This window comes from Bacillus sp. HMA207, from assembly GCF_003402455.1.
GTDB classification, from domain to species: Bacteria; Bacillota; Bacilli; order Bacillales; family Bacillaceae_G; genus Bacillus_A; species Bacillus_A cereus.
This window is the reverse complement of sequence record NZ_BEZT01000005.1, coordinates 1-57,164: the sequence shown is the minus strand read 5'-3', so window position 1 is coordinate 57,164 and position 57,164 is coordinate 1. Positions and strand designations below refer to the sequence as shown.

Here is a 57,164-nt window from a genome sequence, read left to right as displayed (position 1 = left end):
ACTACAGATACACAACATAAAAAAGTAGCAGAAGCAATGCAAGAAATGTTTAAGAAAAATCTTGGCGTAGATATTAAATTAGAAAATAAAGAGTGGAAGAGTTACATCGACACATACAAGCAAAGTGATTTCCAATTAGCTTATATGGGATGGGGCGGCTCTTTATTAGATCCAATTACTAAACTAGATTTATATGCGGGTGATGGTCCAAATAACTATGCAAAATGGCATAATAAAGAATTTGACGCTTTAATAAACGAAGCAAAAGTTGAACAAAACGAGGATAAGCGTTTTGAATTATTGCATAAAGCGGAAGATATTATGTTTACAGATTCACCATTAATCCCAATTATTTTCCCAAGTGCTTCCTATTTACAAAAATCATCAGTATCCGGTGTCCAATTCATTATTGGTTCTAGTCCAGAATTAAGATACGCAAAAATTAAAAAATAAAGAAGTAGGCAACCGCCTACTTCTTTATTTTATTTCTCTTTTATATTCTTTTTTCGTTCCATCAGAGAAGACAACTTCTAAATCAAATTTTTGATAGTCTTTATCAAGTTTGAATACGTTCACTACTTGATCGATTACTTCTTGGTCAGCAGTATCTTTATCAAATTTTAATTCTTGTAGAAGTGGGCTTAATTTTGTGATAGCCTCGTCTCCTGTTAATTTTACATCTGCTTTATGATCTTCAATTTTTGCTTCCATTTTCTTGTCAGCTGCTACATTTTTATAGTCTGCTTCGTAGTCTTTCTTTGTATCTTGATAGTCTGCCTTTAAATCGAATTCATTGAAGTTTAGTTTTAAATCTGCAGGAGCCTCATTTTTTGCTTCTTCAGTCGTCTTTTTATTAGAAGTTGTGTCTTCTTTGGCAGGAGCTTTACATCCTGTTAATGCAGGTACTAGCATAAGAGCTAATAAAACTGATAGTAGAATTCTCATTATAAATTCCTCCTTATGTAAATTCGTTCTATACAAGTTTTTCCCAAAAACATGTAATTATGTATGTGTTGAAAATAAATTATTATCCTGCAGTCACGAGGGCTAATCCGCAATTTAAATCAAAAACGATTTGTATGTATATGGTAAATTGAAATTGTGAGGGAGGGGCTAAAATGCATGAAGAATATAAAGAGATAATAAAAAAATCAATTGAATATATAGAGAATCACTTACATGAGGAGCTTACAACAGAAAGAGTGGCATCTCACAGTGCCGTATCGATGTACCATTTTCATCGCATCTTTCAAAGATATGTTGGGATGAGTGTAACGGATTATATTCGAAAGAGAAGGTTAACTCATGCTGCGCAAGTTTTAGTGTCAACGGAGAGAGCTGTTATTGATATTGCACTGCAATACGGTTTTTCCTCACAAGAGGCATTTACGAGAGCTTTTAAAAGAATGTTTCAATTGCCACCAAAGAAATATCGAAAGTACTTTCAGTCATTTTATATAGAAAGAGAGGGTGTTTCAATGCAAAAAGGTATACCGAAAGGATGGATCTTAAGTGGGAGTCATCCTGCTGAATATGAGATGGGTTTAGATTATGAAGTTGTCCATCAAGGAAAAGTATCTGCATACATAAAAGCAAAAGAGAATGTTACGAACGGAGGATTTTCAACATTAATGCAAATGTTCAGAGCGGATAAATATGTAGGGAAGAGATTACGTTTTACAGCATTTGTTAAGAGTGAAAATGTAAGAGATTGGGCAGGATTGTGGATGCGAGTAGATGGAAAAGATACAGAACCGCTCGCTATGGATAATATGCAAAATCGCCCCATTAAAAATACGAATAACTGGCAATCGTACTCGGTTGTATTAGATATAAAAGAAGAAGCACTTGGTATTGCATTTGGTGTTTTATTATCAGGAGAAGGTTGTGTGTGGCTAGATAGTATTCGCTTTGATGAAGTAGATGAAAAAATTCCTTCAACAGATTTGGCAGAGAACTTTTATGAAACACTTTTAGAAGAGCCGGTGAATCTGCAATTTGAAGAAGTAGAAAAATAAAAAACAAGGAGAAAAGATATGCTCAAATATGTAAAACTAATAAGTATTAGTTTAGTAATATCGTCTTGTATTATGGGAATTAATTATTTAGTTAGCTATCTTTGGTCAGGGCATATACCTTCTTTGACGTGGAGAACATATTTGATGTTTGTGTTTATATTTATGATGAGTTTTGGTTCAATGCAAAAAGAAGGAAAAGAGGATTATTGACAATAGTCTTTTTCGCATTTCTTTCATTAACACAAATGGTTGTAACTGTGCCACATGAAATGCTTTCTAAAACATATCAAACAATCAGTGAATTATTTCCTGCAACATATGCAGCGAATGGCTATTATACAATAATATTTGGAGGAGTTAGTTTAGAGAGAAATATTATTTCATTATTAGTTATTGTATTGGTTACACAATCAGTAGCAGTGATGACTTTAGCTATAAAAGGAATGGTAAAGGGAAGAAGAAGCTCTGTAGTTAAAGAAGTATAAAATAAAAAGGTATCCTCAATGGATACCTTTTTATTAGCACTTATTATTTTGTAACTTCTGTCCACTTGTAGTTAAACTCACCACCGAAGTCAGTTGTTACAAGTCCTTTAATGAAAGAGCGTTGTAAGTAAGAACGGCCTTGTTGGTATAAAGGAGCGACAGCGCCGTCTTGTAATAGAATTTTTTCAGCTTGCTTCATTGCTTCAAAGCGTGCTTTTTCATCGCCAGCTAAATCTGTTTTCACTTTATGAATTAGCTCATCGTACTCTTTGTTAGAGTATTTATCGAAGTTATAAGCACTATCTGTTGTAAATAAATCTAAGAATGTAATTGGATCAGCGAAGTCAGGGCCCCAGCCGTCAATACCAATTTCATAGTCACCACTTAATAGTAGTTTTAGCTGTTGTTTACGTGGTTGTGGTTTTAAATTCACTGTTAATCCATCTAGGTTCTTTTCTAATTCACCTTTTAAATATTCACCAGTCTTTTTAGCTAAAGCATTGTCACTTGTTAATAGTTCGATTGTTACTTTGTCAGTACCAAGTTCTTGTTTTGCTTTTTTCCAGTTTTCTTTCGCTGTTTTCACATCATCCTTGACTAGATTTCCATTTTCTTTACGGAAGTCATTGCCTTCTGGGCTCTTTGCAAATTTCGCAGGAACCATTCCTTCAGCTGGAACAGCGCCGTTATTTAAGATTGTTTCTACGTAAGCTTTTTTATTCATTGCGCCGTTAATAGCAAGGCGTGCATGTTGATTTTTTAATGTTTCATTTTTCTGATTTAATCGTAAGAATTGAATGCCGACTTCAGCGCGTTCTTTGAAGTTTGGATCGCTCTTATATTTATCAACAAACTCTGCAGTTAAAGCAACACGATCAATTTGTCCTGAATCATATAAGTTCACTTCTGTAGACTTATCTTTAACGACATTGAAGTTGATTTCTTCTAATTTTACAGTTTTAGCATCCCAATAGTTAGGATTTTTCTTCAATTGGAAGCTTTGTTCATGTTTCCAGTTATCTAATGTGAAAGCACCGTTATAAATTAAATGATTTGTTTCTAAACCATATTTATCGCCTTGAGACTTTAAGTACTCTTCATTAATTGGTAAGAATGTTGAGAATGTAGTTAAGCTTAAGAAGTAGGGAACAGGACGGTCTAGTTGTACTTCTAAAGTTTTGTCATCGACAGCTTTAATACCTAATTGATCAACCGGTAATTGTTTTTGGTTTATTTGTTTCGCATTCTTTATATCGAAGAATAAGAATGCATATTCAGCTGCTGTATCAGGATTTACGGCACGTTGCCAAGCGAAGACGAAGTCCTTTGCTGTAACAGGAGTACCGTTTGACCATTTTGAATCACGGAGATGGAATGTATATTTTGTTTTATCGGGACTAATGTCAACCGACTCAGCGACACCAGGAACCGGTTTATTATCTTCTCCCATTGCATATAGCCCTTCAAAAACATTACGCATTACGTTCATGGATTCCCCATCCGTTGCTTTTGCAACATCCATTGTTGGAATTTCTGAAGCGAATGATAAGTTAATTGCCTGTTTATCAGGTGCTTTATCGTTTGCTTTCGCTCCGCTTGCATTATCTTTATTTCCCCCGCAAGCAGTTAGTAATAGACTTGCCCCTAAAACAGATGCAACAACAGGTACAACTTTTTTCTTCATTGTTCGTTCCTCCCTAAATGTGTTGTTCGTAACGTCATAATGTCCGTGTCTTGAAGTAGCTATAGAAGGAGATAAAACCTATTATAAATATTTGTTTATAGGTAATCAGGTGTTCTATATGTATATACATGTTGAACTATAATCTATCGTTATATGTTTCAACGTAGTAGACATTATATTTTGATGGTTAAATATTTTGTTTCTTTGATTATTTAGAATATTAACACTGGAAAGAACTATATGTCAATAATAAAAATAGATTGTTAATTTCTTAGAATAATATATTAAAAAAGCAGATTCTCATGTGTGAGAGAATCTATTTTTAATATATTTTGCTAAAAAAACAATTGGTGTGGGCTAATAATAAGTGGGGATGAAGAAACCCCCACTTATTAAAGTTTCACTTTATTTTTCAATTTTTGCCCACTTGAAGTTTAATTGACCTGCAAAGTCTACTTGCACAATTCCTTTCACATAAGAACGTTCTAAATAAGATTCGCCTTTTTGGTAAAGAGGAGCGATAACAGAGTCTTTAAATAATATTTTCTCGGATGCTAGTAATGCTTCCCAGCGAGCTTTTTCATCACCAGCTAAAGTTGTTTTCACTTTTGCTATTGTTTCATCGAATTCCTTATTAGAGTAATGATCTAAGTTATAAGGGTTATTCGTTGTAAATAGCTCAAGGAATGTAATTGGATCCGCAAAGTCAGGGCTCCAGCCATCAATTCCGATTTCGTAGTCACCTTTTAATAAAAGCGAAACTTGTTGCTTACGCGGCTGAGGTTTTATATTTACTGTTAATCCATCTAGATTCTTTTCTAGTTGTCCTTTTAAGAATTCACCAGTTTTCTTATCAAGGTCAGCATCACTCGTTAATAATTCTAATGTTATCTTTTCAGAACCAAGCTCTTGTTTAGCTTTTTTCCATAACTCTTGTGCAGATTTTGTATCAACTTTTGTTAAATCGCCGTTTGCAGTACGGAAGTCTTTTCCTTCAGGTCCTTTTGCAAAGTTTTTTGGAACGAGACCAAATGTTGGTGTAGAGCCATCATTTAATAACGTATTTACAAAGGATTTTCTATCAATTGTTTGATCAATTGCTTGGCGTGCAGAAACGTTTTGAAGTACTTTGTTTTGTTGATTCATACGTAAAAATTGTACGCCTACGTTTGGACGTTCTTTAAAGTTAGCATCCTTTTTATATTTATCGACGAAGTCAGATGTTAGTTTTATACGATCTAATTGTTTTGACTCGAATAAATTTACTTCTGTTGATTTTTCTTTTACGACATTAAAATTGATTTCTTCTAGTTTGACAGTATCTTTATCCCAATAGGTAGGGTTCTTCTTAAATTTAAAGCTTTGTTCGTGCTTCCAATCGCTTAGTGTAAAAGCTCCATTGTACAAGATTGTATTATCTTCTAAAGCGTACTTATCACCTTGTACTTTAAAGAATTCCTCATTAATTGGTAGAAATGTTGGGAACGCTGTTAAGCTAATAAAATAAGGAACAGGACGCTCTAATTCTACCTCAAACGTATGGTCATCAACTGCTTTTACACCAAGTTGGTCGGCTGGAAGTTCTTTGTTGTTAATTTTTGTTGCGTTTTTAATATCAAAGAATAAAAATGCATATTCAGAGGCTGTTGCTGGATCTACGGCACGTTGCCAAGCGAACACAAAATCTTTAGCTGTAACAGGAGTGCCGTTTGACCATTTTGAATCTCGCAAATGGAATGTGTATTTCGTTTTATCGCCACTTACTTCATGAGATTTTGCAACACCAGGAACAGGTTTGTTACCTTCACCAAGATTATACAAACCTTCAAATACGTTTCTCATTACTTGACCAGAATCAGTATCTGTAGCACGAGCCGTATCCATTGTTCGTATTTCAGTAGGTGAAGATAAGTTTAAAACCTGTTTACTAGGTGCCTCGTCTTTTGCATTTACTCCACTTGCTTCGTTTTTATAACTACCGCAACCAGTTAATAAAATACTTACTCCTACAACTGATGCAATACCGGGTACAAACTTCTTTTTCATTTGATTTTCCTCCTAAATAATTAAGTTTGGATGATGATGAGGGAAATGAAAAATAAAAAATCCCTCTTTTCATATTGAGAAAGAGGGATTTTTACGTACAAGTTATGCACCCGTATATAAACGAAGTCCCTCATTCTATCTTTCAAGCATAAAGCTTGCAGGAAGTGGCACAGTATTCAAAATGAACCTGTTGCCGAGGTTTCAAAGGGCCAGTCCCTCCACCTCTCTTGATACAATGAGTAAAACGAATAAATTTTATTAATTTTTGTGTTTCTTTGATAATTCAAAATCTTACACCTTGAATAATGAAGTGTCAACTAAATGAAATATAGTTTAAATTTTCAGTTTTCTTAAATGAAAAAACCACTGCATATGGCAGTGGTTTTTCTACTAGAAGTTAAAGTTATCTGGATCTGGACCAACGCGAAGATCTTCATTTAAAGCTTGAATTGCTTTCATATCATCAGCACTTAATTCAAAGTCGAAGATGTTTGCATTTTCAATAATGCGATGTTCTTTAATTGATTTGGGAATTGTTACAACTTCGTTTTGTAAATCCCAACGTAAAATAATTTGCGCAGTTGATTTATTATATTTTGTCGCAATTTCTTGTAACGTTGGATTATCTAGTAGTTGTCCTTGCATTAATGGTGACCAAGCTTCAAGCTGGATATTATGTTCTTTACAGAATGCATGTAACTCTTCTTGTGCTAAACGTGGGTGGTATTCCACTTGGTTGACCATTGGCTTAATTTCAGCAATTTCAAATACGTCTTGTAAGTGGTGAATGTGGAAATTACTCACACCGATAGCGCGAACACGGCCATCTTTATAAAGTGTTTCTAATGCTTTCCATGATTCAGTATATTTCCCTTTTACAGGCCAATGTACTAAATATAAATCTAAATATTCTAGACCTAATTTCTCTAATGTAGTTTCAAATGCTTGAAGTGTTGTTTCATATCCTTGATCGCTATTCCATACTTTTGAGGTAATAAATAATTCTTCACGTGAAACACCGGATTCACGAATCGCTTGCCCAACGCCTTCTTCATTTTGATAGATTGCTGCAGTATCGATGCTGCGGTAGCCATTTTTAATTGCTGCTTTTACAGAATCAATTACTGCTGAACCATCTTCTACTTTAAAAACACCTAAACCAAACCAAGGCATTTTTACACCGTTATGTAATGTTGTATAGTCTTTTAAACTTGTTAAAATCATATTATTTCCCCCTAGCTTTTTTGTTTGTTGCTTCTACTGCTTTTTGAATTGCCTCTGAAAAATTATATTCGTATAAAGTTTTGAGACCCTCAGCTGTGGAACCACCTGGCGTTGTTACTTGTTCGCGAAGGTTAGCTGGATTTTGCGTTTGTTCAAGCATAGAAGCAGAGCCAGAAATCATTTGAATCACAAGATGTTTTGCGGTTTCTTCATCAACTCCATAACTTTTTGTTGCTTCAATTAAGCTTTCAGCAAAGTAATAAAGGAAGGCTGGTGCACTTCCAGTAACTGCAGTAAGCTGATGAACTTCTTCCTCAGTACAAAGTTGCGAAGTACCAATACCTTTTAAAAGTAGTTGCAAGGTTTCTTGATGTATCTCGTTTACTGATTGTCCCATTGTATATAAGGAGATAGACTTGCCAATTTCAGCAGCTGTATTAGGCATAATCCAAGCAACAGGCGTGCCTTTTGGGAGTCTAGCTTCTAAATAAGATGGTCCAATGCCAGCTGCTACCGTTACGACTAGTTGATTTGATATTAACGGAGATAGCTCAGCTAATAACTCTTCATGAGCAGAAGGTGGCATTGCTAAAACAACCGTATCAACAGATGTAACATGCTGCTTCCAATCTGTTGCAGTAGACACATTATATCGTGCTTGTAATTGTTCTAGCTTTTTTACGTTACTTCGGTTAGAAACGATAATTTCTTCAATGTATTCTTTGCTTGTTTTAAGTAATCCGGAAAATATAGCTTCTGCCATACGACCAGCACCAATAAATAGAATTCGATGTTTAGTGAGCATATCCTTTATTCCTTTCCAGTAGAGATATGTTATAAAAAACGATAACATCTTTAAGAGAATTTTGTAAAAAGAAAAGACTTATCGTAGATGGAATGGATAATGAGAAGGCGGAAATTCATGCTAATATTAGCTGTTATTAATCTCTTTATATGTGTAGCTGGTTTGCTAGAGTGGAAGAGCAATTATAAGGGACAAGAACATACAAATAACTATATCTAGAAAATAATTAGAATTGAAAAACCCCTGAAGCACATATGCTCCAGGGGTTTACTAATAGAATATAAGATTATGCTTTTGTCATACCAAGTAATACAGCGCCGCCAATAATTAAAACACTACCTAGTGCAATAAAGATCAATTGACGTTTTGTTTTCTTTTCACCTAAGAATACAATCGCACCGAATGTTGAGATAACGATTCCAGTTTGAGATAATGGGAAGCTTGTTGCTACTCCGACACGTGGTAGTGAAAGAAGTAAGAATAAGTTTCCAGTTCCCCATAGTAAACCAGATAAAGCATTACGGATTGCATATTTGTTAAATGGTTTATGTTTAGATGTCAGTACAACCGCCCCAACAAACATACCAACTGCTTGTGGTAAAATAGCAGACCAACCATCGATATTATACCAACGAATAATAATTACATATACAAGATAGCCGAAAGTAGAAACAATTAAAGTAAGAAGTCCTTTTTTCAATTGTCCAGGTGGCTGAGCATTTTCTTTATCATCTAATGATGTGAATACAACACCAACTACGATTAATAGGATTGCAATCGTTCCCAGAATAATCGTTGTAGTAGTAGTCCACTCACGGAAAGCGATAACCCCAAAGATAGAAGTTGCAACAAGTTGCATACCAGTAGAAATCGTTACAGTAGTTGAAACACCTAGTTTTTCAACTGTTTTTAATTGGTTTACTTGTCCTAAAGCCCAGAATAAACCTGAAATAAAACCAACAATTAAGATTGTCATTGTTAAAGCTGGTTGAGTAAATACATACATAATTGTTGCGAAGAATAGAGCACCGATTGTCATACCTACCGTTTGGCTATATGCACCACCGCCCATTTTTACGCTTACTAATAAGATGTTTCCCCATGCAATTGCAGGAAGAAGCGCTAATAAAATGTCCATTACAAGACTCCCTTCGGTTTGCTATACCAATATAGTTACATATCGTTCTAACGATCGGTAATGCCCCACTAATAGAGTAGAAGATTACCGATCGCTAAAACAGGATGAAGAATTCACGATATAAATGCGTTTTCATTTCTTCATTTTTTGAAACACCTCCATATAATAACAGGAAATTGCCTATTTTAGAAAGTGAATTCAAATAAAATGTATATTTTAATAAGAGGTAAAATTCAGTTATTTCCCGGTGGTATATTTTATTTCCTAAGAAATAAAGAAGCAGCTTTGAAAAAAGCTGCTTTAAGAGTTAGTAATTCTTTTATTAATAAGTTGAATACATAGTAGAAATACGAGTGACATACCGATAGTAATAACTACAAGTGTCCATGCGAGTTGCATATTACTTGCATCAATAGCCATGTAAATTGCAGTTGGGATTGTCTGTGTTTTACCAGGAATGTTCCCGGCAAACATAAGTGTAGCACCAAACTCACCGAGCGCGCGGACAAAGCTCAAAATCATCCCGCTTAGTAAGGCAGGAAATGCGAGCGGAAGTGTAACGTGCAGAAAAACTTGATATTCACTTGCGCCAAGGTCACGAGCACTTTCTTCAATTTGTACATTTGCGATAGAAAATCCCGTTTTCGCTGATTGGTACATAAGCGGAAATGCAACAACTGTAGAAGCAATGATCGCAGCAGTAGATGTGAACATAATAGACTGCTGAAATAATGATTCAACCCACTTTCCGATCGGGCTGTTGTTTCCAAAGATGATAATGAGAAAGAAGCCGATAACAGTTGGTGGAAGTACCATTGGTAATAAAAATATGGTTTCTAATAGTACTTTATATCGCCATGAGGAGCGAGCTAGTGCTCGCCCGACAATCGTCCCTAAAATTGTAACGAGAATAGTGGCGCATGCAGCTACTCTTAAAGATAGAAAGACAGGCGATAAAATAGCATCAATGCTCATAGTAATTACGACAGGACTGTAAATCCATATTTCTTAAAGATAGATTGTGCATCTTTTGACTGCAAATACTCATAAAATGAAGTCGCCTCTTTCTTATGTTTAGATTCCTTTATAACACCTAAAGGATAGTGGATTGGCTCATGAGAAATAGCTGCTGCTGTCTCACCAATCTTTACTTTATCCGAAATGAGAGCATCTGTTTTGTATACGATACCAGCATCGACATTCCCTGTTTCTACATATGTTAACACTTGGCGAACATCTTTTGTAAATACGACTTTATTTTGAACATCATTCCAAAGGTTTTCGTGTGTTAGAGAAGCCTTTGCATATTTGCCAGCAGGTACAGATTCAGGTGTACCAAGTGCGATTTTTTTGATTTTCTCATCTTTTAAATCTTGAAATTTTGTAAGAGAACTATCTTTAGGGATGACTAGAACTAGTTCATTTCCAAGAAGATTTTTCCCTTCTTTTTCATTAATGAATCCTTTTTTTACAAGGGTTTGGAATTTATCTTCTGCTGCTGAGAAGAATAAATCAGCAGGTGCACCTTGTTCAATTTGTTGTTGAAGTGCTCCAGAAGCACCGAAGTTAAAAGAAAGTTTGATATTTGGCTCTTTTTCTTTATATTGTTTTTCGATTTCTTTTAATGCATCTTGTAAGCTTGCAGCAGCTGAGATAGTCAGTTCAACTGTTTTATCCTCTTTAGCAGCTGACTTTGTATGCTTTTCCCCACTTGTACAAGCAGCGCTAAATATAAGAAGGAAAGAAAGTATAAGTGCCCCGATGAAACGTAATATAAATTTATTCATAAAAAAATCCCCTTTCATTTTGACACATCTAATTATAACTAAATATAACTAAATATAACTAGTTATAATTGAATATAATTTGAACATATGTCTATTTTTAAAAAATAGGAGAAATATTCTTTTCTTTGTTACAATGAAAGGAGAAAGTGAGGAATCGTCTATGGATCATCATTCCTACACAACGGAAGAAGTAGCAAAGCGATTAAAAGTATCAAAATTAACTGTATACGACTTAATTAAAAAAGGAGAACTTCCTTCTTATAGAGTTGGTAGACAGATGCGCATTGATGCAGCAGATTTAGATCAATATATAAAGCAAATGAAAACAGGGAAAGTACAAGTTAATCCTGTAAAAAACGATGGTAGTAGTATCTTGAACACGTGTATTATTAGTGGTCAAGAACTAACGTTAGATATGTTAGCTAAACGTATAGAAAATCGTTTGCCAAGTTCTAATGTTTTAAGAGCGTATCAAGGTAGCTTAACGAGTTTAGTGAAAATGTATCAAGGAGAAGGAAGTATCGCTAGTTTGCATTTGTTTGATGGTGAAACGGGTACATATAATATTCCTTACGTAAAACGTATTTTAGTAGGACAGCCATGTCTTATGATTAATTTATTGTCCAGAAATGTAGGGTTTTATGTTCAAAAAGGAAATCCGAAGAAAATAAAGACATGGGCTGACATATCCGGGTCCACTATAAAGTTTGTGAATCGAGAAAAGGGTTCTGGTATTAGAGTGTTAGTGGATGAACAATTACGAATCCAAAAATTAAATAAAGCTGATATTAGTGGATATGAATGGGAAGAATCGAATCATCTTGGTGTTGCCACGCAAGTTGCAAATGGAAAAGCTGATGTAGGAGTAGGTTCAGAAAAGTTTTCGCAAATTGTAAATGTGGACTTTATTCCAATCATGAAAGAACAGTATGATTTAGTAATTTTGAAGAATAAAGAAAATGAAGAGCTGATTGAAGTTGTGAAAGACATTCTGCAATCGGAAGAATTTCATAATGAATTAAATGCGATTGGCGGATATGATATTACGAAAACAGGTCAAATTGTATATGAAATAAAGTGAAACTTTAATCAGTGGGGGTCTTACTGCCCATTAAAGCGGGACAAACTAAAAAGCTGCTTGTCTATAAGACGAGCAGCTTTTTCTATATATAAAGGGGTTTGGGGAAACAAAGTGTTAAATAAGACCTTGAGCAAGTGTATAAATGAAAGCCGTAAGAAGAGTAGCTCCACTTGCAAGTCCGATAAAGTCTGATTTGTTGAAAGTAATGTTGTTCATTATAATCTCTCCTTATTTGTTTAATGTAGTTGCAACAGCTTTTGCATCGACAAGTGCGGATAGCACCATGCCCATTGTATTTAAAAATTTATTTGATTTCATATTGTTCATCATGCGTATCCGCTCCTTTTCGAGTTGTTGTTGCCCTGCTTATGTCTTAATTATAGGGAATATGGATACTTGCAACTATCGAATTAGCTTACGAAAGACTTACACTTTTGTAAGAAAAAAAGACATTCATGTAAGAATGTCTTTCACAGCATATTGATATGATGATGGTCTTCAATTGTTTTTAAAAAACTACGCATTGAATTCGTCATATAGCTATCTTTACGGCGTATGAAAACCGTTGAAATACTGCCGTATTTTTCAGGGATTGCATGACAATGTACCTTACCTGCTTTAGAAAGATGATGGACAGCAGACTGTGGTACGAGTGTAATTCCGAGACCGAGTGCAACACTGTTTAATATTGTCTCTAATATATTGAATTCCATAATTCTTTTTGGTAGCAAACCTTCATCTTTAAGCCAACGTTCTAGTTTGGAGCGGTATCCACATCCTTGGTTAAAAACGAGTAGAGGCGTTGTTGTAAATTCTTCTATATGAAAGGCTTTATTTTGTGTTATAAGCATTAATTTCTCTGTACTAACATCGTATTGTTCGATTAGTGGATGTTTAATAGGACCTGATATAAAGGCGCCATCTAATTGATGATCAAGTACTTCTCTAATTAATTCTTCTGTTAGACCTGCTTGTAATGATAAATCGACATTCGGATAACTTTTATAGTAAGAAGATAAAATGGTAGGCAGTGTACTTACTGTTTCGACTGTACCGATTTTTAATATACCAGAAGGTGTTTCGCTATCTAAAAATACTTGTTTTAGTTCGTCGACATCTTGCAAAATTTTACTAACATAAACGAGCATTTTTCTTCCTTCAGCTGTTAAAGTCATTCCTCGTTTATGGCGGTAAAAGAGTGGGGTTTTTAATTCGTTTTCTAGTTGTTTAATACGTGCAGTTACATTTGATTGTACATAATTTAATTCCTTTGCTGCGCTACTTACACTACCCTGATCGGCAACGCTTTTAAAGATTTGTAAGTCTCGTAATTCCATTTTGTAATCCCCCTTGATGTTAACTATCATTATAAATGATAGTTAACATCATTTTGAATCATTTTACGTGATATATTTTTTCTTTTACAATTCTCTTTGTGCAAATAGAAAGAAACGGGGGATTGCGGTGAGAAGAGGTCAAATGATAATAGGGGCTTTGGCGTGTTTAATTGCGAGTATGTCATGGGGAGCGATGTTTCCAGTTGCTGATCATGCGCTAGAATACATAGATCCATTTTATTTTTCGCTTATTCGCTATGGAGCAGTGGCGATAATGCTGATTGTATTGTTGTTAGTGAAAGAAGGAAAACAGGCATTTTGTTTAGAGGGAAGAGGAAAGTTACTCGTCTTTTTTGGAACGATGGCATTTACAGTATATAATGTCCTCATATTTTTAGGGCAAATGTTAATGGGTAAGTCGGGTGTAATGGTAGCTTCCATTATGGAAGCACTTATGCCGATGATTTCTATTTGTATTTTATGGGGATATAAGCATATAAAACCGAAGAAGTATATGATAACGAGTATGGTTATTGCTTTTGTAGGAGCTGTGTTTGTTATTACAAAAGGTGACATGAGTTTCTTTGTAACATTGAAAGATAATATGTTCCCATTAGCATTTATATTTATTGGTGTTGTAGGGTGGGTTATTTATACGATGGGTGGTCAAACTTGTAGTGATTGGTCAACATTACGTTATTCTACGTTGACGTGTGTATTCGGTACGACTGTTACAGCGATTATAACGGTAATTATTACGTCGCTTGGATATATTTCAGTTCCGAGTATGGGAACGATTTCTATTGTGAAATATGATTTGTTATTTATGATGACATTGCCAGGTATTGTAGCGCTACTTGCTTGGAACTATGGTGTGAAAATTTTATCATCCATTAATGGGATTTTATTTATTAATTTTGTACCAATTACGACTTTAGCTATTATGATGATGCAAGGGTATCAAATCACAATGTTTGATATTATAGGGACTGTACTTGTTATTGCAGCGCTTATTCGCAATAACGTTTGTCAGAGAAAAGAAGAAAATATAAATAAGAGAGTTTTACAAGAAGAACAATTACGTCAAGCTGTTTAATAGGCAAATGGAGGATTTCACATGTTAGAAAGTTTATTGTTTTTCTTCGCCGTCGGAGTTGCCTGTGAGCTTGCAGCAATTAATCGAAATGGTCGTAAAAAGATAAAACAACAAGCTGAGCTAATACAGCTTTTAAAAGAATTGAAAGAAAGAAAAAATTAAAAAGACGACCGGGCATAGACGGTCGTCTTTTTCTATATAAAGGGGAAAGGGGACACAAGGTTATACAAGCATAGCAGCGTAAATAAAAGCAGTAAGAAGAAGAGAGCCGCTAGCTAATCCTAAAAAGTCTAATTTGTTAAAAGTGATGTTATTCATAATGAGTTCTCCTTACTTGTTTAATGTAGAAGCAACAGCTTTTGCGTCGAAAAGAGCTGATAATATCATGCCCATTGTATGTAAGAAATTGTTCATTTTCATATTGTTCATCATATCAATCGACTCCTTTTCGAATAGTTGTTGCCCTGTTTCTGACTTAATTGTATGAAATATAGTGAGAAGTAACTATCGAATTAGCTTACAAGAAAATTACACTTTTGTAAGAATTGAAATTTAACAATTCATACTTAATTTTATTACCAACTCCTAAAACTTAGTGTTATAATCGTTATAAGAATATGATTATACTTCGGATGTTTAGAAAGGAACGAAACCAATGTATAAACCAATTACATTTTTGTTGAAATATATATTTAAAACAGCTGGGAAAGTAGAAGTGCAAGGAAGAGAAAAGTTACCGGAAGGTGGTCCGTATGTTGTTGCGTGTACACATACAAGTTTTATGGATGTATTAATGTTAGCTACAGGGATGTACCCAACTCAAATTCATTACATGGCAAAAAAAGAATTATTTGAAGGGAAATTCAAAAATTGGTTCTTTAAAAATGTAAATGCATTCCCTGTAGATCGCGCGAATCCGGGACCAAGTACACTTAAAATTCCATCACGTTTATTAAAAGAAGGAAAGGTAGTAGGGATTTTTCCGAGTGGAACGAGATCAGCGGAAGATGTTTCATTAAAAGCGGGTGCTGTGACAATTGCGATGCGTTCTAATGTACCTTTAGTGCCGGCAGCTTATGTTGGTCCATCAAGTGTAAAAGAATTAATAAAGGGGAAAAAGGCACAATTGATTTTTGGAGATCCGATTCAAATTGAGGCTGGAGAACAAATAGATCGAAAAACTGCTATGAAAATGATGACAGATCAATTAAATGAGAAGTTTGAGGAGTTAAAAGAAGCTTTGCAATCAAATCAAAAATAAGAAAAGACGACCGGGCATAGACGGTCGTCTTTTTCTATATAAAGGGGAAAGGGGACACAAAGTTATACAAGCGTAGCGGCGTAAATAAAAGCAGTAAGAAGAATCGAGCCACTAGCTAGTCCTAAAAAATCTAATTTGTTAAAAGTGATGTTATTCATAATACATTCTCCTTACTTGTTTAATGTAGAAGCAACAGCTTTTGCGTCGATAAGAGCGGAAAATACCATGCCCATTGTATGTAAGAAATTGTTCGTTTTTATTTTGTTCATCATATTAATCCGCTCCTTTTCGAATAGTTGTTACCTTGTTTCTGACTTAATTGTATGAAATGTTGCGGAAAGTCACTATCGAATTAGCTTACAGAAAAATTACACTTTTGTAAGAGAAACGAATGAAGGTGTAATGATAAGAAGATTTGACATATGTTCATGGGATTCATTAAGTTAAAGATAGAGGTGAGTGTATGACTAATATTAAAGATATCGCAAAGATGGCGGGAGTTTCAGTTACGACTGTTTCGAGAGTGTTGAATGATCACCCATATGTAAGTGAAGAAAAAAGAAAAGCGGTTATAGAGATAGTTGAGAAATTGAATTACTCGCAAAACGCAAATGCTGTTCATTTATCAAAAGGGAAGACGAATATTGTTGGTGTAATTCTACCTTACATTAATCACCCGAGCTTTGATGCAATGGTAGGGGGAATGATGGAGGGAGCGTTAACTCATAATTACAGGGTGCTACTTTGCCAAACGAATTATAATAAAAAAGAAGAAATGAAAAGTTTACATATGTTAAAAACAAAACAATTGGATGGTCTTATTATTTGTTCACGTGCAAATGATTGGGAAACGATAGAACCGTATGCTTCTTACGGCACAATAATTGCTTGTGAAGATAATAATGATATTTCAAACATCTCAAGTGTATATACGAATCATTCAGCGGCCTTTCAATTAGGAATGGATTATTTGATTGAGAAAGGTTATAAAAAAATTGGTTATTGTACGGGAAGAAAATTAGGGCCGAGTAGTCAAAAGCGTTTTGATGTTTATAAACAGCAATTGCAATCTATAGACGAAGAGGTTAATGAAGAATGGATTTTTACAGAATGTTTTACACTAGAAGATGGTGTGAAAGTGGCTCATAAGTTAAAAGAGATGCAGGATCTTCCTGAAGCATTAATAGTAGCAGGCGATGAAGTTGCGATTGGGGTTATGACAGAGGTTGAAAAATTAGGGATTCAAGTTCCTGAGGATTTAGCGATTATTGGCTTTGATAATCAACCTATCTCGCAAGTGTTACAATTGACAACTATTGATCAAAATTTAAAGGAGATAGGGAAAACTGCTTTTGAAATGTTGCATAGAAAAGTGAATGAAGAGAGTTCTGAACAAGAAAAGCTGGAAATTCCATACGAACTTGTGGAACGCTCTACAGTTTAATTTTAACCCGTTATGTGTATAATCGCATAACGGATTATTTTTTTGAAATACCTTTGACAGGAAACGCGTTTCATACTTTATAAAGGAGTTAAACCGGTTTGTAACAATCCATGGATTCTTTTCAAGAATAGTATTTGGAGGGATATGCATGAATGAACTTTTATTAAGTGTGAACAAGTATATAGAGGATAACGAAAAAATGTTAGCCTTTGTAGTAGGGATCTTTGAGAAAGATAATTTTATGTTATGTTACCAACATGGAATTTTTGTTGCCACTACTAGACGTCTCCTTTTTTACGGGAAATTTCCGTACTATCCTTCAACATTTAAAGAGTACCCATATTTGCATATAGATAGCATAGATTTTCATTCGTACTTTGAGTTTACTTATAATCATGAAACGGTTAGAGCTAAGCATATTCAGAAAGGGAATGTGGAGCGATTTGTCCATGTAGTTAGAGCAAATATGAATAATTAATCAACCCTCTGTTTAAACATAATATTTCAATTTTTAAGAGGGAAAATGCGGAATAAAAACCACTTCTAAACCTCTAGGAGATAGTGATACAATGTCAAATGGGGGGAGGGTATGAACTATGGTTAATCAACGTATAAAGGAAATAACACTAATTACAATTGGTTCATTATTATTCGCAATTGGTATTAATTACTTTGCAATTCCAAACCGTTTATCGGAAGGTGGAATTATTGGTTTAACGGTTGTTACGTACTACTTATTTGATTGGTCACCAGGGATTGTGAATTTTGCTATAAATGCAATTTTACTAGCTATTGGTTATAAATTTTTTGATAAGAAAACAATGATTTATACAATTTTAGGGATTGTAGAAACATCTTTGTTTTTATACGTTACAGAACATATTGAGTATCATGTAAATAGTGATACATTATTAGCAGCTTTATTTGCTGGTTTATTTGTGGGTATTGGATTAGGCTGTATGTTCAAAGCCGGAGGTACATCGGGAGGATCAGCAATCTTAGCTCAGTTAGCAAATCAATATTTAGGTTGGAGTGTAGGTAAAGGTGTACTAATTATTGATATTGTTGTAATTGCTGGTTCTGTATTTATAATAGGGCAAGAAAAGGCAATGTATACACTTGTAGCTGTGTTCATTGGAGCGAAGGTGATTGATTTCATTGTAGAAGGAATGGACACAAAAACGGCTGTTACGATTATTTCGAATCAACCAGACTTAATTCGTGAAGCTATTACGAAAAATATGACACGCGGTGTTACTGTATTAGAAGGGCGCGGCGGATATACTGGTAAAAATAAAGAAGTTTTATATGTTGTTATTAATAAACAAGAGCTTGTTAAGTTAAAACAAGTTATTAGTCGGGTAGATGAAGATTCTTTCGTTGTTATACATGATGTACGTGATGTACTTGGCGGTGGCTTTAAAGCAAGCTAAAAGGTGAACGAGCAAATTCGTTCACCTTTTTTAATTCTTACAAAAATGTAAGTGTAATGTAATGAGATTCAATAGTAGATTTTATTCCCCCTTTTTAAAATGGATGTATATATATCCTGCAGAGGAGGAATGTTTATTATGAAGAAAAAAATGATCACTACTATAATAGCGATGATAGTGATAGTAGTAATGTTACTGCCTACGAAACTTGGACCGGTTATCGATAAATATAATCCATTTTATAAGACGAAAGAATACTATACGGTTGTGAATACAATTGGTCAGCATATTGGTGATGAGTGGTATGAATATGAATTTATTGCATTCGATGAACGTGGTAGAGAGCAGAAAATAAAGAAAACGGTTAAGCATATGTTAAAGAGAGATGAAGCATTAAAGGTTTTTGCAAAAGGACGTTACGGTGAATCGATTGAAGAGATTGAGGTTGCAAATATTCCTATAAATGCGAAGAGCAAACTTTTAACGATGAGATAGTAAAATATACCCCCAGCTATTTTTTGTCGAAAATAAAAATACTGGGTAAGGGTATTTTTAAGATTAACAAAAAAGCCTTAGTCCATATAGACTAAGGCTTTTTTATTATATAAAGAGGAAGGGGGTACATTGTAGTAGCATGGGTGAAAGGTATAAGAAGAGTAGCTACTAGCAATGTAATTTGGTTATGTGAGTGTTCTTCTTATTTGGCTTACTTCCTAACTTTATTGTACGAAATATAAGTAAGGGGAACTATCGAATTACATTACACATAACTTACAAACATGTAAGCCTTCTGTAATGTAATTCGATAGTTAAAAGATAGTAATTTTCATATAGTGTAACTAGAAAGTCTCAATGTATTACTTTCTGTTTGTAATGAAGAATGAAAAACCAACTAATTTTTAATAATCCTCATCTGAATAAAGATGGGGATCCTTTTTTAAACCTTACAACATTGTAAGGTTTACGTAAGTTAATTCGATAGTAAATTTGTCATATTTTTTGCATAATAGATACAGATAGAAAAATAATTAGGGATCTAGTAAGAAGGGAGAAGAATGGGATGCGTAAAGAAGAAGTAGTGAAGTTACCAATTAAAGATTTCTGTAGCTACTTTACTGTTGCCGTAGTGTGTATTGGATTATTTGATATCATAACAAACTTAATTGTTAAATAATATAGATGCTAAAACAAGAAAGGAAGTCCTTTCTTGTTTTTTTTATGGGGGCATAAAGATGAAATGGATTGATAGTCATATACATGTTGATCAATATAAGGATGAAGAGAAGAGCAGATTACTGAAAGAGGTGGAAAATAGTAATGAAATAAAGGGGCTTATTGCAGTATCTATGAATTATCAATCTTGTAAGGAAACGTTATCTTTAGCGAAGAAGTATCCCTTTATATATCCAGCGATAGGGTTTCATCCAGAGCAACAGATTCATAAAGAAGAGTGTGAACAGATTTATCAACTTATTGAACAGAACGCAGAGGAAATTGTTGCGATTGGTGAAGTAGGTTTGCCCTATTATTTGAGAAAAGAAGATGAAAGAATTGCTGCAGATCCATACATAGCTGTATTGAAAAAATTTATAGAACTAGCTAGTAAGTATAATTTGCCGATTGTATTACACGCAGTTTATGAAGATGCTGACATTGTATGTGATTTGCTAGAGAAATATAAAGTTTCACGTGCACACTTCCATTGGTTTAAAGGAAGCGATGAAACAATGAAACGGATGATGAGAAATGGTTATTATATTTCGATTACACCGGATGTTTTACATAAGGAGAAGATTAGAAAAATCGTTTCGTATTATCCGCTTGAATATATGATGGTAGAAACAGATGGACCGTGGGAATTTCAAGAGGGTGTTATAACGCATCCAAGAATGATTCGAGAGGTATTAAAGGAAATTAGTTCTATAAAAAACATATCCATTGATAAGGTCGCAGAAACAATATATGAAAATACAAGTCGATTTTATTTGAAAGGATAGGAGAATTATAATTTTCATAATGTAACGGAAAAAGTAAAAGTTGAATTTATTTAATAAAATGCCACGGTTTGATATATGAAAAAAACCACCGAGCGTTCCGCTCGGTGGTTTTGTATTAGGATTCTAATTTTTTCGCACGTTTTAATAATAAAAGAAAGACAATGATAACGAACCCCAGTATAAGGAAGAAGCCATATTGCTTTATATAATCAATTATGTCATTCGCACTGGTTGGTTTTTCAACGTGAATGCCGTCTTTATTCGTCGTAATATGAATATCTTTCATTTTTACTTCATTCTTTTCCTTTTGTAAATCAATCCATTCTATATTTGGAATACTTTCTAGATCCTTTAATACTTCTTTTAATGGTTTCACACCTAAGTAAGGATGATAGAATGCACCAATAACTCCATCTGATAATTTAGAAACAGATAGAGCACGTTCTTTCATTTTAGCAATAGTTTGTGGCGTATCTTCTTCAATAAATCCGACTGTTTCAGGCAATAGTTTCATTCCATGTAAAAATGACGGAGTACTTGTATAATATGGTGAGTGCATGGATTTCCAAGTTGTATCATTTAACTGTAGTTGTCCTACATAAGTTGAAAAGTACCTTGATAATATTTCATATCCTTTTTGAGACATCGTGTAATGAGGTGCTTCAAAGGCAACAGGATATAGTTTAGCATCTACAAGTTCTTGAATTCCTTTTTCGATATGATCTTTCGTATATTTTTCCTCGAATTCTTCCCCTTTTTTTACATATTGGTTATATGCCTCTATATTTGGAAAGTCATCTTTTGTCTTCGGTTTTTCATGCTTCGGTTGGCGAATTGGTTGATCTGTTTTTACATCCCAAAATTCAAAGCCCTCACCTGTTTCACTGTCATAAAATTGGTGAGTATAACCATGCATAATAATTGCTGCACCATCATCTTGCATAGAGCGTAAAAGATCAACTAGTTCTGGTCTATCTTTTAAATGTATTATCTTTCCTGTATCTGGATCTTTATATACCGGAATAACAGTAATCATGTAAGGCATCTTTTTCTCTTTTAGTAATTCAGCAATTTCTTTCAATTGATTTATATCTGCTGCTGGGTGAACATCCTCAAGGCGTAAATAAGCTTCAACTTTATTTTTCGTTGGTTTTTGGCCGAAATAAGAAAATAACATTTCACCGACGTAATGAGACATCCAGTCAAAGAGGTTAGGTGTTGCAACATAATAAGATGTTTCATGCTGAACAATTAGTGGATTAGTGTTATTTGAGCTTAAGGCGTTAGCAAGCACAGTTCCATTCGTATCAAATAATTGAATTAATCGTTCCTCTTCTAAGGTATTTTTTAGCTTCTTGTCTGGATATTCAATTTTATTAACTCGTATATCATCACTCTTCAAAGTAATGAAAGAAAAACGCTTAGATAATTGTTCAACATTTTGTCCTAATACTAATATAGGGCCGGAGAAGTTTTCTAGAAATTGTTTCGTTTCATCAGAAAACGCTTCTTTTGTTTCACCGATATAAACAATATGTGTATAGGAGGATACGTTATTAATTGAAGTTGCTTCTTTTAATTTTTTTACGGTTATATCATTTGTAAAATGTCCTAATTGAGTATTAAGGATTTGGACATTATTTGAAACTTTATCGTCTTGTGTACTATACAAAACAAGTACTTTTGGTTTTGATGATGTTTGTGCAGAGGTGTAGGTAGGGATGAGTAGTAAAATGCTGAACAAGAGTGTTAGGCATTTTTTCATTTTGTACGCTCCTATTCTATATATAGAGTTCAGTTTACAATTATATACAATAAATGCGTTATAGTCTATGAAAGTTACATTTTTGCCCGTATTTACCAGCTGTTTTTTCACAAAATCGGTCTAAAGCATGATGATAATATGTATAGTTATTTGCTATGATAAAAGAGTAATAGAATGTAGGTAATTGTAAAGGGAAGGCTGAAAGGGGACAAATTTCAGCGGAGAAAGAGGTAGAGGTAGTGAAGAAATTCTTTGTAGGATTTTTAGTTGTTCTTGGAGTATATTTATATTTCCAAGGAAAGTCTGAAGGAATGGATAAGCTAGTGAATGGAACAAGCTATGTTGATTCAGAAGAAGCAAAACAGATGAAACAAATCATTATAGAGGAAGCGAAGAAAGTAAATCTTCCAGAATGGATACCTCTTGCAATTGCCGAGCATGAAAGTCGATTAAATCCAAGAAGTGTTGGAGATAATGGAACTTCATTCGGATTGTTTCAACTACACCGCGGCGGCGGGCTTGCACCAGAACATTTAACTGATGATGAGCTGAAAGATCCACGTACAAATGCGCAAATTGCAATGCCGCATTTAATGAAAGGATATAAGCGTGGGGTGCAAAAAGGTTTGACTGATTTTGCATTACTGAAATATATAGCGAATACATCTGGATGGCCAGGGAATTTAGGGCCAGAGTGGACGGATAATAACATGAAGTATAACATCGGATTAGAAGATGTGTACTATCGAAATAAAGGTGTAATAAAAGAGTAGGTTTTCTATACCTACTCTGTTTTTTTATGAATAATTTCATTCTTTTCTTTCGTGAAATACTGCGTGAGTTGTATTTTCACCTCTTCTAGTTTTGTAGAAACTTGCGGTATTTTATATCCTACATACAATGGTGAAACGACAAATCTAGGTACAACTTTACAAATAATTTTTCCATTTAAGTAATAGAAGAATAAGTTATAACTACTGCATCCTTTATGGAAATCTGTCAGTATGTAACGTACAGTTTGCTGAATGTAATTTGCCATTTCATCTATATATGAAATATTATCAATGATTATATTGAATTCAGTGAAGCCAATAATGGGACGCTCTGAAATATTAAGCTCAATGCGTTCATTTTTTTGAACAATTAACCCTTGGAAATTTTCTTCTTCAATATTTTCAAGATAATCTACATATTTCATTCCGATAATTTGCATGTGTGCATGATGCAAACTTCCACCTGAAAATGGACCGTGATTTTTATATAAAATCACAGATGCGAACTCTTCGTTCTTCTGTAAGTGTAACCAATGTTGAATAGAAAATTGCAGTAATTTTCTCATATGTTCTTTTGTATATGTTGCGATATGATCTTCGCAATTATCGGTTTCGATTAACACTGTTTGAAATGTATCTTGTAATGTAGGAAATTTATTTTTTAACCAAATAATAGAACCATCAGTTGCTAAAATATCCGTTAATTGTTCTTTATCGCAAAATGGACATGCAGCGCTTCTATTCCGAATACTTTCTGGTTTTTGTTTACCGATATCGTTTAAAAAATATAGTTGTTGTGTATCCATTTGTATATATGCCCCTTTAAAATATGTGTAAAAATCCCGCTTAATACATTCGGGAAAAGGAGAAGGAAATCCTCTAAAGGAATAGGGGAAAAATAAAAGACAAGATATCCTCATTACGATAGGGTACCTTGTCTTTTATTTTTTCTCTAATAGCGTGTATGGATAATATAGAACATTTTCATTATTTTTCTTTTTTCTCTTTTTTATTGTGTATAAGGTAATTGCTGTGCTTGCAATTATAATAATGGCTTTCTTCATATTCATATACCCCTTTTTATTGTTGGTTTAATTCTTGGCTAACTGCTTTTGCATCGACTAAAGCGTGTAAAATCATTTTCACCATGTTCATCATATTTCTTCACTCCTTTTTATAGTTCATTTAGTTCTTTTACAACTGCTTGTCCGTTCACTAATACCTCAAAGATTGCTTTTACGATTTCTTTTATCATGTTTGTTTCCTCCTTTTGTTTGTCTCGCTTGTTTACATCTTTATTGTATAGGGAGGCATCTTTTTGTACTATCGCTTTCCATTACGTGAACATAACAGTTTTGTAAGATTTGATGTCACTTATTGAAATGTTTAGTCTATCTTCATTATTTTCAGAAAAATGACTATTCAAACATGAAATTGGAAAGTATAATAAAGAAGTAAGTATTAAATTCCGTACGAAAGGGGTGAATGAGATGAAACGTTCTTTAGCTGCGCGTGCCAAATTTTTAGATTTTATCTATTTTTGTCGTGCGATTTTTCATGATGTAGTTGTTAACGGGATACGTATGCCCTTTTTTAACAATTGCATAGTGACTATTGAACGATAGAAATCTCTTCACCCATTTTTAATAAACGTGTGAAAAGGGAGCTATTTGGCTTCCTTTTTCTATGCCGAAAACCATGGGGAATGTTTCTTTCTCATGGTTTTTTATATTGAAAGGAGTACGGAAAATGACTATTTGTAGTGTAAATAATGTAACGAAATCTTTTGGTGGAAACATCATATTTGAAAATATATCGCTTGAAATAAAGAATGGTGAACGTGTTGGGTTAGTTGGTCGTAACGGTAGTGGGAAGACAACAATCTTTGGGCTTCTGACGGGAATGGAGAGTTTGGATGCAGGAGCCATCCATATGAAGAAAGGTACACGTATTGGTCATGTCGCACAAATTCCGAAGTTTGATGAGTTCATGACTGTATATGATGTATTGAGTTCCGCTTTTAAAGTAGAAAAGGAATTAGAAAAAGAAATGCATGCTCTAGAAAAAAATATGGCGGAGGAGCAGGAACAATCTTCTTTGCAAAAGCTAATGGAGAGGTACGGAATAATTCAAGAAAAATTTGCATTTCTCGGTGGTTATGAAATAGAGGCAAATATAATGAAGGTAGCAAATGGCTTACAAGTAACAGACTTATTTCCAAGAGTATTTACGGAATTAAGTGGAGGAGAACAGACGAAAGTAAGCCTTGCATATATGCTATTGCAGAAACCAGATTTACTTCTATTAGATGAACCAACAAATCATTTAGATTTGTTTGCAGTTGAATGGTTAGAGAAATTTTTAAAAGAATATAATGGAACAGTTATGGTTATTTCACACGATCGCTATTTCCTTGATGAAGTTGTAACGAAAATTTTTGATCTGGAAGATGGAGAGATTCACGTGTACCATACGAATTATTCTCAGTTCGTTGAGGAGAAGGAAGAAAGATTACTTCAAGAGTTTCAAGCTTATCAAGAGCAGCAAAAGAAAATAAAGAAAATGAAAGAAGCAATTAAGCGCCTACGTGAATGGGCAAATCAAGCGAATCCTCCGAATGAAGGATTGCATAAAAGAGCGAGGAATATGGAACGTGCGTTAGAGCGTATAGAGAAATTAAAGAGGCCGATTTTAGAAAGAAAACAGATGGGTCTTCAGTTTGAAGGGCAAGAGAGAAGCGGAAAAGATGTTGTTGTAATGCAAGAAGTGAGTAAAGGTTTTGCTGGCCGATCTTTATTTGAACAAGCGAATTTACATGTTCGTTTTCAAGAGCGTGCTGCTATCGTTGGTCGTAATGGTACAGGAAAGACTACATTATTAAAACTACTATTAGAAGAAATAAATCCAGACGTTGGTGAAATTCGAATTGGTAGTAGTGTCAAAATTGGTTATTTATCACAACATGCATATGAAAATATGAAGAGTAATGTATTGGAAGCATTCAGAGAGAATGTGGCTGTAACAGAGGGAGAAGCAAGACATATATTAGCTAAGTTTTTGTTTTATGGTCCAGCAGTATTTAAGAAAGTAACGCAACTTAGTGGTGGAGAAAAAATGAGATTAAGACTTGCGCAACTTATGTATCAAGACATCAATTTTCTAATTTTAGATGAGCCGACAAACCATCTTGATATTGAATCAAGGGAAGTTTTAGAGGAAGCCCTTGAGCAATATAACGGAACGATTTTAGCTGTTTCACACGATCGATATTTTTTAAATAAGTTATTTGAAAAGACGTACTGGATTGATAGATGCAAATTATTTGAGTTTGCAGGAAACTATGCATGGGCTCGTCAAAAGTGGGAAGAAAAGCTTGAGGAGGAAGTAATAAAGCATAAGCACCATGGAAGAAAAAGTGTTGAAGCAATCTCTATAAAAAAGAAAGATTCTAGAAGTTTTGCGGAGATTGAAAACGAGTTAATGCATATAGAAGAAGATATATATGCATTAGAAAGTGAAATGGAATATGTAGCTGATGTTGAAAGACTTGAAAAATTATATGAGGAAAAAACGAAGAAAGAGTTGTTACGAGCAGATTTATATAATGAATTAGAGAATATGGTGGAGTAATGAGTAGAAAGCCACTTCCTTTCAGTTTTGCTGGAGGAAGTGGCTTTTTTCATAATGATATTTTGCTTTAAAGGTTAAATGAAGCGATGTGTTTCACGTGAAACAGTAACTTAGATAAATCCATTTTCCTCAATTTGCATAGTTTGTGAAACATATGAAAATGATAAGCTGAAAAATAAATGTCATTAGTGGTTTTTCGATAGGAGTAATTACAAAAACAAAGGCTAATTATTTCCCGAGAGATAAAGTGAAACTTTAATCAGTGGGGGTCTTACTGCCCGGCAAATAGCGGAATAAATATGTGTAACAGAGACTAGTGAATGAAAACAAAAAGAGAGCAAAGTTACAGCTTTACGCGCTGAACTCTGCTCTCTTTTTGCGTGGCATCTTCTCTCGTTGAAATTATAATAGCGATCCCGAGCATGATAAAAAAAGCTAAAAAGAGGACGAACTTTGGGAAGAACGGGAATAGTAATAGCGCTCCGACTATCATAATTGTTAATAATACGTAGTGCAGGACGTATTGGAATAGGTTGTCCATATTTTCGCCCCCTTTTTTGTAATTGGTTATTAGTATTCTATGTTTCATGCTGAAGGAATAGAAGTAGATTTTTAAGTTTTAATACGAATTATAGCTGAGTTTTCTTAAAGTATAAATGTAGAGTGATAATTTTGGAAAAATTCTCAAAATATTTATTTAGAAAGAATTGACAAAACATAATGAACGATATAAGCTAATAACCATAAAGTCTACCGGAAAGGTCGGAATAAGATTGTTACCCCTCAAAAACATCTATTTTTTTACGATTAAAACCGACTTTTCCGATTGGCTATAAATGTTGCTGTGGGAGGCATACATAAGGTAATTCGTTCAGAGGGTATAATCATAAAAAGTTAGGGTGGGGACAATGAAGAAAAAGACAAAAAAATGGGCTGGTGTATTTTCGGTATTAATAAGTAGTTCGCTTGTGTTGTCTGCTTGTGGGGGACAGGAGGACGCGGCTTCTACAGAGCCGGTTAAACAGCAGGATTTAAAAAATGTGAAAATTGAAAAGATCGCTGCGACAGATAAAACGAAAGTGCCAGACAAAGCGAAGAATAGAAAAGATACGTTAGTAGTTGGTATTAGTAAGCCAGGCGGCGTATTTTTGCCATACTTCCAACAAAATGGTTGGGATGGAAACGTAACTTCAGTTATTTTTGCATCTCTCGTATCAACCGATAAACAAGGGAAACCAATTCCAGAATTAGCTGAGAAGTGGGACGTTTCTTCTGATCAGTTAACATATACATTCCATTTACGTAAAGATTTGAAATTTAGTGATGGATCGCCATTAACGGCGGATGATGTAGCTTTCACATTGACGCTTTTACATGATAAGGCATATGAAGGTGAAGTAGATATCTCTCAATATGCGGTTAAAGGTGGTAAAGAATATAAAGAAGGGAAAGCAACTTCAATTGAAGGTATTCAAGTTGTTGATCCACAAACAATTAAAATTACAACTGAAAAAGTGAATTCACAAGCTATATTTGTTTTAGGAGGTACAGTACTATCAAAAGCTTATTATGGAAAAGATTATAAGCAAAATACAAGCTTAGATTACTTAAAAGATTTATATGGAAAGCCATTAGCTGCGGGTCCATATAAATTTGAAAAGTATATTCCAGGTCAAGAAGTTCGTTTTGTAGCAAACGAAAATTATTATGCGGGTAAACCAAAAATTCAAAACTTCATTTATAAAATTACTTCTGGTGATACGAAGCTTCAGTTATTCCAAACAGGAGAAGTTGACCATACTGGCTTAGGTACTGGTGATGAGGTTCTTGAACAGGCTAAGGCTTTAGAATTCGCAAATATCCAAATTGAAACAGCACCGTCATTTAGTTATATTTATATGAATAATAATAAGCCTTACTTAAAGGATAAAAAGGTTCGCCAAGCACTTATTTACGGATTAGACCGCAAAAAATATGTTGATACAGCGTTAAAAGGATACGGTACAGTAGCCAATGTACCAATTCATCCAACTTCTTGGGCTTATACGGAAGAAGGAGTTAATAAATACGAATACGATAAAGAAAAAGCGAAAAAATTATTAGATGAAGCAGGGTGGAAAGTTGGTTCGGATGGAATTCGTGAAAAAGATGGTCAAAAATTAAAACTTTCTTATTTCGGTCCAAGTTCGGCTAAAGATAGTGATTTATTAATTCCGATTGCGAAAGAGAATTATAAAGAAATAGGTGTAGAGTTTAATCCTGAATTTATGGACTTTAATACGATGCTTTCTAAGGTAAACAAAGGGGATTATGATTTAGCTTCTGTTTCGACACCGATTACAAGTGATCCGAGTGAAACAGCTGGTGAATATTTGTCTACTGCAAATGAAACTAGTCTTGGTTATAAGAATGCAAAAGTAGATGAGCTAATTCAAAAAGGTATTGAAACTGTAGATATCGAAAAGCGTAAACCTATTTATAAAGAATTGTATAAAGAATTAAGTGATGATCCACCAGTAATTCTATTAAACTACCGTAGAACAATTACTGGTTATAACGGGAATATAAAAGGAATTGATCCTGAAAAGTACAACAGTATTAGTGCAAACTTACCAGTATTATCATTTGAAAAATAACGATAAGAATGTATAAGTAGAAGACATTTTTTCATTCGGTTAGTAATGTGCCGCTTTGAAAAAATGTTCTTCTATTTTAAGCATAAGATTGGAGAGAAAAAGGGTGAAAACATATATTGTTCGTAGGTTGTTACAAATGATTCCTACACTGCTTGGTACATCAATTATTATCTTCGTCCTGTTCGCACTTCTTCCTGGGGATTATATTGATTCAAACCCGAAAATTACACCGGAAAGAGCAGCTGAACTGAGGGAGTTATATGGGTTGAACAAACCAATTGTTGAGCGTTATTTTCATTGGTTAGGTAATGCATTGCAAGGGGACTTTGGCTTTTCGCTTCAATATCAAGAGCCTGTAACGTCATTATTAAATAAATTTATTTGGAATTCTTTTAGTGTAGCAATTATTGCATTGTTTTTTATTTGGCTAATTGCACTTATTATCGGTGTATTCTCGGCGACGAAGCAACATTCTTTATTCGATAAACTTGTAACAATCGGTGTTTTTGCAGCAATGTCATTCCCTTCATTCTTTATCGGTTTGTTTTTAATTAAGGTGTTTGCGGTTGACTTTAAGTTATTACCGATAGGTGGAATGATTGATGTTGGCAGTAATTCAACAGGATTTGCTTACGTGATAGAAGTTGCAAAACATATGATTTTACCAGTATTTATTTTGACACTTCTTGGGGTCGGCTCGCTAACTCGTTATTTTAGAACAAGTATGTTAGAGGTTGTAAGACAAGATTACATACGAACAGCAAGAGCGAAAGGTTTGAAGGAGAAGACGGTTATTTATAAGCATGCATTAAAAAATGCAATTTTACCGGCAATTACGTTATTAGCATTTGAATTACCTGGATTGTTTTCTGGGGCAATTATTATTGAACAAATTTTTAACTGGCCAGGGATTGGTAATATTCAATTAGAAGCATTAAATTTCCGTGACTATACAGTATTGATGGCATTTACGATGTTTCTTTCTTGTTTAACAATCGTTTCAAACTTTTTAGCAGATATCGTATATGCAGTTGTTGATCCAAGAATTCGGTTGAAGTAAGGGGGGAAAGAAATGGAGACTGTTACAGTAATTACAGAAAAAAAAGAAAAAAAGAGAAGAAATGAATCATCACCATGGCGACAAGCTTTTAAAAAGATAAAGAAAAATAAGATGGCACTTGTAGGGTTTTATGCATTAATTTTTATGTTTTTATTTTGTTTTATCGGTCCGTTCTTTTCTCCATATGCATCAGGAAAAATACAAGTTGCGCTCATTAACAAACCACCTAGTTTTTCTCATTGGCTTGGTACAGATCAATTAGGAAGAGATATTTTAACAAGGCTTATGCAAGCGGGACGTATTTCATTAACCATTGGTTTAGCTTCAATGGTTTTATCGGTTATACTTGGAGCTTTATTAGGAGCGATTGCAGGTTTTTATCGTGGTATTGTGGACAATATTATTATGCGACTTGCAGATATTTTAATGTCGATGCCAGGATTACCGTTACTTATTATAATGGGTGCGATTTTATCAGAGTGGAAAGTACCGTCTGATTATCGTTTGTATGTCATTATGATTATTTTAAGTTTAGTAGGTTGGCCAGGGCTTGCACGCCTTGTAAGAGGGCAAATTTTATCACTTAGGGAGCAAGCATTTATGCAAGCTGCGGATGTGTTAGGAATAAAAGATTACCGGAAAATTATATATCACTTAATACCTAATGTTTTACCCATTTTAATTGTCGTATCTACATTAGGTGTTGCAGGTTCTATTTTGGGAGAATCCGCACTAAGTTACTTAGGTCTCGGAGTCGTTCCACCTACACCATCATGGGGGAACATGATTAGCGCAGCTAACTCATTAATCGATTTCCAAAAGCGTCCATGGTTATGGATTCCGCCTGGTTTTGCAATCTTTATAACAGTTGTATCAATTAATTTACTTGGTGATGCACTTCGTGATGCATTAGATCCAAAGATGAGACGGTAGGTGAGGAGATATGAGTAAAGCGGTAGTAGAGCTGAAAGATTTACAAACACACTTTCAGACAGAAGAAGGGACAGTAAAAGCTGTGAATCATGTTAGTTTTTCTGTTCGAGAAGGTGAAACTGTTTGTGTTGTAGGTGAATCTGGTTGTGGAAAAAGTGTAACGGCGTTATCTATTATGGGACTTATTGCTGAATCAGGCAGTGTAGTAGGTGGAGATATTTTATATGAAGGAAAAAGTCTTTTAGGAATGAAAGAGAAAGAGCTTCGTAGTTTACGAGGGAATGATATTGCGATGATTTTCCAAGAACCGATGACATCGCTAAACCCCGTCTTCACTGTAGGAGAGCAAATTGTAGAAACGTTAAGGGAGCATGAATTACTTAGTAAAAATGAAGCATATAAGAAGGCAATTGAGTTAATTCATAAAGTTGGCATAGCCCGCGCTGATGAAATCGTCCATTCTTATCCGCATGAACTGAGCGGCGGGATGTTACAACGTATTATGATTGCTGTTGCACTTAGTTGTAATCCTAAGTTATTAATTGCGGATGAACCAACAACAGCTCTTGATGTTACTATTCAGGCTCAAATATTGGATCTACTAAGACAAGTGAAAGAAGAATTTAAAACGTCGATTTTATTAATTACACATGACTTAGGTGTCGTAGCGGAAATGGCTGATTATGTTGTCGTTATGTATGGCGGGAAAGTTATTGAAGAAGCCCCAGTACTAGAGATATTCCAAAATCCAAAACATCCTTATACGAAAGGATTATTGAAATCAAAACCAGTAATGGGAAAACGAATAGATAAACTATATTCTATTCCAGGGCAAGTTCCGAATTTAGTTGGTTTAGGTGAGTTTTGCTACTTTAGTGGGCGTTGTGAGCATTGTATGGAAATATGTGGAAAAGAAGCCCCGAATCTAAATGTAAATGATGAAAATCATAAAGTAGCTTGCTGGCTATATGAGGAGCGTGCGGAACAATGAGTGAACCATTATTAGAGGTGAAAAATCTAAAGACATATTTTCCAATTAAGGGTGGCGTATTTAGTAGAACAATTGGGCATGTAAAAGCGGTTGATGGAGTAAGTTTTACTATTAATAAAGGTGAAGTGTTTGGTCTCGTTGGCGAATCAGGGAGCGGAAAAACAACAATAGGAAAAACAATTTTACGCCTCGTTCAAAAAACGGAGGGAGAAGTGAAGTTTAAAGGGAAAGATGTTCATTCTTTATCCAAGGATGAATTAAGAAAACATCGCCCTAATATGCAGCTCGTTTTCCAAGATCCATTTAGCTCATTAAATCCGAGAATGAGAATTGGAGAAGCGCTTGGAGAGCCAATGTTGGCCCACGGATTAGCGACGAAAGAAAATGTTCGTGAAAAGGTAATTGAAGTATTGGAGTTATGTGGGTTAGCTCCTTATCATATTGACCGGTATCCCCATGAATTTTCTGGTGGACAACGTCAGCGTATCGTAATCGCAAGAGCTATGGTATTAAATCCGGAATTTATTGTAGCTGATGAACCTGTGGCGGCACTAGATGTATCTATCCAAGCACAAATTATTAATTTATTTAGTGAGTTACAAGAGAAAAAGGGATTATCTTATTTATTCATTTCGCATGATTTAAGTGTAGTAGAACATTTATGTACGAAAATCGGAATTATGTATTTAGGTACGATTGTGGAGACAGCACCGCGTGATGAGTTATTTACCAATCCGCTACATCCTTATACGAAAGCATTGTTATCAGCTGTTCCAATACCAGATCCAACAGTGAAGCGAGAGCGAATTATACTAGAAGGGGATATTCCAAGTCCAGCAAATCCACCTTCGGGCTGTCGTTTTCATACACGTTGCCCATTTGCGACGGATGTTTGTAAAAAAATAGTACCAGAATTCCGTAATGTTGGTGCAGAGCATTTTGTTGCTTGTCATCACGTATAAAAAAGGACTCTTTCAAATTGAAAGAGTCCTTTTTTATTTACTAGATGAAGTTTGTTTCAATACAAATTGCTCGATTGCGTGAGCAACACCATGTTCATTGTTTGTTAGTGTTACAACATCACATAGCTTTTTTACATCTTCTTCAGCGTTGCCCATTGCAACAGATAAGCCTGCTACTTCTAACATCGGTACATCATTAAAATTATCACCAATAGCAACTGTATCTTCAATAGGGATATTAAAATGAGCTGCCATCTGCTGTATCCCGTTTCCTTTATGTCCATTCTTATCCATAATTTCTAAGTTAGTAGGAGCTGATGCTGTAACCATAATATCAGCATCTTCTTGTAATATACTTAATAGTTGTGCGCGATGCGCTGCATTAAACGTTAAAATGAAGAATTTAGATATTTCTAGTTCTTGGTTATTTACAACATCTTCTATTTTTTTGAAATCAGTAATTAGGTTCGATTTCTTTTGCTTTTCTGTAATTCGTTCAAGTTCCTCTAATGTAACATCAAGCGCATGCTTATTTTCTTCGAATGCTTGCATCACTTGATCTTGCCATGTATATGGAGAATAAACTCCTTTATTCGTATATAGCTTATATGGGAAACCTTCAGATTCTAGTAATTTTGCAAGTTTGTACACTTTGTCGTTTTGTATACAACGCGAGTTAATTACTTTTCCATCCACATAAACAATAGCCCCATTGCTCGCTCCGACTGGAAGAGATAATTTATATTCTTCCAATAGCTTTAAAGCATCCTCTTTCGCACGACCAGAACAGATCATTACAATATGACCAGCTTCTTGTGCAGTTTGGATTGCTTGTAGGTTTTCTTTGGAGATTTCAAGATTAGATGATAGTAGTGTACCATCCATATCTAATGCGATTAATTTCAAAATGACCACCTCTTTGTTTTTATTATACATAGTTATATAGAGGAAACATATAAACTTATCTTGGAAAGACGGTATTTTATCTCATATTAAAAGTAAGTAAAGATTAGATAGGTTTAGTGTCACTAAATAAACGATTTGTAACAAAAATAGAGAGGAATATGAATACATTTCACTTTATGACTGTAATGTTACACGAATGTTACAAACGTGAACTTAGTGAAAAACGCATTAAATAAAGGTTTTTGAGGGTTATTATAAAAAAACGTAAAAAAAGTGTAATAAATTTTACGTAATTATATTGCAACGTAATAATAGTTATGTTACATTAATGTTACAAACGTTACGTTATCAAAATTAATGTAACGTTAACATAAAAACTATGAAATAAACATTTCTTAGAAATTACATATAGATAACTTATAAAAAGGGAGGATAAATGATATGAAAGAGCAAGTATTACAAGTAACAAAAGGTGATTTCGTAGGATCAGCAAGTGGAGCGGTAGTATTAACAGCATTAATCGTATTTCTATCAAGCGTATTAGTATAATAGAAGTTTTGTAACAAAAGAAAAAGAAGGGAGAATGAAAGATATGAAAGAGCAAGTATTACAAGTAACAAAAGGTGACTTCGTAGGATCAGCAAGTGGAGCGGTAGTATTAACAGCGTTAATCGTATTTCTATCAAGCGTATTAGTATAATAGAAGCTTTGTAACAAAAGAAAAAAGAAGGGAGAATGAAAGATATGAAAGAGCAAGTATTACAAGTAACAAAAGGTGACTTCGTAGGATCAGCAAGTGGAGCAGTAGTATTAACAGCGTTAATCGTATTTCTATCAAGCGTATTAGTATAATAGAAGCTTTGTAACAAAGGAAAAAGAAGGGAGAATGAAAGATATGAAAGAGCAAGTATTACAAGTAACAAAAGGTGACTTCGTAGGATCAGCAAGTGGAGCGGTAGTATTAACAGCATTAATCGTATTTTTATCAAGTGTATTAGTATAATAGAAGTTTTAAATCAAACAAAAAAGGAAGGAGAATGAGGGATATGAACAGTGAACAAGTGTTTCAAGTAACAAAAACAGATTTATTAGGATCCTTAGGTGGAGCAGTAATATTAACATCATTTATTCTATTCCTTGCAAATGTATTAGTATGAGATATATAAATACAATCATTCAAAAAAAATAAAGACTCTAACGTATTAGTAAGTAGTTAATATGTTGGAGTCTTTTTTATATTCTTCTTATATCCCCTCAAGTATTAAAGTTACCTCATTATCCAGCATTCATGGCTAATTAAACGCTGCGGTTGAAACTTGATTCAACGAATAATCAAAAATCCACTGAATAAAATCCCGCTTTATTTCAAAGAGAAAAAAGTCGAATTTTATATGTAAGAAAAAAAGAGGAATTTGACAGAAAAGATAGAAAATTTTAAAGGTCAGAATTTGTTAGCTTGCTAACTAATTTCTATTAATTAATGTTGGAAGCGTTTTCGGTTGGTTTTAAGTATGGACCATTTAATCTATTTACAGGGGGATGAAGATATTATGAAACAAAAATCTATGGATACGCTAGCTGCACAAATGGAGGACTTTTTTCCAGTACGTGATGTAGATCATTTGGAATTTTACGTAGGGAATGCAAAGCAATCGAGTTATTATCTTGCGAGAGCGTTCGGATTCAAAATTGTGGCTTACTCTGGATTAGAAACTGGAAACCGTGAAAAGGTCTCTTATGTTCTTGTGCAAAAAAATATGCGTTTCGTTGTGTCTGGAGCTTTAAGTAGTGAAAATCGTATTGCAGAGTTTGTAAAGACTCATGGTGATGGCGTGAAGGATGTGGCACTACTTGTTGATGATGTTGATAAAGCATACTCAGAAGCAGTGAAACGTGGTGCCGTCGCAATTGCTCCACCGCAGGAATTAACAGATGAGGACGGTACATTGAAAAAAGCAGTTATTGGTACGTATGGTGATACAATTCATACGCTTGTAGAGCGTAAAAATTATAAAGGGGCATTTATGCCAGGATTCCAAAAGGTAGAATTTAATATTCCATTTGAAGAGTCTGGTTTAATTGCTGTTGATCATGTAGTTGGTAATGTTGAAAAAATGGAAGAGTGGGTTAGTTATTACGAGAATGTTATGGGCTTTAAACAAATGATTCATTTTGATGATGACGATATTAGTACAGAGTATTCGGCGTTAATGTCGAAAGTTATGACGAATGGAAGTCGTATTAAGTTTCCTATTAACGAACCAGCAGATGGAAAGAGAAAGTCACAAATTCAAGAGTATCTAGAATTCTATAATGGAGCTGGTGTACAACATCTTGCTTTATTAACAAGTGATATTGTTAAAACAGTTGAAGCGCTTCGTGCAAATGGTGTGGAGTTTTTAGATACACCTGATACTTATTATGATGAGTTAACTGCACGAGTTGGAAAAATCGATGAAGAAATTGATAAGTTAAAAGAATTAAAGATCTTAGTAGATCGTGATGATGAAGGTTACTTACTACAAATCTTTACGAAACCAATTGTAGATCGCCCGACTTTATTTATTGAAATCATTCAACGTAAAGGTTCTCGTGGATTTGGTGAAGGAAACTTTAAAGCGTTATTCGAATCAATTGAAAGAGAACAAGAGCGTCGCGGAAACTTATAAGATTTGTATCCACCAGCAAAAGTCCCTTTGCTGGTGGAAATTTCATTTTTATAAGGAGGAATCAGGATGAAATTTGTTACATTTCGTCTTCCTTCAAAAGAACTACGGGCTGGATGGCTTGAAGGTGACAAAGTAATAGATATGAATCTTGCTAGTGAAGGGAAAATCCCTTCTTCTATGATTGCTTTTTTAGAGAAAGCGGATGAGTATGTAGAAGTAGTGCGGAATATTAAGAATCCAAATAAGGGTATATATGCTTTAGAAGAAGTACAATTGACAGCTGCTCTTCCTAATCCGAGTAGTATTCGAGATTTTTACGCATTTGAACAACATGTAAAAACAGCTCGCGGACGAAGAGGATTAGATGTTGTGCCTGAATGGTATGATATTCCGGTTTTTTATTTTACTAATCATCGTGCTGTAATTGGTTCCAGTGATTTTGTAATTGGTCCGAAAAAGTCTAAAAAGCTTGATTATGAGTTGGAGATTGCTTGCGTAATAGGAAGAGAAGGGCGAAATATTTCTCGTGAGCAAGCAGAGGAATATATTTTTGGTTATTGTATTATGAACGACTGGAGTGCGAGAGACTTACAAGCAACAGAAATGAAAGTAGGTCTCGGTCCAGCGAAAGGAAAAGACTTTGCAACTTCTTTAGGAGCACATCTTGTTACGAAAGAGGAATTAGACGTTTATCGTAATGGTGATCGATATAATTTAGAAATGACTGCTCATGTAAATGGAAAACTATTATCAAAAGGAAACTTCCAAGATATTTACTATACATTTGCTGAAATGATTGAACGTGCTTCAGAGGACGTTACGTTATATCCAGGAGATGTGATTGGTTCTGGGACAGTAGGAACAGGATGTATTTTAGAACTGGGTACAGAAGAGTGGCTACAAGATGGAGATGTTGTAGAACTGTCGATTACTGGTTTAGGTACACTACGTAATACGATCAAAAAAGAAAAGGAAGCGGGTGATGGGCATGTTTTATCGTCACATGGGAGAACTACCTCATAAACGACATGTACAATTTCGTAAAAAAGATGGATCGCTTTATCGTGAACAGGTAATGGGAACAAAAGGTTTTTCTGGTACGCAGTCTATTTTGTATCATCATTATATGCCGACAGAAGTAGGTCATTCTGCATTATCGCATTCTTGTCAGTTGCAGTATGAAGAGGATGTTGCTCTTTCTCATCGCCACTTTCGAACGAAAGAAAGTAAAAAAAGTGGTGATGCAATAAGTGGACGGAATTTCATACTTGGAAATGAAGATTTATTAATTGGAGTAGTGAGTCCAACAGAAAAAATGGATTATTTCTATCGTAATGGTGATGGCGACGAAATGTTATTTGTTCATTATGGAACAGGGAAAATTGAAACGATGTTTGGAACGATTCACTATAGAAAAGGCGACTATGTAACGATTCCAATTGGAACGATTTATCGTGTTATTCCAGATGAAGGAGAGACTAAGTTTCTTGTTGTAGAGGCGAATAGCCAAATTACAACGCCGCGTCGTTATCGAAATGAATACGGACAATTGTTAGAGCATAGTCCGTTTTGTGAAAGAGATCTTCGTGGTCCAGAAAAATTAGAGACATATGATGAAAAAGGCGAGTTTGTCGTAATGACAAAATCAAGAGGCTATATGCATAAACATGTTTTAGGACACCACCCGTTAGATGTTGTGGGATGGGATGGCTATTTATATCCGTGGGTATTTAATGTAGAGGATTTTGAACCAATTACAGGGCGCATTCATCAGCCACCGCCAGTACATCAAACATTTGAAGGACATAATTTTGTTATTTGTTCTTTCGTACCACGTTTATACGATTATCATCCAGAGTCAATTCCGGCACCATATTATCATAGTAATGTTAATAGTGATGAAGTTCTTTACTATGTAGAAGGAAACTTTATGAGTCGCAAAGGTGTGGAAGAAGGTTCTATTACACTTCATCCGAGCGGGATTCCCCATGGGCCGCATCCGGGGAAAACAGAGGCAAGTATAGGGAAGAAAGAGACGCTTGAATTAGCTGTTATGATAGACACATTCCGTCCGCTTCGTATTGTAAAACAAGCACATGAAACAGAAGATGAAAAGTATATGTATAGCTGGATTGAACAAGGTTCATATACTGTGAAATAAGTAAAAAAGGCATGCTCTCAATAAGGGGGCATGCCTTTTTCACGGAATCGACATGTATAATAATACCAAAAAAATAATGGAAAGATATATAGAAAGAATAATAAGGGGCGTGCATATTCAGAAGAATTTCTACTTGTTTCGACAAAAGTATTGACTAGGAAAAGCGTAATGAGTAAAATAAAAAAGCGAATTAAAAATTTTCAGAAAATTTAAAACTTGGAGGAGTGAAAGATGAAGCAAATTTTTCAAAAGAAGCCAATTGCAAAGTTAATGCAAGAAAGTAAGCAAAAAACGTTAGCAAGAACATTGGGCGCGCTAGATTTAACTATGCTTGGAATCGGAGCAATTGTTGGAACTGGTATTTTTGTTCTAACGGGTGTTGTGGCAGCGAAACATTCTGGGCCAGCTATTATATTATCATTTGCGATTGCCGCTCTAGCTTGTGCCTTTGCTGCATTTTGTTATGCTGAATTTGCTTCTTCAGTTCCTGTCTCGGGCAGTGTGTATACGTATACATACGCGACGATGGGGGAAGTATTCGCATTTTTAATTGGCTGGGACTTAATGCTGGAATATTTACTTGCTACATCTGCTGTAGCGAACGGTTGGTCTGCATATTTTCAATCTTTATTAAAGGGGTTTGGAATTCATATTCCGACTATTCTCTCCTCGGCTCCTGGTACAGGTAAGGGTGGAATAATTGATCTACCTGCAGTTCTAATTATTTTAGTGATGACAGTTCTTTTATCTAGGGGTGTTCGTGAAAGTGCACGAGTAAATAACATTATGGTATTTATTAAAATAGCAGTTGTTCTTATTTTTATCTTTGCTGGTTTTAATTATGTGAAACCTGAAAACTGGACGCCTTTTATGCCATTTGGTTTAGATGGTGTAATGGCTGGAGCGGCTACAGTATTCTTCGCATTTATAGGATTTGATGCAGTTTCAACAGCGGCAGAAGAAGTGAAACGTCCGCAACGTGATTTACCAATTGGTATTATTGCATCGTTATTAATTTGTACAGTTCTTTATATCGTTGTTTCGCTTATTTTGACAGGAATTGTTCCATACGGACAGCTAAATATATCAGATCCAGTTGCTTTTGCACTTCAATTTATTGGACAAGATGGTTTAGCGGGGGTAATTTCGGTAGGAGCAATTACAGGAATTACAACAGTAATGCTAGTTATGATGTATGGGCAAGTTCGTGTTTCTTATGCGATGAGCCGAGATGGTTTACTGCCGAAACGTCTTGCTAAAGTTCATCCGAAATTTAAAACGCCATTTTTAAATACATGGACAACGGGAATTATTGCGGCACTGATTTCAGGATTAATAGATTTAAATGTTTTAGCACATCTTGTAAATATGGGGACATTGTCAGCATTTGCACTCGTAGCTGTTGCGGTAATCGTAATGAGAAGAACACATCCAGACTTACCAAGGGCATTTAAGGCTCCGCTTGTACCATTTTTACCAGCATTAACAGTGATCTTCTGTTTATACTTAATGCTTCAATTATCGGGGACAGCATGGATTAGTTTTGGGATATGGATGGTTATTGGTATAGCGGTTTACTTCTTATATAGCCGAAAACATAGTGCTTTAAATAATAGTAAAAAAGAAGAAGATGTTGCAAATTTATAAGTGAAAAAATCCATTCTAATTCTGTTAGAATGGATTTTTTATTTGAAAATTTACATTTTTCTGAACTTATTATAAGATAATTGTTGGCTAACTAAAGGGGTGAAATGATGAAAAATACGTGGCGTGAGTTAAGGGAGATGGACCGTAACGTATGGATTCGATTTATTGGAGAGACGTTAAATGGAATTGCAATGATGATGTTAATGCCTTTTTTTGCATTATATTTAAAAGATAAGGTGGATTCGTTGTTGGAAGTTGGGGTTATTATGGCGCTTTCTCCAATTGCTGCAAGTTTTGGATCACTTATAGGAGGGAGAATTGCTGACATATATGGAAGAAAGCCTATTATGATATTTTCTATGGCAAGTAATGCATTATTAATGCTCGGTTTTCTATTTATAGAAGGATTTATTCCATATGCAATTTTATCTATTTTTTTAGGGTTGAGTAATTCTTTATTTCATCCAGCTGCATCAGCTATGGTCGCGGATGTAACGGCACCAGAAAAAAGAACAGAGGCATATGGTTTATTACGAATGGGACACAATATAGGTGCTGCGATTGGTCCGATAATGGGAGCATCAGTAGTTGTGTTGTCAAAGAACCTTGTGTTTATTATTGCCTCTTCTACAATGCTATTTTATGCGTTACTTGTATTACTTCTTATTCAAGAGACGATGCCAAAAAGGACAGATAAGGAAGAACATAAAGAAAAGGAAGCTGGGGCAGTTTGGAAAATTGTAATGCGAGATAAGGTATTAATGATTTACTTATTAGCAGGCATTATCATTTCGATGGGGTTTTCTCAAACGGAAGGCATGTTGCCACTACATTTTGATAATGAAATGAAGCATATTTTTGGAACGAATAATCCATATCCATATTTAATGGCGTTAAACGGACTATTAGTTGTTTTATTCCAGTTTCAAATTTCAAAATGGGCTACGGATAAACCGGTCGGGAAGACGATGTTATATGGTGCATGTTTATTCGGGATTGGATTATTTTTTATAGGGTGGTTACCGAAGTGGTTTGGAGAATTTAATACAAATGCTACAATTATTTTAATAATATTACTGTTCGTTTATGCTATATATACGTTAGGTGAGATGATTATGTCGCCTGTACAGATGACATTTGTAGCAAATTTGGCCCCTGAGCATTTGAGAGGGACTTATATGGGAGCTGCAGGTTTGCAGTGGATTACAGGAAGCGCATTTGGTCCACTTTTGGGCGGTTTTTTATTAGATCGATTACTTGGTCACTTTCTATTTACAATTTTAGCTGTAGGATGTGTAGTTGCAGGTATTGTATATGTTTCTTTAGATCGCCTTGTGGAGCAAAGGCAAAAAGACACACTAACCAAACAATCTTCTTAGTGAATAGGTGACATACACAAAAAAGGGGATTTCTACATATTTTAGGTACATAACTAGATTAGATTGCCATTTTATTTTGTGTAGCTATATAGAAAATGAAATGAAAAACCAATAAGTGATGTTATTTAATTATTTATGGAAGTTACATTTTATTTCAAATAGGAACTACCTATTTTTATAAAAAGTGCTAAAATAGAAAAATGAAAACAATTGGTTAGGGTGATTTCATTGACGAAAATTAAATTAGGTTTATTATATGGTGGAAAATCAGCTGAGCATCAAGTTTCGCTACAGACGGCTCTTGCTGCTATTAAAGCGTTAAATCAAGATAAATTCGAGATTCATCCAATTTATATTACAGAACAAGGTCAATGGGTACGCGGTGAGCGTATTGAAGGCGAAGTAACAGATGTTGAAGCTTTAAAAATGAGCGGTGCAGAAAATGCGATTTCTCCGTTATCATTAAGTACAGAAATTATCCCATCTGCAGCTTCTGAGGAGAACGCTATTGACGTTATTTTCCCATTACTACATGGACCAAACGGTGAAGATGGAACGGTTCAAGGACTATTAGAATTAATGAATATCCCTTATGTAGGAAATGGTGTTCTAGCATCATCTGCTGGTATGGATAAAGTTGTTATGAAAAACATCTTTGCAGAGGCTGGTTTAAAACAAGCAAAATATGCATCCTTCATTCGTAGTGCATGGGAAAAAAATCGTGAGGAAGCTTATTCTAAAGTAGAAGATAAGTTAGGATATCCTTGCTTCGTAAAACCAGCGAACCTTGGTTCAAGTGTTGGTATTAATAAGTGTAAAAATCGTGAAGAACTTGAGGATGCATTTGTAGAGGCATTCCAATTTGATCGCAAAATTATTGTAGAAGAAAATATTGTAGGTCGTGAAGTAGAAGTTGGGGTACTAGGTAATGATGAGCCGAAATGTTCAGTTGTAGGTGAAATCGTTCCGAAAAAGGACTTCTATGATTATAAGTCGAAATATATCGATGGTGATACGGCGCTAATTATTCCAGCTGAAATGACAGAAGAAGAATCTAATGTAATTAAGCGTGATGCGATTATTGCATTCCAATCATTAGACGGTGCAGGTTTAACGCGAGCTGATTTCTTCTTAACGAAAGATGGAGAAGTGTATATTAACGAAGTAAACACAATGCCAGGATTTACACCGTTCAGTATGTTCCCTCTATTATGGCAACATACTGGGTTACCGTATCCAGAATTAATCGAAGAGCTAATTCGTTTAGCGATTGAACGTCACGAAGAAAAACAAAAAATTAAATATACAATCTAACAAAAAAGGAGGAAGCACTATTCATAGGAATAGTGCTTCCTCTATGTAAGGAGCGTTTATATATGATAAAGCGAATGTTAAAGCAAGTGGAACAGATGGTAAATGGTACTGAATTAGCAGAGCAATATGAGGGAATTACTATTCAAGGCGTGTCTATTGATACGAGAAAAATTGAAAAAGGAAACTTGTATGTTCCGATTCAAGGGGAGCGCTTCGATGGACATGCTTTTGTAGATAAAGCTGTTGAAAATGGAGCTGTGGCTACATTATGGATGAAAGATGTAGCGAATCCACCTGAGAATCTTCCGGTTATTTTTGTAGAAGACACGCTATCGGCATTGCAAATGTTAGCGAAAAACTATCGCGATCAATTGGATGTTAAAGTTGTAGGTGTAACGGGTAGTAACGGTAAAACATCTACGAAAGATATTGTAACAAGTCTTCTTGCGACTAAATTCAAAGTGCAAAAAACAGAAGGGAACTTCAATAACCATATCGGATTACCTCTTACCATTTTAAACTTAGAAGAAAATACAGAAGTAGCAGTATTAGAGATGGGTATGTCAAGCCGAGGCGAAATTGAATTCTTATCTAAGTTAGCTCGTCCTAATGCAGCTATCATTACAAATATTGGTGAGGCACATTTAATGGATTTAGGATCTCGTGAGGCAATTGCTGAGGCGAAATTAGAAATTGTTACAGGATTACAAGAAGGTGGCGTGTTCGTATATAACGGAGATGAGCCTTTATTAACGAATCGTGTTCCTGGAATGAATTTAGCAGCAGAAACGGTTACGTTTGGTGATGCAAGAGCAAACGATTATTATCCAACGACTGTAACATTACAAGCAACTGGGACACATTTCAAAATGAATAGAGATGAAAATATTTCATTCTACTTACCGGTGTTAGGAAAACATAATGTGTATAATACACTTGCTTCAATGGCAATTGCGAAACATTTTGGTGTAACGTGGGAAGAGATGAAAGAAGGTTTAGTAACACTTCAAATGACGGGCATGCGTATGGAAATTGTGAAAACAAATAGTGGTTTAACAATTATCAACGATGCTTATAATGCAAGCCCGACGGCTATGGAAGCAGCATTCCATTTAATGAATGGTTTAGATGGTTTTGCTAAAAAAATCGTTGTGCTCGGTGATATGTTAGAACTTGGAGATCAAGAAGTACAGTTCCATTATGAGGTAGGAAAATTAATTGATCCAGCAAAAATCTCACATGTATTCACATACGGTAGATTAGGGGCTCAAATTGCTGAAGGAGCGAAAATTAATTTCCCTAATGAACGTGTAAAGGCGTATGATAATAAAGAAGAGTTAGTAAAAGATTTACAAGCAGTAGTCGATGTGAAAGATGTTGTATTAATAAAAGCATCTCGCGGTATGAAATTAGAAGAAGTAATTACGATGTTGAAATAATTGGTGTATATAAATAGGGATGATAGTTACGAAAATAGAAGAAACTTATAATAAGCGCTTACAGTAAATATAAAAAAATAAAAGTGAAGAAAAAAACTCTGAATATGAAAATAAGGTAACAGTTGGGTTTGCTTTTTACACATACAAAACTTATAATTGATAAAGTGTAATAACGTTTAGAAGTATTTTCGTGAAGAATATACGCCCGTTTATATACGTGAGCATTCAGGAAAAGGGCTTTTCCGCAAATTCGGAAAACGCCTTTTTTTAAATGATAAGTATAGGATAGAAAAGGAGAAGTAACATTGACAACATTTCGAGAATTAGGATTAAGTGATTCTTTACTGCAATCTGTTGAAAGTATGGGCTTTGAAGAGGCTACACCAATTCAAGCTGAAACAATTCCACATGCATTGCAAGGTAAAGATATTATTGGGCAAGCGCAAACAGGTACAGGGAAAACAGCAGCATTCGGATTACCACTATTAGATAAAGTGGATACACATAAAGAATCGGTTCAAGGTATTGTTATCGCGCCAACGCGTGAATTAGCAATTCAAGTTGGAGAAGAATTATACAAAATTGGTAAGCATAAACGCGTTCGTATTTTACCAATTTATGGTGGTCAAGATATTAACCGCCAAATTCGTGCTCTAAAAAAACACCCACACATTATTGTTGGTACGCCGGGTCGTATTTTAGATCATATTAACCGTAAAACACTTCGTCTGCAAAACGTAGAGACAGTTGTTCTTGACGAAGCGGATGAAATGTTAAACATGGGCTTCATTGAAGACATTGAAGCAATTTTAACAGATGTGCCAGAAACACATCAAACATTACTATTCTCAGCGACAATGCCGGATCCAATCCGCCGTATTGCTGAGCGTTTCATGACTGAGCCTCAACACATTAAAGTAAAAGCAAAAGAAGTAACAATGCCAAACATTCAGCAGTTCTATTTAGAAGTGCAAGAAAAGAAAAAGTTTGACGTGTTAACACGCTTATTAGATATTCAATCTCCAGAGCTTGCAATCGTATTCGGTCGTACAAAGCGTCGTGTTGATGAATTATCAGAAGCATTAAACTTACGTGGTTATGCTGCAGAAGGTATTCACGGTGATTTAACTCAGGCGAAACGTATGTCTGTATTACGTAAATTTAAAGAAGGTTCTATTGAAGTTCTTGTTGCAACAGACGTTGCTGCACGTGGTCTTGATATTTCAGGCGTAACGCACGTATATAACTTCGATATTCCACAAGATCCAGAATCATACGTTCACCGTATCGGTCGTACTGGTCGTGCAGGTAAAAAAGGTATTGCAATGCTATTTGTAACACCACGTGAATCAGGACAATTAAAAAATATCGAGCGTACAACAAAACGTAAAATGGACCGTATGGATGCACCGACACTTGACGAGGCATTAGAAGGTCAACAACGTTTAATCGCTGAAAAGCTTCAAAGCACAATTGAAAATGAAAACTTAGCATACTACAAGCGTATTGCAGAAGAAATGTTAGAAGAAAATGACTCTGTAACAGTAGTAGCTGCTGCTTTAAAAATGATGACTAAAGAGCCGGATACAACTCCGATCGCTTTAACATCAGAACCACCTGTTGTTTCAAGAGGCGGCGGTTCTAAAAAACGCGGCGGTAACGGAGGCGGATACCGTGATGGTAACCGTAATCGTAGTCGTGATGCACGCGGCGGTGGCGATGGACGTAATCGTGACCGTAACCGTGATGGACGTAATCGTGACGGAAACCGTGATCGCAATCGTGATGGTAACCGCGATCGTAATCGTGATGGTGGTAGTCGTGGTCGTAGAGGTGAAGGCCAAGGTCGCCCTGGTTCTTCAAATGGACGCGGCGAAAGAAAACATCATAGCCGTCCACAAGCTTAATAAAAAAGAGAATGCCCTTTGCGGGCATTCTCTTTTTTTATTTCTATAATTGTGCATACTACATAATAGTTATGATAGAAAAGGGGCTGTTATATGCTTGTAAGGCTTGGTTACGTTGCGATGAGTGTACATTTGAAGAATGCATCTCCATCTCAAACGATGACGTATGCACAGTTTCAGAAATTAGATGATCGTGATGCTGCAATTCGTAAGCTTGAAAGAATTGCTAATTCCAATTTAGAAAATTGTTTACGTTTATTAAAGCATAATAAAGGGCATGACATATCTTTCTTTCGGCTCAGTTCAAAGCTCATTCCTTTAGCGAATCATGAGGAATTGCTAGAGTGGAACTATATTCGTCCGTTAAAAGAAAATTTAAAAAAACTAGGTGAATATGCAGTTCATATGAATATGAGAATTGATTTCCATCCAGATCATTTTGTTGTACTAAATTCACCTGAGGAGAGTGTTTTTAAACAATCTGTAAAAACATTGCAGATGCACAAAAAATTATTAAAAGGCATGGGGATTGAACATAAGCAACGATGTGTACTGCATGTTGGAGGAGGATATAAAGATAAGGAACTTGCATTAGAGCGCTTTATAGAGAATTGGTCGAATGTCCCAAGGGGTATTCAAGAAATGATTATATTAGAAAATGATGATACAACCTTTACGTTAGAGGAAACATTATATTTAGGAGAAAAATTAGATATTCCCGTCGTATTTGACTTGCATCACCATATGATGAATAATGAGCAAGAAGATTGGTATGAAGATTGGGCACGTGTTGTTCATACGTGGGAAACGTCTTTGTTGCCGATTAAAATGCATATCTCTAGCCCTAGAGAGGGAAAAGATCCAAGAGCTCATGCAGATTATATTAATGTAGACGCATTTTTATCTTTTTTAAGAAGGATAAAGGGAAGTGTTCCGCAAATTGATTGTATGATTGAGGCGAAGATGAAGGATGAGTCTTTATTTCAATTAATGAGAGATTTAAGTGAACAAGTAGATGTAGAAATTATCGATGGTGCAAGCTTTTATATTAAATAAGCTTTGCACCATCGTTTTTTTTTGTTAAAAAAGGGGTTAAAATGCCACCGGTTATTAAACCTGTTAAATGACTGATCGGATTGGCAGAAGGGTTAAAGAAAGTAAATAGCAGTAATAGAAGTATCATAATTGAGAAAATGGCAATTTCTTTTGGTTTTGAAGAGCGGTATCGATTGTACAATAAAAATAACTGTGCACCTAATAGTCCGAAAATACCACCTGATGCACCTGCGTGAATATATTCAAGCGGCATAATAATATAAGAAGAAATATTTCCAGAAATTCCAGAGAGAAAAAATAGAATAAAAAAAGAAAAGTGTCCGAGTTGCTTTTCGATAGAAGAACCAAGAGCAAACAAAAAAATACTATTAGAAAGAAAATGTTGTAAGTCTACGTGTACGAGAAGAGAAGTTATGACACGCCACCATTCTCCTTTCGCGATATATTCATTAGAGGCTGCCAGTGGTAAGAGAAAAAAGTCGCCTAATATCATCATGACTAAATGAATAAGCAGTAAGGTAAGAATAGTCGGTTGTAAAGAAATATGAGTGGATCTTATTAGCATACGGTTACTATCACCCCTTTTGCATCAGAAAGATTCTCTGTTATTCTTATCAATATGAAAGAAGAAAGTTAAATAGAAGAAGGGGATTTTGAAATGATTATAGGGATTGGTATCGATATTATTGAATTAAATCGTATTGAAAAAATGCTAGATGGAAAGCTTAAATTTATGGAACGTATTTTAACGGAAAATGAACGTAATGTTGCTATGGAGCTGAAAGGAAGTCGCCTTACAGAGTTTGTAGCTGGAAGGTTTGCAGCGAAAGAGGCGTATTCAAAAGCTGTAGGTACTGGTATCGGAAAAGAAGTGAGTTTTTTAGATATTGAAGTGAAAAATGATGAAAGAGGTAAGCCAATTCTGATTACAAGTACAGAGCATATTGTTCATTTATCAATTAGTCATAGTAAGGAATTTGCTGTTGCTCAAGTTGTTTTAGAAAGCTCGTCACGCTAGTCTGCATATTTTATATCTTTGTCTCATATATTTGAGGTAGCGATAAGGAAGGTACATCTTCCATTCATTTATAGGGGCAAAGGGGCTGAATTGATGAAAAGGCGTCTGTTTTTAGTTCTTGTCGGTTTATTGACCGTTTTTGTGTTGGCGGGTTGTATGGAAAAGAAGCAAGATGATGTCGTGAGAGATTTAGAATCAAAAGTAAAAGGGATGAAAAGTTATCAAGCTGAGGCAAAATTATCTATTAAAACAGGCAATGAGCCTCAAGAGTATAACGTAGAGATTTGGCATAAGGAACCGTCTTTTTATCGTGTGAATTTAAAAAATGCAAAAAAAGATCAGAGCCAAATTATTTTGAGAAATGAAGAAGGTGTATTTGTATTAACGCCAGCACTTAATAAGAGCTTCCGTTTTCAAAGTGATTGGCCGCAAAATAGTAGCCAGGCTTATTTATATGAATCACTTGTAAGAGATATTTTGCAGGACAAGAAAAACCTTACTTTTGAGAAAACAGATAAGTATTATATTTTTAAAACAAAAACAAACTATCAACATCAAAATATGTTGCCGAGACAAGAGATTACATTGAATAAGAGCGACTTGACTCCAGTTTCAGTGAAGTTAATGGATAATGATCAAAATGTTCTTGTGAAAGTAGATTTCTCTAAAGTGAAATTCGATGCGAAATTTGATAAAGGTGCATTTGATACGAAACAAAATATGTCTAGAGCGCAGGTAGATGTTCAAACAACAGCGAAAGAAGACAAACCGTTTGCTATTTTGTATCCACTTGATACACCACAAGGTATGACTCTGCAAGATGAAAAAGAGTTGAAGACAGACAGTGGCAAGCGTGCGATACTCACATACACTGGAAATAAGAAATCCTTTACTTTAATACAAGAAAAGGCAAAAGTTGCAGAGGCATCATCAGCGGTAAGTGTAAGTGGAGAACCAGTTGATCTTGGGTTTACGATTGGTGCATTAACAAAAGACTCTGTAACGTGGTCGCATAACGGAGTAGAATATATGCTCGTGTCTAAAGGTTTAGAGCCGAAGGAGCTGTTAATGGTTGCTCGTTCAGTTACAGCGAAGCAGGTGAAGTAAACTTCTTAGACGTGGTGATATATGTGCACCACGTCTTTTCTTAGTTTGAAGGTGGATTTCATAAAAGAAGCATATAAAAGAATAAGCTTCGCATATCGTGTATAAGGAAGTGTATTTATGGAAGAAGCACCATTTTACCGTGACACTTGGGTGGAAGTGGATTTAGATGCCATTTATAACAACGTTACACATATTAAAGAGTTCATCCCAAGTAATGTAGAGATTTTTGCTGTAGTTAAAGCAAACGCATATGGGCACGATTATGTACCGGTGGCTAAAACGGCATTAGAAGCAGGGGCAACAAGGTTAGCTGTTGCTTTTTTAGATGAGGCTTTAGTGCTTCGGAGGGCTGGTATTACTGAGCCGATTTTAGTGTTAGGTCCCTCGCCGCCGCGTGATGTAAATGTAGCTGCTGAAAATGATGTAGCGCTAACTGTTTTTCAAAAAGAATGGGTGGACGAAGCAATTAAACTTTGGGATGGTTCATCTGTAATGAAATTCCATATTAACTTTGATAGTGGTATGGGGAGAATTGGAATACGTGAAAGAAAAGAGCTAAAAGAATTTTTAAAGAGTTTAGAGGGTGCACCGTTTTTAGAGTTAGAAGGAGTATACACGCATTTTGCAACGGCAGATGAGGTTGAGACTTCGTATTTTGATAAGCAATATAACACGTTCTTAGAGCAGTTAAGTTGGTTGAAAGAATTCGGAGTGGATCCTAAGTTTGTTCATACAGCTAATAGTGCTGCCACGTTACGTTTTCAAGGGATTACATTTAATGCAGTGCGAATTGGGATTGCAATGTATGGATTATCTCCTTCTGTAGAAATACGTCCTTTTTTACCATTTGAATTAGAACCGGCGCTATCACTTCATACGAAAGTCGCTCATATTAAACAGGTAATTAAAGGTGATGGAATTAGTTATAACGTCACCTACCGAACGAAAACTGAAGAATGGATTGCGACTGTAGCGATTGGCTATGCAGATGGGTGGCTTAGAAGGTTACAAGGATTTGAAGTGCTTATAAATGGTAAAAGGGTACCGATTGTAGGGCGAGTAACAATGGATCAGTTCATGATTCATCTTCCTTGTGAAGTGCCACTTGGTACGAAAGTTACGCTTATTGGAAGGCAAGGAGATGAGTATATTAGCGCTACAGAGGTTGCGGAATACTCAGGGACTATTAATTATGAAATTATTGCAACGATCAGTTTCCGTGTGCCAAGAATATTTATACGGAATGGTAAGGTTGTAGAGATAATTAATTACTTGAACAATATATAGAAGGTAGTATGATTGCTTCTTGTCATTGGGGTGACTGTTCATTGCTGGATAATAAGCTCTTTTTGATGAGAAGCTTTTTACTTATAATCATTTTTTATATAAGTTGCACGTAAGTTTTGAAGAGGAGTTCTATTGTTTTTAGTGAGTTATGAGATAAAAAATTTAAGAAGATGAATGTTTTGTTTGTGAATTGGAAAACATAAGCAAGGAATAAGGAAGTCTTTGCAACAGGCTCCATACAATGGTATTATTACAATAGGTGTCATATATATATATGGGTGTGTAGTTGACGGTGGAGGTGTATTTTTGTGTCCGAATCAAGTGTAACTACTGAAATCGTGGTTCGGTTGCCAAAGCAAATGGTAACGGAATTGGACGGAATTGGAAAACAAGAGAATAAGAATCGCCATGAACTAATTTGCCAGGCAACACAATTGTTATTGCGTCAACATAAGACGAAGAAACGCTACCAACATGAATCAATGCGACGTGGGTACATTGAAATGGGAAAAATTAATCTTGGTATTGCATCTGAAGCTTTCTTAGCAGAGTATGAAGCAGCTCATACAGTAGAACGCTTAGTTAGCGGGGGGTAATATTTTGATTGTAAAACGCGGCGACGTGTATTTTGCAGACCTTTCCCCAGTTGTTGGTTCTGAGCAAGGAGGCGTTCGTCCGGTTCTTGTCATTCAAAATGACATCGGAAATCGTTTTAGTCCAACGGTGATTGTAGCGGCTATTACTGCACAGATTCAAAAAGCGAAATTACCCACTCATGTGGAAATTGATGCGAAAAAGTATGGTTTTGAGAGAGATTCTGTTATTTTACTTGAGCAGATTCGAACAATCGATAAGCAACGCTTAACGGACAAAATCACTCATTTGGATGAAGTGATGATGAGTCGTGTAGATGAAGCGTTACAAATTAGTTTAGGACTAATAGATTTTTAAATCGGCAGTTTAAGTTGCTCTCTTTGAAGGGCAACTTTTTTTATTATAGAGGAGGTTACGGTTGTATATGGAAATGGTAGATAATCGACAAGCGTTAATGAAAATGTTAGTGAAAGAATTAGGCTTTACCGAAAAGCAAGTTCGTCATGTTATTCAATTAACAGAAGAAGGTAACACAGTTCCATTTATTGCTCGTTACCGAAAAGAATGGACAGGCTCTTTAGATGAGGTGCAAATTCGTACGATTTTAGAGAGATGGCAATATATGATGCAACTTGAAGATAGGAAGGAAGAAGTTCTTCGTCTTATTGATGAGAAGGGGAAACTGACAGAAGAGCTACGACAGCAAATTGTTAAAGCTACAAAGTTGCAAGAAGTAGAAGATCTATATCGTCCATATAAAGAGAAAAGAAGAACGAAAGCGACAATTGCTAAAGAAAAAGGATTAGAACCATTAGCTGAATGGTTATTGTTATATAAGAAAGAAGATCCGGCTAAAAAGGCAGTGGAATTTATTAATGTAGAGAAAGAAGTGCAATCTGCAGAAGAAGCTTTACAAGGTGCACAAGACATTATTGCAGAAATGGTTTCAGATGAAGCTGCGTATCGTAGTTGGATTCGAAATGTTACTTTTAGAAAAGGTGTTATGTCTTCGTCCGTGAAAGATGAAGAAAAAGATGAAAAGAATATATATGAAATGTATTACAGTTATGAAGAACCATTGCAAAAAGTAGTACCACATCGTGTATTAGCAATGAATCGTGGCGAGAAAGAAGATATATTGAGAGTTGCTGTTGTTCCGCCAGTAGATGAGATAGTAACTTTCTTAAATAAGAAAGTAATTCGTGATAACGATTCGAAAAGTGCACATTATGTACAATTAGCGATTGAAGATGGTTATAAACGATTAATTCAATCTTCAATCGAAAGAGAGATTCGTAAAGAATTAACAGAAACAGCTGAAGAACAAGCAATACATATTTTCTCTGAGAACTTACGTAACTTATTATTACAACCTCCGATGAAAGGGAAAGTCGTGCTAGCGGTAGATCCGGCATATAGAACTGGTTGTAAATTATCTGTAGTAGATGATACGGGGAAAGTACTACATATCGATGTTATTTATCCGCATCCACCTGTTCGTAAATATGATGATGCAAAAACGAAAGTTCTTTCTATTATAGATAAATATCAAGTTGAAATGATTGCAATTGGTAATGGGACAGCATCTAGAGAAACAGAAGAGTTTATAGTAGATGTATTACAAAGTGTGAACCGAGATGTCTTTTATATTATTGTAAATGAAGCGGGTGCTAGTGTGTATTCAGCTTCTGATTTAGCCCGTGAGGAATTCCCAAATTTACAAGTTGAAGAGAGAAGTGCCGTTTCTATTGGGAGACGTCTGCAAGATCCACTTGCTGAACTTGTGAAAATTGATCCTAAATCAGTTGGGGTTGGACAATACCAACATGATGTATCTCAAAAGAGACTGAATGAGTCATTAACATTTGTAGTAGAAACAGCTGTTAACCAAGTTGGGGTTAATGTAAATACGGCTTCGGTTGCATTGTTACAATATGTTTCAGGTTTATCGAAAACTGTTGCGAAAAATATTGTGGCAAAGAGAGAAGAAGATGGGAAATTCACGAAGCGCACGGAATTAAAGAAAATCCCACGTTTAGGTGCAAAGACGTATGAACAATGTATAGGTTTCTTACGTATACTAGAAGGAGCGAATCCATTAGATCGAACAGGTATTCATCCAGAGCAATATAAAAATGTTGAATTATTATTGAAGAGTCTAGGGTTATCGATAGATGACGTAGGACAACCGCAATTACAAAAGAGATTGGAAGAAGTAGAGATTTCTAAGTTATCTCAAGAAACAGGAGTTGGGGAGCCGACGTTAGTTGATATTATAGATGCGCTTATTAGTCCAGAACGCGATATGAGGGATGAGTTGCCTAAACCACTTCTGAAAAAAGGGATTTTGAAATTAGAAGATTTAAAACGTGGTATGGAATTAGAAGGAACAGTTCGTAACGTTGTTGATTTTGGTGCTTTTGTTGATGTTGGCGTAAAGCAAGATGGTTTAGTACATATTTCTAAACTTAGCAAACAGTTTGTAAAGCATCCGTTAGATGTTGTATCAGTAGGGAAAATTGTAAAAGTATGGGTAGATGATATTGATACAAAAAAAGGACGCGTTGCACTATCTATGTTGCCGATTGAATAGTAAGAGAAGAGAGCAGATGAAACTGCTCTTTTTTTATGGAATAAAAAGTGTAATGGATTATGAGCTTTGATGTATTTTGCTATAATAAAACCAGCATTCATTTAATAACTTAATTTGATACCGGTTTTTTTCGAAATATGCACGTTGCATTTGTTTTTTTAGCCACGTAGGCATAGGAATCCCTCCTTGTTTAATCCTGCTCTCAAAAATCTAAAATGCTATTGATGAGAGGTTGGTGAGTGGATTTCTATTCATGTTTTGTTTTTAGAAACCACGCTTCTTACATGAGGATGGGTATATGTACTATTTAATATATGTATAAGAAGGGAGAAAAGTGTAAAAATATTTTTTTGTTTAGGAGGAATGAGAGTGGATGAGCAAGAAATTCAGCGACTAGTGGAAGAAGTGTCACTACAATACTTTGAGATGCCGTTCTTACATAAAGCGGTGTTTAATAATAGATTACGTACAACTGGTGGGCGTTATTTATTGAAGAGTCATAATATCGAATTGAATTATCGATATTACGAAGTGTATGGTGAAGAAGAGTTAGTCGGGATTATTAAACATGAGCTTTGTCATTATCACTTACATATTGCAGGAAGAGGGTATAAGCACAGGGAAAGGGATTTTCGTGAGTTGTTAAAGAAAGTTGATGCACCACGTTTTTGTAAACGAATGATTAATGAAGAGAAGGAAAAAAAGATTTATAAGTATGAATGTATGGAGTGTTCACTTCAATATGTAAGAAGGCGTCAAATAAATACAAAAAGATATGTCTGTGGAAAGTGTAAAGGGAAACTCAAACCGATATCGAAAACATCTTGACAGTAAAAACGCAATCCAGTATATTATAAACATGTCACGTTTGAACAAGATGTTGTTAAAAACTTCTTGACTTACAGAGAGAATTTTTATAAGATACAAATTGTCTTCATTATTCCGCAGTAGCTCAGTGGTAGAGCTATCGGCTGTTAACCGATCGGTCGTAGGTTCGAGTCCTACCTGCGGAGCCATACAGAGAAGTACCCAAGTGGCTCAAGGGGCTCCCCTGCTAAGGGAGTAGATCGCTAACGCGGTGCGAGGGTTCGAATCCCTTCTTCTCTGCCATACATATTGGCCCGTTGGTCAAGTGGTTAAGACACCGCCCTTTCACGGCGGTAACACGGGTTCGAATCCCGTACGGGTCACCACTTCGGAGGATTAGCTCAGCTGGGAGAGCACCTGCCTTACAAGCAGGGGGTCGGCGGTTCGATCCCGTCATCCTCCACCATATAATTTTATATGAATAGTATTGTCGCGGGGTGGAGCAGCACGGTAGCTCGTCGGGCTCATAACCCGAAGGTCGCAGGTTCAAATCCTGTCCCCGCAACCAAATGGTCCCGTGGTGTAGTGGTTAACATGCCTGCCTGTCACGCAGGAGATCGCCGGTTCGACCCCGGTCGGGACCGCCATTTTAACTTCTGCTATATAGCAGTTGTTTTTTATTGGATATTATGTTACAATAACATTTGTCTTTGAAAAGAAGATTATTATTTCGATGGGCTATAGCCAAGCGGTAAGGCAACGGACTTTGACTCCGTCATGCGCTGGTTCGAATCCAGCTAGCCCAGCCATTTACGAGCCATTAGCTCAGTTGGTAGAGCATCTGACTTTTAATCAGAGGGTCGAAGGTTCGAGTCCTTCATGGCTCACTTTTGTTTTTTCCGCGCGGTCGTGGCGGAACGGCAGACGCGCTAGGTTGAGGGCCTAGTGGGGGAAACCCCGTGGAGGTTCAAGTCCTCTCGGCCGCATCAAAAAAATCTTAAAAAAGTACTTGCATTTGAAAATGTAGTATGATAAGATAATTGAGTCGCCAAATTACAACGACGAAAAAACATCATGAATAAGCGCCCGTAGCTCAATTGGATAGAGCGTTTGACTACGGATCAAGAGGTTAGGGGTTCGACTCCTCTCGGGCGCGCCAATTACGGGAAGTGGCTCAGCTTGGTAGAGCACCTGGTTTGGGACCAGGGGGTCGCAGGTTCAAATCCTGTCTTCCCGACCACGCGGGTGTAGTTTAGTGGTAAAACAAGAGCCTTCCAAGCTCTGGTCGAGAGTTCGATTCTCTTCACCCGCTTTTAGTTCTTTGAAAACTGAACGAAACAAACAACGTGAAACGTCAATTTTTATTTTAGATGCTAGACAAACTAACTTTATTGGAGAGTTTGATCCTGGCTCAGGATGAACGCTGGCGGCGTGCCTAATACATGCAAGTCGAGCGAATGGATTAAGAGCTTGCTCTTATGAAGTTAGCGGCGGACGGGTGAGTAACACGTGGGTAACCTGCCCATAAGACTGGGATAACTCCGGGAAACCGGGGCTAATACCGGATAACATTTTGAACTGCATGGTTCGAAATTGAAAGGCGGCTTCGGCTGTCACTTATGGATGGACCCGCGTCGCATTAGCTAGTTGGTGAGGTAACGGCTCACCAAGGCAACGATGCGTAGCCGACCTGA

At 35.5% G+C, this 57,164-nt stretch carries 61 protein-coding genes, 12 tRNA genes, 1 rRNA gene and 1 riboswitch (1 of these 75 running past the window's edge); of the genes, 55 read left to right on the top strand and 19 right to left on the bottom strand.

Going from position 1 to position 57,164, the window contains the following annotated elements:
• Positions 1–453, top strand: the 3' portion of a protein-coding gene (locus HMAS_RS25905) for a peptide ABC transporter substrate-binding protein (RefSeq protein WP_049106463.1). The gene continues 1,158 nt to the left of window position 1, outside the view; only the last 453 of its 1,611 coding nucleotides appear in the window; its start codon lies off the left edge, out of view; it ends in the stop codon at positions 451–453.
• A gap of 24 nt (positions 454–477) precedes the next feature.
• Here the strand turns inward: HMAS_RS25905 and HMAS_RS25900 are convergent, their stop codons facing one another.
• Positions 478–945: a YusW family protein gene (locus HMAS_RS25900; protein ID WP_001221551.1), complete on the bottom strand. Its 468-nt coding sequence runs from the start codon at positions 943–945 to the stop codon at positions 478–480.
• A gap of 173 nt (positions 946–1,118) precedes the next feature.
• On the opposite strand from HMAS_RS25900, the gene HMAS_RS25895 reads away from it, so the two are divergent.
• The 3 genes from HMAS_RS25895 to HMAS_RS25885 are packed head-to-tail and all read left to right on the top strand — an operon-like array spanning position 1,119 to position 2,503.
• Positions 1,119–2,018: a helix-turn-helix transcriptional regulator gene (locus HMAS_RS25895; RefSeq protein ID WP_000544200.1), complete on the top strand. Its 900-nt coding sequence runs from the start codon at positions 1,119–1,121 to the stop codon at positions 2,016–2,018.
• A gap of 18 nt (positions 2,019–2,036) precedes the next feature.
• The gene (locus tag HMAS_RS25890) at positions 2,037–2,228 is read left to right on the top strand and encodes a hypothetical protein (protein ID WP_000922547.1); all 192 of its coding nucleotides are present in this window, start codon (positions 2,037–2,039) and stop codon (positions 2,226–2,228) included.
• Positions 2,225–2,503: a hypothetical protein gene (locus tag HMAS_RS25885; protein ID WP_000156944.1), complete on the top strand. Its 279-nt coding sequence runs from the start codon at positions 2,225–2,227 to the stop codon at positions 2,501–2,503. Before HMAS_RS25890 ends, HMAS_RS25885 begins: the two co-directional genes overlap by 4 nt.
• Before the next feature lie 43 nt (positions 2,504–2,546).
• Here HMAS_RS25885 and HMAS_RS25880 read toward each other — a convergent pair whose 3' ends face one another.
• The 7 genes from HMAS_RS25880 to modA form a co-directional block, all read right to left on the bottom strand.
• Complete coding sequence (locus HMAS_RS25880; protein WP_000731090.1) at positions 2,547–4,187, bottom strand: peptide ABC transporter substrate-binding protein; 1,641 nt, start codon at positions 4,185–4,187, stop codon at positions 2,547–2,549.
• 405 nt (positions 4,188–4,592) lie between these two features.
• Positions 4,593–6,233 carry a peptide ABC transporter substrate-binding protein gene (locus tag HMAS_RS25875; RefSeq protein ID WP_016124193.1) on the bottom strand — a complete coding sequence of 547 codons (1,641 nt, stop codon included), beginning with the start codon at positions 6,231–6,233 and terminating at the stop codon, positions 4,593–4,595.
• Positions 6,234–6,365: 132 nt separating this feature from the next.
• Positions 6,366–6,470: riboswitch (SAM riboswitch) on the bottom strand.
• A gap of 153 nt (positions 6,471–6,623) precedes the next feature.
• Positions 6,624–7,457 carry an aldo/keto reductase gene (locus HMAS_RS25870; RefSeq protein WP_116345090.1) on the bottom strand — a complete coding sequence of 278 codons (834 nt, stop codon included), beginning with the start codon at positions 7,455–7,457 and terminating at the stop codon, positions 6,624–6,626.
• A 1-nt stretch (position 7,458) separates the two neighbouring features.
• A complete protein-coding gene (gene proC, locus HMAS_RS25865) occupies positions 7,459–8,262 on the bottom strand; it encodes a pyrroline-5-carboxylate reductase (protein WP_025710364.1) in 804 nt (267 codons plus the stop codon).
• Positions 8,263–8,548: 286 nt separating this feature from the next.
• A complete protein-coding gene (locus HMAS_RS25860; RefSeq protein WP_000353544.1) occupies positions 8,549–9,400 on the bottom strand; it encodes a GRP family sugar transporter in 852 nt (283 codons plus the stop codon).
• Positions 9,401–9,700: 300 nt separating this feature from the next.
• Entirely contained in the window at positions 9,701–10,375 is a 675-nt protein-coding gene (gene modB / locus HMAS_RS25855; protein ID WP_000020526.1) for a molybdate ABC transporter permease subunit, read from the bottom strand.
• Between the two features lie 5 nt (positions 10,376–10,380).
• Positions 10,381–11,187, bottom strand: coding sequence for a molybdate ABC transporter substrate-binding protein (gene modA / locus HMAS_RS25850; protein WP_049106460.1), 807 nt, complete (start codon positions 11,185–11,187; stop codon positions 10,381–10,383).
• A gap of 160 nt (positions 11,188–11,347) precedes the next feature.
• Between modA and HMAS_RS25845 the strand changes: the two genes are divergently transcribed.
• Positions 11,348–12,268 (top strand): substrate-binding domain-containing protein, encoded by a 921-nt coding sequence (locus HMAS_RS25845; RefSeq protein WP_012593135.1) that lies wholly within the window; start codon positions 11,348–11,350, stop codon positions 12,266–12,268.
• A 114-nt stretch (positions 12,269–12,382) separates the two neighbouring features.
• Here HMAS_RS25845 and HMAS_RS25840 read toward each other — a convergent pair whose 3' ends face one another.
• Positions 12,383–12,484, bottom strand: a complete 102-nt coding sequence (locus tag HMAS_RS25840) for a DUF3948 family protein (RefSeq protein WP_001060017.1) — start codon at positions 12,482–12,484, stop codon at positions 12,383–12,385.
• Between the two features lie 254 nt (positions 12,485–12,738).
• A complete protein-coding gene (locus tag HMAS_RS25835; protein WP_000423031.1) occupies positions 12,739–13,605 on the bottom strand; it encodes a LysR family transcriptional regulator in 867 nt (288 codons plus the stop codon).
• A gap of 127 nt (positions 13,606–13,732) precedes the next feature.
• Between HMAS_RS25835 and HMAS_RS25830 the strand changes: the two genes are divergently transcribed.
• Positions 13,733–14,701: a DMT family transporter gene (locus tag HMAS_RS25830; RefSeq protein ID WP_002180311.1), complete on the top strand. Its 969-nt coding sequence runs from the start codon at positions 13,733–13,735 to the stop codon at positions 14,699–14,701.
• Positions 14,702–14,722: 21 nt separating this feature from the next.
• Entirely contained in the window at positions 14,723–14,863 is a 141-nt protein-coding gene (locus tag HMAS_RS25825; protein WP_000894065.1) for a YrzO family protein, read from the top strand.
• 60 nt (positions 14,864–14,923) lie between these two features.
• On the opposite strand, the gene HMAS_RS25820 is transcribed toward HMAS_RS25825, so the two are convergent.
• Positions 14,924–15,019, bottom strand: a complete 96-nt coding sequence (locus tag HMAS_RS25820; protein WP_064774791.1) for a DUF3948 family protein — start codon at positions 15,017–15,019, stop codon at positions 14,924–14,926.
• 337 nt (positions 15,020–15,356) lie between these two features.
• Between HMAS_RS25820 and HMAS_RS25815 the strand changes: the two genes are divergently transcribed.
• On the top strand, positions 15,357–15,962 hold the full coding sequence (locus HMAS_RS25815) for a lysophospholipid acyltransferase family protein (RefSeq protein ID WP_000277778.1): 606 nt from the start codon (positions 15,357–15,359) through the stop codon (positions 15,960–15,962).
• A 62-nt stretch (positions 15,963–16,024) separates the two neighbouring features.
• Here the strand turns inward: HMAS_RS25815 and HMAS_RS25810 are convergent, their stop codons facing one another.
• The gene (locus HMAS_RS25810) at positions 16,025–16,120 is read right to left on the bottom strand and encodes a DUF3948 family protein (RefSeq protein WP_001059999.1); all 96 of its coding nucleotides are present in this window, start codon (positions 16,118–16,120) and stop codon (positions 16,025–16,027) included.
• A 305-nt stretch (positions 16,121–16,425) separates the two neighbouring features.
• Between HMAS_RS25810 and HMAS_RS25805 the strand changes: the two genes are divergently transcribed.
• From HMAS_RS25805 to HMAS_RS25785, 5 genes are all read left to right on the top strand, one after another.
• Positions 16,426–17,406 carry a LacI family DNA-binding transcriptional regulator gene (locus tag HMAS_RS25805; protein ID WP_006919721.1) on the top strand — a complete coding sequence of 327 codons (981 nt, stop codon included), beginning with the start codon at positions 16,426–16,428 and terminating at the stop codon, positions 17,404–17,406.
• Between the two features lie 148 nt (positions 17,407–17,554).
• Positions 17,555–17,884: a PH domain-containing protein gene (locus HMAS_RS25800; protein ID WP_001004230.1), complete on the top strand. Its 330-nt coding sequence runs from the start codon at positions 17,555–17,557 to the stop codon at positions 17,882–17,884.
• 118 nt (positions 17,885–18,002) lie between these two features.
• Positions 18,003–18,839, top strand: coding sequence for a YitT family protein (locus HMAS_RS25795; RefSeq protein ID WP_000248038.1), 837 nt, complete (start codon positions 18,003–18,005; stop codon positions 18,837–18,839).
• 138 nt (positions 18,840–18,977) lie between these two features.
• Positions 18,978–19,334, top strand: a complete 357-nt coding sequence (locus tag HMAS_RS25790; protein WP_000728422.1) for a YxeA family protein — start codon at positions 18,978–18,980, stop codon at positions 19,332–19,334.
• Positions 19,335–20,071: 737 nt separating this feature from the next.
• A complete protein-coding gene (locus tag HMAS_RS25785) occupies positions 20,072–20,836 on the top strand; it encodes a TatD family hydrolase (RefSeq protein WP_016124200.1) in 765 nt (254 codons plus the stop codon).
• 115 nt (positions 20,837–20,951) lie between these two features.
• On the opposite strand, the gene HMAS_RS25780 is transcribed toward HMAS_RS25785, so the two are convergent.
• Positions 20,952–22,601, bottom strand: coding sequence for a DUF2334 domain-containing protein (locus HMAS_RS25780; RefSeq protein WP_098272981.1), 1,650 nt, complete (start codon positions 22,599–22,601; stop codon positions 20,952–20,954).
• A gap of 239 nt (positions 22,602–22,840) precedes the next feature.
• Here HMAS_RS25780 and HMAS_RS25775 point away from each other — a divergent pair, with 239 nt between their 5' ends.
• Positions 22,841–23,374, top strand: coding sequence for a transglycosylase SLT domain-containing protein (locus HMAS_RS25775; protein WP_000713249.1), 534 nt, complete (start codon positions 22,841–22,843; stop codon positions 23,372–23,374).
• A gap of 11 nt (positions 23,375–23,385) precedes the next feature.
• On the opposite strand, the gene HMAS_RS25770 is transcribed toward HMAS_RS25775, so the two are convergent.
• Entirely contained in the window at positions 23,386–24,180 is a 795-nt protein-coding gene (locus tag HMAS_RS25770) for a DUF4931 domain-containing protein (protein ID WP_025710407.1), read from the bottom strand.
• A 135-nt stretch (positions 24,181–24,315) separates the two neighbouring features.
• Positions 24,316–24,444: a hypothetical protein gene (locus HMAS_RS25765; protein WP_002023099.1), complete on the bottom strand. Its 129-nt coding sequence runs from the start codon at positions 24,442–24,444 to the stop codon at positions 24,316–24,318.
• Positions 24,445–24,864: 420 nt separating this feature from the next.
• On the opposite strand from HMAS_RS25765, the gene HMAS_RS28170 reads away from it, so the two are divergent.
• Together HMAS_RS28170 and abc-f are read left to right on the top strand one after the other, a co-directional pair.
• On the top strand, positions 24,865–24,999 hold the full coding sequence (locus HMAS_RS28170; protein WP_000830643.1) for an RAxF-45 family protein: 135 nt from the start codon (positions 24,865–24,867) through the stop codon (positions 24,997–24,999).
• Between the two features lie 124 nt (positions 25,000–25,123).
• On the top strand, positions 25,124–27,004 hold the full coding sequence (gene abc-f, locus HMAS_RS25760; RefSeq protein ID WP_025710408.1) for a ribosomal protection-like ABC-F family protein: 1,881 nt from the start codon (positions 25,124–25,126) through the stop codon (positions 27,002–27,004).
• A gap of 343 nt (positions 27,005–27,347) precedes the next feature.
• Here the strand turns inward: abc-f and HMAS_RS25750 are convergent, their stop codons facing one another.
• Positions 27,348–27,545 carry a hypothetical protein gene (locus HMAS_RS25750; RefSeq protein ID WP_000369254.1) on the bottom strand — a complete coding sequence of 66 codons (198 nt, stop codon included), beginning with the start codon at positions 27,543–27,545 and terminating at the stop codon, positions 27,348–27,350.
• Between the two features lie 367 nt (positions 27,546–27,912).
• On the opposite strand from HMAS_RS25750, the gene HMAS_RS25745 reads away from it, so the two are divergent.
• From HMAS_RS25745 to HMAS_RS25725, 5 genes are all read left to right on the top strand, one after another.
• Positions 27,913–29,640, top strand: coding sequence for an ABC transporter substrate-binding protein (locus HMAS_RS25745; RefSeq protein ID WP_000730656.1), 1,728 nt, complete (start codon positions 27,913–27,915; stop codon positions 29,638–29,640).
• 103 nt (positions 29,641–29,743) lie between these two features.
• Positions 29,744–30,700, top strand: a complete 957-nt coding sequence (locus tag HMAS_RS25740; protein WP_000860748.1) for an ABC transporter permease — start codon at positions 29,744–29,746, stop codon at positions 30,698–30,700.
• Positions 30,701–30,712: 12 nt separating this feature from the next.
• Complete coding sequence (opp4C, locus tag HMAS_RS25735; RefSeq protein WP_000451077.1) at positions 30,713–31,633, top strand: oligopeptide ABC transporter permease; 921 nt, start codon at positions 30,713–30,715, stop codon at positions 31,631–31,633.
• Positions 31,634–31,643: 10 nt separating this feature from the next.
• Positions 31,644–32,624, top strand: coding sequence for an ABC transporter ATP-binding protein (locus HMAS_RS25730; RefSeq protein WP_025710410.1), 981 nt, complete (start codon positions 31,644–31,646; stop codon positions 32,622–32,624).
• On the top strand, positions 32,621–33,586 hold the full coding sequence (locus HMAS_RS25725; RefSeq protein WP_001294518.1) for an ABC transporter ATP-binding protein: 966 nt from the start codon (positions 32,621–32,623) through the stop codon (positions 33,584–33,586). Before HMAS_RS25730 ends, HMAS_RS25725 begins: the two co-directional genes overlap by 4 nt.
• Before the next feature lie 33 nt (positions 33,587–33,619).
• Here HMAS_RS25725 and HMAS_RS25720 read toward each other — a convergent pair whose 3' ends face one another.
• A complete protein-coding gene (locus HMAS_RS25720; RefSeq protein WP_000766421.1) occupies positions 33,620–34,492 on the bottom strand; it encodes a Cof-type HAD-IIB family hydrolase in 873 nt (290 codons plus the stop codon).
• A 441-nt stretch (positions 34,493–34,933) separates the two neighbouring features.
• On the opposite strand from HMAS_RS25720, the gene HMAS_RS25715 reads away from it, so the two are divergent.
• The 14 genes from HMAS_RS25715 to uvsE all read left to right on the top strand — a co-directional run bounded on the left by HMAS_RS25715 (position 34,934) and on the right by uvsE (position 48,064).
• Positions 34,934–35,041: a DUF3948 family protein gene (locus tag HMAS_RS25715; RefSeq protein WP_000664237.1), complete on the top strand. Its 108-nt coding sequence runs from the start codon at positions 34,934–34,936 to the stop codon at positions 35,039–35,041.
• Positions 35,042–35,075: 34 nt separating this feature from the next.
• Positions 35,076–35,192 (top strand): DUF3948 family protein, encoded by a 117-nt coding sequence (locus HMAS_RS25710; RefSeq protein ID WP_000654250.1) that lies wholly within the window; start codon positions 35,076–35,078, stop codon positions 35,190–35,192.
• A 44-nt stretch (positions 35,193–35,236) separates the two neighbouring features.
• Positions 35,237–35,344, top strand: a complete 108-nt coding sequence (locus tag HMAS_RS25705; RefSeq protein WP_000664237.1) for a DUF3948 family protein — start codon at positions 35,237–35,239, stop codon at positions 35,342–35,344.
• 34 nt (positions 35,345–35,378) lie between these two features.
• Complete coding sequence (locus HMAS_RS25700) at positions 35,379–35,495, top strand: DUF3948 family protein (protein WP_000654250.1); 117 nt, start codon at positions 35,379–35,381, stop codon at positions 35,493–35,495.
• Between the two features lie 43 nt (positions 35,496–35,538).
• Positions 35,539–35,649, top strand: coding sequence for a DUF3948 family protein (locus HMAS_RS25695; RefSeq protein ID WP_001083690.1), 111 nt, complete (start codon positions 35,539–35,541; stop codon positions 35,647–35,649).
• 393 nt (positions 35,650–36,042) lie between these two features.
• Positions 36,043–37,161, top strand: coding sequence for a 4-hydroxyphenylpyruvate dioxygenase (gene hppD, locus HMAS_RS25690; RefSeq protein ID WP_000810922.1), 1,119 nt, complete (start codon positions 36,043–36,045; stop codon positions 37,159–37,161).
• A gap of 66 nt (positions 37,162–37,227) precedes the next feature.
• A complete protein-coding gene (locus tag HMAS_RS25685; protein ID WP_000674004.1) occupies positions 37,228–38,184 on the top strand; it encodes a fumarylacetoacetate hydrolase family protein in 957 nt (318 codons plus the stop codon).
• The gene (locus HMAS_RS25680; RefSeq protein WP_013141710.1) at positions 38,150–39,322 is read left to right on the top strand and encodes a homogentisate 1,2-dioxygenase; all 1,173 of its coding nucleotides are present in this window, start codon (positions 38,150–38,152) and stop codon (positions 39,320–39,322) included. Before HMAS_RS25685 ends, HMAS_RS25680 begins: the two co-directional genes overlap by 35 nt.
• Before the next feature lie 231 nt (positions 39,323–39,553).
• Positions 39,554–40,969: an amino acid permease gene (locus tag HMAS_RS25675; protein WP_000809361.1), complete on the top strand. Its 1,416-nt coding sequence runs from the start codon at positions 39,554–39,556 to the stop codon at positions 40,967–40,969.
• A gap of 107 nt (positions 40,970–41,076) precedes the next feature.
• Positions 41,077–42,348 carry an MDR family MFS transporter gene (locus HMAS_RS25670; protein ID WP_046392318.1) on the top strand — a complete coding sequence of 424 codons (1,272 nt, stop codon included), beginning with the start codon at positions 41,077–41,079 and terminating at the stop codon, positions 42,346–42,348.
• A 228-nt stretch (positions 42,349–42,576) separates the two neighbouring features.
• Positions 42,577–43,662 (top strand): D-alanine--D-alanine ligase, encoded by a 1,086-nt coding sequence (locus tag HMAS_RS25665; RefSeq protein WP_000161427.1) that lies wholly within the window; start codon positions 42,577–42,579, stop codon positions 43,660–43,662.
• Between the two features lie 62 nt (positions 43,663–43,724).
• Positions 43,725–45,101 (top strand): UDP-N-acetylmuramoyl-tripeptide--D-alanyl-D-alanine ligase, encoded by a 1,377-nt coding sequence (gene murF / locus HMAS_RS25660; RefSeq protein WP_000595957.1) that lies wholly within the window; start codon positions 43,725–43,727, stop codon positions 45,099–45,101.
• A 305-nt stretch (positions 45,102–45,406) separates the two neighbouring features.
• Positions 45,407–47,008: a DEAD/DEAH box helicase gene (locus HMAS_RS25655; RefSeq protein ID WP_000206585.1), complete on the top strand. Its 1,602-nt coding sequence runs from the start codon at positions 45,407–45,409 to the stop codon at positions 47,006–47,008.
• Between the two features lie 93 nt (positions 47,009–47,101).
• Entirely contained in the window at positions 47,102–48,064 is a 963-nt protein-coding gene (gene uvsE, locus HMAS_RS25650; RefSeq protein WP_000961166.1) for a UV DNA damage repair endonuclease UvsE, read from the top strand.
• On the opposite strand, the gene HMAS_RS25645 is transcribed toward uvsE, so the two are convergent.
• The gene (locus HMAS_RS25645) at positions 48,057–48,629 is read right to left on the bottom strand and encodes a rhomboid family intramembrane serine protease (protein ID WP_000908523.1); all 573 of its coding nucleotides are present in this window, start codon (positions 48,627–48,629) and stop codon (positions 48,057–48,059) included. The two genes, uvsE and HMAS_RS25645, sit on opposite strands and share 8 nt — an antisense overlap.
• A gap of 93 nt (positions 48,630–48,722) precedes the next feature.
• On the opposite strand from HMAS_RS25645, the gene acpS reads away from it, so the two are divergent.
• The 6 genes from acpS to HMAS_RS25615 all read left to right on the top strand — a co-directional run bounded on the left by acpS (position 48,723) and on the right by HMAS_RS25615 (position 54,663).
• A complete protein-coding gene (gene acpS, locus HMAS_RS25640; RefSeq protein ID WP_000583415.1) occupies positions 48,723–49,082 on the top strand; it encodes a holo-ACP synthase in 360 nt (119 codons plus the stop codon).
• A 156-nt stretch (positions 49,083–49,238) separates the two neighbouring features.
• Entirely contained in the window at positions 49,239–50,189 is a 951-nt protein-coding gene (locus HMAS_RS25635) for a LolA family protein (RefSeq protein WP_002004297.1), read from the top strand.
• Between the two features lie 117 nt (positions 50,190–50,306).
• A complete protein-coding gene (gene alr / locus HMAS_RS25630) occupies positions 50,307–51,476 on the top strand; it encodes an alanine racemase (protein ID WP_000390615.1) in 1,170 nt (389 codons plus the stop codon).
• Positions 51,477–51,784: 308 nt separating this feature from the next.
• Positions 51,785–52,072, top strand: a complete 288-nt coding sequence (locus HMAS_RS25625; RefSeq protein ID WP_000004570.1) for an antitoxin EndoAI — start codon at positions 51,785–51,787, stop codon at positions 52,070–52,072.
• Between the two features lie 4 nt (positions 52,073–52,076).
• Complete coding sequence (ndoA, locus tag HMAS_RS25620; protein ID WP_000635965.1) at positions 52,077–52,427, top strand: type II toxin-antitoxin system endoribonuclease NdoA; 351 nt, start codon at positions 52,077–52,079, stop codon at positions 52,425–52,427.
• A gap of 67 nt (positions 52,428–52,494) precedes the next feature.
• Positions 52,495–54,663: a Tex family protein gene (locus HMAS_RS25615; RefSeq protein ID WP_044306890.1), complete on the top strand. Its 2,169-nt coding sequence runs from the start codon at positions 52,495–52,497 to the stop codon at positions 54,661–54,663.
• A 57-nt stretch (positions 54,664–54,720) separates the two neighbouring features.
• On the opposite strand, the gene cmpA is transcribed toward HMAS_RS25615, so the two are convergent.
• Positions 54,721–54,837, bottom strand: a complete 117-nt coding sequence (cmpA, locus tag HMAS_RS25610) for a cortex morphogenetic protein CmpA (protein ID WP_001143642.1) — start codon at positions 54,835–54,837, stop codon at positions 54,721–54,723.
• Between the two features lie 195 nt (positions 54,838–55,032).
• Between cmpA and HMAS_RS25605 the strand changes: the two genes are divergently transcribed.
• From HMAS_RS25605 to HMAS_RS25540, 14 genes are all read left to right on the top strand, one after another.
• Positions 55,033–55,491, top strand: coding sequence for a SprT family protein (locus HMAS_RS25605; RefSeq protein ID WP_044306889.1), 459 nt, complete (start codon positions 55,033–55,035; stop codon positions 55,489–55,491).
• 113 nt (positions 55,492–55,604) lie between these two features.
• Positions 55,605–55,679: transfer RNA gene (locus HMAS_RS25600), tRNA-Asn, on the top strand.
• Positions 55,680–55,682: 3 nt separating this feature from the next.
• A tRNA-Ser gene (locus tag HMAS_RS25595) sits at positions 55,683–55,773 on the top strand.
• 8 nt (positions 55,774–55,781) lie between these two features.
• Positions 55,782–55,856: transfer RNA gene (locus HMAS_RS25590), tRNA-Glu, on the top strand.
• Between the two features lie 4 nt (positions 55,857–55,860).
• Positions 55,861–55,936 (top strand) — tRNA-Val (locus tag HMAS_RS25585).
• A 25-nt stretch (positions 55,937–55,961) separates the two neighbouring features.
• Positions 55,962–56,038, top strand: a tRNA-Met gene (locus tag HMAS_RS25580).
• A 3-nt stretch (positions 56,039–56,041) separates the two neighbouring features.
• Positions 56,042–56,117, top strand: a tRNA-Asp gene (locus HMAS_RS25575).
• Between the two features lie 87 nt (positions 56,118–56,204).
• A tRNA-Gln gene (locus HMAS_RS25570) sits at positions 56,205–56,279 on the top strand.
• A 5-nt stretch (positions 56,280–56,284) separates the two neighbouring features.
• A tRNA-Lys gene (locus HMAS_RS25565) sits at positions 56,285–56,357 on the top strand.
• Between the two features lie 16 nt (positions 56,358–56,373).
• A tRNA-Leu gene (locus HMAS_RS25560) sits at positions 56,374–56,456 on the top strand.
• A gap of 96 nt (positions 56,457–56,552) precedes the next feature.
• Positions 56,553–56,629: transfer RNA gene (locus HMAS_RS25555), tRNA-Arg, on the top strand.
• A gap of 4 nt (positions 56,630–56,633) precedes the next feature.
• Positions 56,634–56,710: transfer RNA gene (locus HMAS_RS25550), tRNA-Pro, on the top strand.
• Between the two features lies 1 nt (position 56,711).
• Positions 56,712–56,782, top strand: a tRNA-Gly gene (locus HMAS_RS25545).
• Positions 56,783–56,858: 76 nt separating this feature from the next.
• Positions 56,859–57,164: ribosomal RNA gene (locus HMAS_RS25540) — 16S ribosomal RNA — on the top strand; the annotation flags it as partial.

Coding starts and splice junctions, on each gene's coding strand:
- HMAS_RS25725 (WP_001294518.1), top strand. CDS start 32,621: ATGAGTGAACCATTATTAGAGGTGAAAAATCTAAAGACATATTTTCCA.
- HMAS_RS25870 (WP_116345090.1), bottom strand. CDS start 7,457: ATGATTTTAACAAGTTTAAAAGACTATACAACATTACATAACGGTGTA.
- HMAS_RS25715 (WP_000664237.1), top strand. CDS start 34,934: ATGAAAGAGCAAGTATTACAAGTAACAAAAGGTGATTTCGTAGGATCA.
- HMAS_RS25860 (WP_000353544.1), bottom strand. CDS start 9,400: ATGGACATTTTATTAGCGCTTCTTCCTGCAATTGCATGGGGAAACATC.
- opp4C (WP_000451077.1), top strand. CDS start 30,713: ATGGAGACTGTTACAGTAATTACAGAAAAAAAAGAAAAAAAGAGAAGA.
- hppD (WP_000810922.1), top strand. CDS start 36,043: ATGAAACAAAAATCTATGGATACGCTAGCTGCACAAATGGAGGACTTT.
- HMAS_RS25810 (WP_001059999.1), bottom strand. CDS start 16,120: ATGAATAACATCACTTTTAACAAATTAGATTTTTTAGGACTAGCTAGT.
- murF (WP_000595957.1), top strand. CDS start 43,725: ATGATAAAGCGAATGTTAAAGCAAGTGGAACAGATGGTAAATGGTACT.
- modB (WP_000020526.1), bottom strand. CDS start 10,375: ATGAGCATTGATGCTATTTTATCGCCTGTCTTTCTATCTTTAAGAGTA.
- HMAS_RS25675 (WP_000809361.1), top strand. CDS start 39,554: ATGAAGCAAATTTTTCAAAAGAAGCCAATTGCAAAGTTAATGCAAGAA.
- HMAS_RS25790 (WP_000728422.1), top strand. CDS start 18,978: ATGAAGAAAAAAATGATCACTACTATAATAGCGATGATAGTGATAGTA.
- HMAS_RS25840 (WP_001060017.1), bottom strand. CDS start 12,484: ATGAACAACATTACTTTCAACAAATCAGACTTTATCGGACTTGCAAGT.
- HMAS_RS25820 (WP_064774791.1), bottom strand. CDS start 15,019: ATGAATAACATCACTTTTAACAAATTAGACTTTTTAGGATTAGCTAGC.
- HMAS_RS25805 (WP_006919721.1), top strand. CDS start 16,426: ATGACTAATATTAAAGATATCGCAAAGATGGCGGGAGTTTCAGTTACG.
- alr (WP_000390615.1), top strand. CDS start 50,307: ATGGAAGAAGCACCATTTTACCGTGACACTTGGGTGGAAGTGGATTTA.
- HMAS_RS25785 (WP_016124200.1), top strand. CDS start 20,072: ATGAAATGGATTGATAGTCATATACATGTTGATCAATATAAGGATGAA.
- HMAS_RS25750 (WP_000369254.1), bottom strand. CDS start 27,545: ATGGACAACCTATTCCAATACGTCCTGCACTACGTATTATTAACAATT.
- proC (WP_025710364.1), bottom strand. CDS start 8,262: ATGCTCACTAAACATCGAATTCTATTTATTGGTGCTGGTCGTATGGCA.
- HMAS_RS25890 (WP_000922547.1), top strand. CDS start 2,037: ATGCTCAAATATGTAAAACTAATAAGTATTAGTTTAGTAATATCGTCT.
- HMAS_RS25730 (WP_025710410.1), top strand. CDS start 31,644: ATGAGTAAAGCGGTAGTAGAGCTGAAAGATTTACAAACACACTTTCAG.
- HMAS_RS25695 (WP_001083690.1), top strand. CDS start 35,539: ATGAACAGTGAACAAGTGTTTCAAGTAACAAAAACAGATTTATTAGGA.
- HMAS_RS25745 (WP_000730656.1), top strand. CDS start 27,913: ATGAAGAAAAAGACAAAAAAATGGGCTGGTGTATTTTCGGTATTAATA.
- HMAS_RS25800 (WP_001004230.1), top strand. CDS start 17,555: ATGAATGAACTTTTATTAAGTGTGAACAAGTATATAGAGGATAACGAA.
- HMAS_RS25835 (WP_000423031.1), bottom strand. CDS start 13,605: ATGGAATTACGAGACTTACAAATCTTTAAAAGCGTTGCCGATCAGGGT.
- HMAS_RS25845 (WP_012593135.1), top strand. CDS start 11,348: ATGGATCATCATTCCTACACAACGGAAGAAGTAGCAAAGCGATTAAAA.
- HMAS_RS25680 (WP_013141710.1), top strand. CDS start 38,150: ATGTTTTATCGTCACATGGGAGAACTACCTCATAAACGACATGTACAA.
- HMAS_RS25615 (WP_044306890.1), top strand. CDS start 52,495: ATGGAAATGGTAGATAATCGACAAGCGTTAATGAAAATGTTAGTGAAA.
- HMAS_RS25765 (WP_002023099.1), bottom strand. CDS start 24,444: ATGAATATGAAGAAAGCCATTATTATAATTGCAAGCACAGCAATTACC.
- uvsE (WP_000961166.1), top strand. CDS start 47,102: ATGCTTGTAAGGCTTGGTTACGTTGCGATGAGTGTACATTTGAAGAAT.
- HMAS_RS25875 (WP_016124193.1), bottom strand. CDS start 6,233: ATGAAAAAGAAGTTTGTACCCGGTATTGCATCAGTTGTAGGAGTAAGT.
- HMAS_RS25780 (WP_098272981.1), bottom strand. CDS start 22,601: ATGAAAAAATGCCTAACACTCTTGTTCAGCATTTTACTACTCATCCCT.
- HMAS_RS25670 (WP_046392318.1), top strand. CDS start 41,077: ATGAAAAATACGTGGCGTGAGTTAAGGGAGATGGACCGTAACGTATGG.
- acpS (WP_000583415.1), top strand. CDS start 48,723: ATGATTATAGGGATTGGTATCGATATTATTGAATTAAATCGTATTGAA.
- HMAS_RS25900 (WP_001221551.1), bottom strand. CDS start 945: ATGAGAATTCTACTATCAGTTTTATTAGCTCTTATGCTAGTACCTGCA.
- HMAS_RS25795 (WP_000248038.1), top strand. CDS start 18,003: ATGGTTAATCAACGTATAAAGGAAATAACACTAATTACAATTGGTTCA.
- HMAS_RS25880 (WP_000731090.1), bottom strand. CDS start 4,187: ATGAAGAAAAAAGTTGTACCTGTTGTTGCATCTGTTTTAGGGGCAAGT.
- HMAS_RS25700 (WP_000654250.1), top strand. CDS start 35,379: ATGAAAGATATGAAAGAGCAAGTATTACAAGTAACAAAAGGTGACTTC.
- HMAS_RS25770 (WP_025710407.1), bottom strand. CDS start 24,180: ATGGATACACAACAACTATATTTTTTAAACGATATCGGTAAACAAAAA.
- cmpA (WP_001143642.1), bottom strand. CDS start 54,837: ATGCCTACGTGGCTAAAAAAACAAATGCAACGTGCATATTTCGAAAAA.
- HMAS_RS25815 (WP_000277778.1), top strand. CDS start 15,357: ATGTATAAACCAATTACATTTTTGTTGAAATATATATTTAAAACAGCT.
- HMAS_RS28170 (WP_000830643.1), top strand. CDS start 24,865: ATGAAACGTTCTTTAGCTGCGCGTGCCAAATTTTTAGATTTTATCTAT.
- HMAS_RS25635 (WP_002004297.1), top strand. CDS start 49,239: ATGGAAAAGAAGCAAGATGATGTCGTGAGAGATTTAGAATCAAAAGTA.
- HMAS_RS25825 (WP_000894065.1), top strand. CDS start 14,723: ATGTTAGAAAGTTTATTGTTTTTCTTCGCCGTCGGAGTTGCCTGTGAG.
- HMAS_RS25895 (WP_000544200.1), top strand. CDS start 1,119: ATGCATGAAGAATATAAAGAGATAATAAAAAAATCAATTGAATATATA.
- HMAS_RS25685 (WP_000674004.1), top strand. CDS start 37,228: ATGAAATTTGTTACATTTCGTCTTCCTTCAAAAGAACTACGGGCTGGA.
- modA (WP_049106460.1), bottom strand. CDS start 11,187: ATGAATAAATTTATATTACGTTTCATCGGGGCACTTATACTTTCTTTC.
- abc-f (WP_025710408.1), top strand. CDS start 25,124: ATGACTATTTGTAGTGTAAATAATGTAACGAAATCTTTTGGTGGAAAC.
- HMAS_RS25705 (WP_000664237.1), top strand. CDS start 35,237: ATGAAAGAGCAAGTATTACAAGTAACAAAAGGTGACTTCGTAGGATCA.
- HMAS_RS25645 (WP_000908523.1), bottom strand. CDS start 48,629: ATGCTAATAAGATCCACTCATATTTCTTTACAACCGACTATTCTTACC.
- HMAS_RS25710 (WP_000654250.1), top strand. CDS start 35,076: ATGAAAGATATGAAAGAGCAAGTATTACAAGTAACAAAAGGTGACTTC.